Genomic DNA, 57,671 nt, shown 5'->3' with positions numbered 1-57,671 from the left:
TTTGCATTACGGAAGAGATTCATTAATCGGTATTGCTTTATTTTTAACGCATTTAGCAGAGAAAAAACTAAAAGTTAGCGAACTTAGAGCTGAGTATCCTTCCTATTTTATGAGCAAAAATAAAATTCAATTAACTCCAGAAATTGATGTGGATGATTTATTGAAGAAGGTTGAAAAGCATTATGCTGATCAAGAAGTAAACACGATTGACGGTGTTAAAATTGATTTCCCTACTGAATGGGTACATTTACGTAAATCGAATACAGAGCCTATCATTCGTGTGTATACTGAAAGCACGAGTCAAGAAGAGGCTGATGAATTAGCTAATAAAATGATTACTATTGTTAAGTCTTTAATATAAAATAGTTTAGATTAACTTTAAACATTAAAATAAATGAAAGGAGCAAGAATTAAATTTCTGCTCCTTTTTTCTTTTTTAAAGCTTTAAATAATCTTTCTAAAATCTAAAGCATTTGCTATCTTTGGGCAACAAAAAAATACATATGAAATTTTTTATCGACACAGCCAATTTAGCGCAAATTAAGGAAGCTCAAGACTTGGGTATCTTGGATGGTGTTACTACCAATCCTTCACTAATGGCGAAGGAAGGAATCACTGGAAAAGAAAATATCATCAACCACTACAAAGCAATTTGCGAACTAGTTGACGGTGATGTTAGTGCTGAGGTTATTTCTACAGACTTCGAAAACATGGTGAAAGAAGGAGAAGAATTAGCAGCACTACACGAGCAAATTGTTGTTAAGGTTCCAATGATTAAAGAAGGAATCAAGGCTATTAACTATTTTTCTAAAAAAGGAATTAGAACGAACTGTACTTTAGTATTTTCAGCAGGTCAAGCCCTATTAGCAGCAAAAGCAGGAGCTACTTATGTTTCTCCATTCATCGGAAGATTGGATGATATCTCAACCAATGGTTTGAATCTAATCGAAGAGATTAGAACAGTATATGACAACTATTTATTTGAAACTCAAATCTTAGCTGCATCTGTTCGTCACCCAATGCATATCAACGAATGTGCACTAATCGGTGCTGATGTTGTTACAGCTCCATTAAGCGCAATTACAGCTTTATTAAAACACCCTCTTACTGATAGTGGTTTAGAGCAATTTTTAGCGGATTATAACAAAGGAAACAAGTAATTAATACTTAATTTATAATAATAAAACAGCCAATTCTTCTGAATTGGCTGTTTTTATTTTCTTTAGTTGCTAAGATTTAATCAATCATCAAAATGAGCATCTTTGCTATAAATATTTTGATGTTTAATGGTTTCTAAATCCTTAGGATTATAAGGAATATTAGCTAAAATATATTCAATTGCTTTTATTCTTGCACTTGTTTTTCGATTGGCCTTAATAATTTTCCAAGGCACAAACTCTTGTGTTTTTTCGAACATTCTTTCCTTGTACTTTGTATATTCATCCCATAGTTCTAATGCTTTAGCGTCCACTTCACTGTACTTCCATTTTTTTGTTGGATTATTCAAAATATCCTTAAATCTTCTGGCTTGTTCGTTTTTGGTTATTGAGAAATACATCTTGAGCAAAATAATATCTGATTGCAGCATCATTTTCTCTACATCATTCACTTGATCCATAAAAATCTCATACTGTTCTTGGGTGCAAAATCCGTTCACAGGCTCTACGACAGCACGATTGTACCAGCTTCGGTCAAAGAATACAATCTCCCCTTTTCTCGGCAGTTGCTGAATATACCTTTGAAAGTACCACTGTCCCTCTTCTATTTCATCTGGTTTAGGTAAAGCCACAACTCTTCTCTCTCGTGGAGGCAAATGTTCAACTACTCTACGAATAGCTCCACCCTTTCCTGCTGCATCTCGACCTTCGAATATAATTACTACCTTCTTGTTTTCAGCTACAATCCATTGCTGCATTTTTAGCAGTTCCTCCTGAAGTTTTTTAATTCTCTTTTCGTATTTAACATACCTCAAAGCACGCTTAGGATTAATCCTTTGATCGTTTAACAAAGACATTAGACCACTCTTAGTTTGTAGTAATTTTAAATCCTTCTCGCTAATATCAAAATTATTTTTACTCATACTTCAGGTTTATTGATCTAACTGTTTTACCAATCTAAAATAACTATGTACAATATTCGGGTCTGGCCAAATTAGGTCTTGATTATCTCCTTTGCCTTCATAGTTAAACTGAGATAACACATATTTCATGCTCTCTAACCTAGCTTTTTTCTTATCATTTGATTTAACGATAACCCAAGGACTAAAAGGCATATGAGTTCTGGCAAACATGGCATTTTTATAAAAGGTAAAGTCATCCCAAAGCTCTTGTCCTTTTTGATCTACCGGGCTAAATTTCCACTTTTTTAATGGTTTAGATAGTCTTTTATCAAAACGTCTCTGTTGTTCTTCTTTAGAAACCGAGAACCAAAACTTTATAATTTTTGTTCCTGCCTCATAGAGCATATGCTCAAAAGCGGGAACTTGCACCATAAATCTTTCGTATTGATCTTCATCACAAAATCCCATCACAGGTTCCACCACTGCTCTATTATACCAGCTTCTATCGAAGAACACAATCTCACTCGCATTGGGCAATTCTTTGATATAACGATTAAAATACCATTGCTGACGCTCGATTTCAGTTGGTTTGTTCAGCGCAACTATGCGCATTGCTCTTGGGTTCAAATGTTCTGCAAAACGACGAATCGTCCCTCCTTTTCCAGAGGCATCCCTACCCTCGAATAAGATAGCTACCTTCTTGCCCGAAGTTTGAATATGTCGTTGTAAATCAACTAATTCACCTTGTAAACGCAATAGTTCTTGCTCATACTCATAATTTCTAAGAACCTTTTGATATAAAGGTTCCTCCTCAGCTCTATCCTTTAGATAAGCCAACAACTTATCACGAGTTTTTAGCTGTTGTAGTAGTTCTAGATTAATCATAAGCTTGGGACATTGGGATAATTAAAGTTATTAAAATTATTGCAAATTTCATTTATAATTCTGCATTAATCAATAGGCTTTATGAATTTGTTTCAAATTTAAAAATCTACTTTAATCACAAATACTTAAACAAAAAAAATGCTTGAAGAGATTAATCTTCAAGCATTTGATTTAATATTATTTAATAGTAGAAATTAATCTTTTAAAATATTTCTAGCAATTACTAATTTTTGAATTTCAGAAGTTCCTTCTCCAATAGTACATAGCTTAGAATCTCTGTAGTATTTTTCTGCAGGGAAATCTTTGATATAACCATATCCACCGAAAATCTGAACAGCATCTGTAGAAACTTCAACACAAGATTCAGAAGCAAATAATTTAGCCATAGCACCTTCTGTTGTCATTTTCTTACCTTCTGCTTTTAATTCAGCACAACGTAAAGTCATCAACTCAGATGCTTGAATTTTTGTTGCCATTTCTGCTAACTTAAAGTTAATTGCTTGGAAATCTGCAATTGGTTTTCCAAATTGAACTCTTTCTTTAGCATATTTTTTAGCTGCTTTATAAGCACCTTTAGCAATACCAATTGATAAGGCTGCAATAGAAATTCTACCTCCATCTAACACCGATAAAGCTTGCTTAAATCCATCTCCAACTTCACCTAATCTGTGAGAATCTGGAACTCTAACTTCGTCCATAATCAACTCAGCAGTTTCAGATGCACGCATTCCTAATTTGTTTTCTTTCTTACCAGAAGAAAAACCTTTCATTCCTTTTTCTAAAACGAAAGCTGTTGCATTACTGCTAGCTCCTTTCTCTCCAGTCCTTGTCATTACAACAGCAATATCTCCAGAGATAGCATGTGTAATAAAGTTTTTAGCACCAGAAATAATCCATTCATCTCCGTCTCTTACAGCGGTAGTATTCATACCTCCGGCATCAGATCCAGTGTTGTGCTCCGTCAATCCCCAAGCTCCAATTACTTTTCCGCTAGCCAATTGAGGTAACCATTTTTTCTTTTGTTCTTCATTTCCGAACAATAAAATATGATTGGTACATAGCGAGTTATGTGCCGCTACTGATAATCCGATAGAAGGATCTACTTGAGAAATTTCATCAACGATTCTGATGTATTCAAAATAACTAAGACCTGCACCACCATATTCTTCAGGAACAATAATTCCCATTAATCCCATCTCGCCTAATGAATGAAACAAATCTTTTGGAAAATGTTGAGCTTCATCCCATTCCATCACATTGGGTCTAATATGCTGTTCTGCAAATGTTCGAACTGCGTCAATAATAATTTCTTGAGATTCTGTAGGTGTATACATATTTTAGTTATTTTTAAGTTTTTCAAATATAGTTAAATTCGTAATAATTTTAATAGCAATTTATCTAATTGTATAATTTACCATCTATGAGCAATAAAATACTTTTCGCAACACATAATAGAAATAAAGCAAAAGAAGTAAACCAAATACTTTCTAATTTTGAAATCATAACATTGGAAGATATTGATTTTCATGATGAAATTATTGAAGATGGTAAAAGTTTCAAAGAAAACGCTAAGATTAAAGTTGATGCCATTAGAGAAAAATATGAGGGAAGCATTTTCGCCGATGATTCTGGATTGGTAATTCCCGCCCTAAACAATGAACCTGGTATTTATTCGTCGCGCTATGCCGGGACGGGAAAATCAGAAGATAACATCGCCAAAGTTTTAAAAGAATTAAAGGATAAAGAAGATAGATACGCTTATTTTGTCGCCGTCATCTGCTTATATCATCAGGGTGAATATCATTTCTTTGAAGGAAAGGTTGAAGGTGAGATTCTACATCAAGTAGAAGGCGATGGAGGATTTGGTTATGACCCTATTTTTAAGCCTAAAGAATTCAAAAAATCCTTTGCCGAAATCTCTCCGGAAGAGAAAAATAGCATTTCTCATAGAGGAAGGGCAATAAAAGCTATGAAATCCTCTATATTTGAACAAAATTAAATATTAAATTTTTAGTTAATTTTAACGTTTAGTAACTTCGCAAAAAACATGTTATGAAAAAAGTTAGTTTGGTATTGGCTGTATTAGCATTAACTAGTTGTAAATTCGATCAAAACGGGAACAAAAACATTATTCCTATTGGCGAAATTAGACCAACTCAACAAACAGTTTCTACTACTGCTGCACCACAAGTAGATGAAACAAACACTGAAGCAACAGCTACAGCAGCAACAGAAGAAACAGAAGTTTCGACTGAAAAAGTTGACGCTGCTGGTAACTACATATATGATGTAGGAGAAATGTTGGAAATAGAACTTCCAAATGGTGAGAAAATGAAAATTGGAGCCAACTCAACTGAAAATCAATTGTTTTCTATGTTAAACAATAGTGATTTTGTTGTTAGTGCAGATAAAACACAAGGTTGGATTACTTTAGATAGAGTTTATTTCACAACGGGTAGCGATGAATTAACAGCTACTTCACAAAAACAATTAGATAATATTGTTGCGCTTTTAAAAGCTTTCCCTGGAACGGAAGTTAAGTTAGGTGGGTACACTGATAATACAGGAAGTCAGCAAATCAACCAACCATTATCAGAAGGTAGAGCGAAATCTGTGATGAACAAAATCGGCAATGCTGGGGTTGACGTTGCAAGATTAGCGGCAGAAGGATATGGTTCTGAACACCCACTTTGTCCTGCAAATGACTCAGATGTTTGTAAAGCTAAAAACAGAAGAGTTGATATTCGAATCACGAAGAAATAATTATAACTTATAAAAATGAAAAAATTACTTTTACTTTTAAGCGTTTGTGCTTTCATGAGCTGTAAAAACGAAAACCAAAATGTAAGTACAGATACAACTACCGAGAATAATGCTCAAGTTGAATCTAGTTTTACAGAAGGTGATTTCGACGGCGAGGAAATGTTGGCATTTAACCCTGAAAAAACAGATTTAAAATGGACTGCTTATAAAACTCCTGAAAAGGTTGCAGTACATGGATCTTTTGATAATATCGAAGTTAAAGACACCAAAGAGTCTAATATTCCAGAAGAAATTTTAGAAGGTGCTTCATTCGATATTACAACTTCTTCTATGACAACAGGAGATGTTTCCCGTGATGCGAAAATCTTAAGCTTGTTCTTTAACAATATGGATGGCGCGAATATCATCGGGTCTTTTGGTCAATTCAATAATGGTGTTGTACCTGTGAAAATTGTTATGAATGGTGTTAAAGTTGAAAAGAACTTCCAATACACTTTTGAAAACAAGAAAATCATTATTACAGGTGTAATCGATGTTATCGAAGACTTCAAAGCGAATAGAGGATTTGATTTATTACACGAAGCTTGTGCTGAGTTACATTTAAACAAAACTTGGACAGATGTATCAATCGAGATCATTTCTGATTTAGAAAAGCCAAAAGCTTAATAACAAAATTCATTAGAATTAAAAGCCGTTGTGGGATTTCCATAACGGCTTTTTTGATGATCTTAATTTTTAAATTGTAACAAAATCAATATTTCACCTACCTATAAGGTGAATATTCTTAGAAAATCCTTCCATGAAAAAATATCTTTTGGCTGTAGCAGGAATTTGTGTTGGCTTTTTAAGCGCACAAGAAATAAAAGAGTGGACACTCCAAGAAATGGTGGATTATGCTGCCGAGAATAATCTTACTTTAGAAAATGCTAGGATTAATAATAAATTAGTCGAGAATAATATTCTTGCCGCCAAGCGACAAAGACTGCCTTCTGTGAACGCCAATTTTGATAATAATTTAATTGTCGGTGTGACAGGTGTACCAATTACTAACTCCAATCAGCAAATTACTGGCACAACGAATGGTTACCAACTATTTCAAAATTCATGGGGAGTAGGTGCTCAAATGACTTTGTACAATCGTGGTAAATATAGATTGAACGAGGAAAAAGCGAACATTGATTTATCGGTGGCTAATCAAGACTTATTAGCAACCCTAAATGATATTTCATTGAATATTGTCAATCAATATTTGAACGTTCTCTTAAATAGAGAATTGGTTGCCACAGCCCAAGAGCAAGTTAAAATCTCTGAAGAGCAACTAAGAAGAAATCGAGTCTTGTATGATGGCGGAGCAATTCCGTTGAGTCAGGTATACGAATCTGAATCAGTGGTTGCGCAGGATAAACAACAATTGGCAACATCAAAAATCAACGTAGATGAAGCTAAGTTTAATTTAGCTCAATTGCTACAATTACCCGATTATCGTGAGTTTGATGTGGTTTTGGTGGATGTTCCTGAGGAGTTAACTCCAGCTCTTTTAGACATGGAAGAAATTACAGCTTATGCATTCGAACACCAACCTAAAATTAAAGGTGCTGAACTGAATGTGGAAAGCGCAAAACTTGATATCGATTTGGCTAAAACAGATTATTGGCCGACAGTTAATGCTAATTATAGCGTTGGAACTAACTACAGAACCTATTTAAATGGAGGAATCGAATCCGATGGATTATTTGAACAATGGTGGGATAATCACTCGCACTCGATAGGGTTAGGTGTTAATATTCCAATTTTTAATAAAAATCTTACAGATTTAAATGTTGAAAATGCCGAAATTCGCGTTCAAGCAGCTGAGAGTAATATCAAATTAAGAAAGCAATCTTTAAAATCTGAAATACAATCAGCTTATTTTATGGTTAATTCATCATACGAACAATTTAAAGCATCTCAAGAGGCCGTTCGTTCTGCTGAATTATCTTTTGAGTTTGCAGAAAAGAGTTTCAACGCAGGTAAAATCACAATTTATGATTTCAATAAAGCCTCCACTACTCTATTCACAGCGAAATCAAACATGTTACAATCTAAATATAATTATATCTTTAGGTTGAAAGTATTAGACTTTTATGCAGGGAAACCTTTAACATTCGAAAATGGCATTAATCCTTAATTTAGAAACTTCTACAAAAAATTGTTCTGTATCCATTTCCCAAAACGGGGAACAAATTGTGTTATGTGAATTAACAACCGATGGATATCAACATGCAGAACGTTTGCATCAATTCATTCAGTGGGCTATAGAAGGCTGTGACTACACTTTAAATGATCTAGACGGCGTAGCTGTGGGAAAAGGCCCAGGAAGCTATACAGGGCTTCGCATTGGCGTTTCTGCTGCTAAGGGAATTTGCTTTGCATTAGGCATTCCTTTATTAAGTATGAATTCGCTGGATATTTTGGCGCATTGTGAAAAGAAAGAAGATTTTGATCTTATCATTCCCATGACAGATGCGCGAAGAAAAGAAGTTTACACCAAAACTTTTGACACCAATTTGAATGAAATAACTCCAACAGAAGCTAAGGTTTTAGATGAAAATAGCTTTCAGGAGTATGCTGATAAAAAAGTATTGTTTGTGGGTGATGGAGCCGAAAAAGCTCAGGAAATATTAAGCCTACCAAAGGCTAAATTTTATACGGAAGTTTTACCATCAGCTAAAATGATGGGGGCTGCTATGGAACAGAAATTTCAACAAAAACAATTTGAAGATGTTGCCTACTTCGAACCTTTTTATTTAAAAGACTTCGTAGCAGGCAAGTAATCCTCATTTAATTTTAAGCATTTTGAAGTTTCATACCTTCTTGCTCATCTATCATTTGTAAACCTTCGCTTACTAAATGAAAGACTTCAATTTTATTTTCAAGACCGAGTAAGTAAGATTTTAACTCGTCTTTTAGCGCATCGTCTTTAGAGATTTCATAAATTTCTAAAGGCAACAACCACTCTAAGTCGAAATCACTTTGAATCGTAGACCAGATTTCTTTTAATCGATCTTCCTTAACTGCTTTATTAGTTCTCATATCGCGCACTTCTTGATATAAAACATGAAGTTTTTCTAATTCAGGCGTGATTATACGTTCGTGAGATTTCTCTGTTGGAACATGCGTAATTTGATCAAATGAAGTCGGGTCGGCTGGTCCGGCATAAGCAGAAACAATCTTGCTACCTACTGCCATATCATAAATTCCCCATTCTGGTTTGAATAAATAGGTATCGCCATGTTTTACAGTACAATTCTTAAAGGAAATTATAAGAATATCACCAAAGCGATTTCTAGTTCCCGTAATTACCTCACCTTCTACTTCAATTCCACCTTCGAATTCTAGTTTTGTAACTTGACCTTCGCGGATATTATACGCCTCTAGATCATATGGCGACATATTTTCAATGGCTAAGTTTACGTTTTTCAAGCGACCGATAGGCGAACCAAAACCTTCGCTATGATACTTAACCCCATGCCCGATTAATTCTTTATCTCTATAGCTAAGAGCTGTTTGACCAGTGGTTTTAATATAAATTGGGTTGTTATATTCATCAGTAATTAATTCAGAGAAATTACCCGAAACTTGGATTCCTGTGTTATACTCAATAGTTGCTAATCCTTTAGATTCAACAACTTTTTTGATTCCATAAGTTCCACCTCTTCTTAAAGCCATTTGGTTGGCAAATTGCTCCAACACAAAATTAAGATGTGCAAAATCTGGCGTTACATATAATTGTGGTTGTGGTTGCGTAATATCAAATTCAACATCTGCTGCCGCCAGGGTGTAAGGAAGTTTAGTCACTTCAGGTTCCATACAAGATTTACTTTCTCCAATTGACGAAAGTAGTCCAGCACCATAGATTTTAGGATTTTCTAAAGTTCCGATTAAACCATACTCTACCGTCCACCAATGTAGGTTTCTGATACGAGACATTTCACTTGGCGCTCCAAGATTATTTTGTAAATATTCAACCTGCTCCTGAGCTTCATTAATGCTTTTTTGACTTGAATCTGGATTTTCTTTAACAATGGATAAGTGACGAATAGCCTCGTACATTTCATAATCCTTTGCAGATGAAATAGCTTTACTTCCTATTTCACCAAATCTACGTAGGTATTCCGCATACTCAGGATTGGCAATAATGGGTGCATGACCCGCTGCTTCGTGAATTATGTCTGGCGCAGGTGTGTATTCAATGTTTTTAAGCTGTCGAATGTCTTCTGCAATCACCAAAACATTGTAAGCCTGGAACTCCATAAAGGCGGTTGGCGGAATAAATCCATCTACAGCTACAGCTGCCCATCCGATTTCTTTTAGAATTCGGTTCATTCCATACATATTAGGAATTTCTTCTATGGAAATTCCTGTTTTTCTTAAACCTTCTAGGTAAGATTCATGTGCAACACGCGAAAGATAATCAACATTTTTACGCATTACATAACGCCACGTAGCCTGATTAATTGGCGTATAAGCGTCATAATCTTGGTCGTTGATAAATTGCTTTAAATGTTCTGGAAGTTTTGCTAAAACCTCATTTTCCTGATAACCCATTATAATCTAATTTGATTCTGTTAAGATACAATATTTTACAGAAAATCTAAATTAATTAGAATTAGATGAGTTAAAATTTTATTAAAGCCACAAAGTGAATGCAGGCTAATTTAAAATGAGATACTTAATAAGAATAGATATTCTATTTAAAGAATTTCCATTTAGGGATGATTTCAAAAAAGCCATAACCCGTGAATACAAATAAGGTAAACAATGGAGCTAAGGTTCTAAATAAATCAAATTCTGGATTGATAATGATAATAATGAAAAGCCCAGCTACCGTAAGATATACACCTAGCTTTCTGAATTGCCAAGTCAAGATTAAACCGATTAAAGACACAATCGATAAACCAATTGTTGCAAGATTATACCACAAAGGCTCTTTTCCCAAAGTTGGATCTACCAGCACATCGTTGAAGGAAATCAAACTATAGACTCTACTTCCGATAATGGAAAGTACCATTAGTATTACCAGCGTAATAATTACTTTAAAACCAAATGATCTTTCGTTAGTTTCGTTTGGGAAATAATCTTGTTCTCTTTTCATTTTAATTATGGGTCAAATCCAATGAGGTAATTTTATTATACCTCTTTTATTATGATTCTGAAAGAAACTTAAAATTTATTGAACCAAAAAATCAAATAGCACCACGTTTTAGACGAGTGCTACTTGAAAATATGGTTTTAAATTATAATGTTCTAAATTCACTGTCTATTATCTAGACAAAGATATTAGGTAAAAATCGAATTTAAAAGACGAGTTTTATCATTGATTTCTTCTTCTAACGAAATCATAGATTCTGTGCGTAATACATCTTCGATTTCATCTATCTTGTAGATAACATCTTTTGCGTCTCTCGTATCTTTTGCTCTAATTTTGCAATAGATATTGTATTTTCCTGAAATCACACTCGCTACAGTAACATTTGGAATAGCTTTTAACTTTTCCATTACGGCAGAAGTCTTGTTTGATTTAGTTAATAAAATACCAACATACGCGATAAAGTCGTATCCCATTCTAGAATAATCAACGATAAGAGTGGTTCCTTTAATGATACCTGCCTCTTCCATTTTCTTTACTCGAACGTGAATTGTCCCCGCAGAAACATTCATTTTTTTTGCGATTTCCGTAAAAGGTGTACGCGTGTTCTCTATTAAGAAATGTAAAATTTGCTTATCAACATCATCAATTTGATACTCTGCTTTCATATTATTGTTGTTTAAATTATAGGTTGCACAAAATTACATAAAAAATCTTATCTATTTTATATTTCTGCATGACTTTTATTATATTTTATTTTTTTCATTTAAATTAAATAAATACTAATAAAATCATAATTTCCTTGAAAACAGGCTTATTTACCGAATTCGATAAGGGACATCTCCTTTTCTGTGCGAATTGTATCTTTTGGAAAATCAACTTTTAACGAATCCTGAGTAGGCTTTTCTTCGGCTGGTTTATCCGATTTTCTAAATTTAGATTTTTCTACTTCAGACTTCTCATCTTCCTTATTTCTATTCAATAATTCTCTAAAAGAATTAAAAGATCTTCTATACACAACCCCAGCTCCATAACTTTGGGCAAATGTTGAATTCACATTAAAGTTCTCAATTCCTAAAGTTGACGGACGAGAGAAAGCACGTAATACTAGACCTCCATCCGCTTTCTTAGAGATATCATAATCTAGCTCTACTTGCATGGTTACAGGTTCGTTATATTCTGTACCTAAAGGTGTACCTACGGCACCATTAATCTTAAATCTCTCATTTAAAGCCCAATTATATTGCGTCTGAATTCTGTCTGACTGTGAATTTCTATTGGTAGCTTGTAAATAAGTTGGATTTAACTCAAAACCTGGAATGATACTCGAGAATAAATTCCCGACTTGTTTTCCTAATAACTCAAAAGCCGACGCCGTTGCAGCACCAGTGGCATTTCCGGCAGCTAATAATTCTTCTGTACCAAATCTACCTAACACCAATAAGAAACTCGCTTGTTTCATTCTTTCGTCGGTATTGTTAGATAATTTGTTTTGTAATGCCGATTTAATTTGGCTACTCGCGTCTGGAGTTTCTACCAAGAATTCAATATTGGTATTTTCTAAATTTCCTGAAATAGCAATAACTAAATCCACAATGGTTGCCTGCGTTGTACTTAAACCTAAATACTCACCAATATTATTAACATAACGACTATACTTCGCTCTTAAGTCCATGGTGGCGTTAAATGGATCACCATCAAATCGAATATATCCACCTTTTTCAAGTTCGAAGTCTTTATCAATTACAAGGGCTTCTCGATAACTGTATATTCCATCCGAAATAACATATTCACCATCGATATTTAAGTTACCTGCACGATTCATTTGAATCTTGAAGTTGGAGGCTTTACCACGCGCTTGAATTTTATCATCAGATTGGGCATCAAGCACCAAATTTACTGTAGTTCCTTCATCAACATTGGCATCTAAGTCAATAGAGAATCCAGAAATTTCTTGGTTCACTTCCTCTGGTTCTACCATGTTTCCTTGCTCATCATACGAGTAGAACTGTATAAATCTATTGGAATCTACTGTAGCAGTAGCGCCTGTGTTAAGGTTAATCGTAGATCCTTTTAATACATCTACATCATAACCCGAAAGCTCCATATCAGATGCAGGTCCATACATGCTGAAGTTTCCTCCAGCAAAAACACGTCCATAGAATAGTTCATTATCTGCCACAGTGGTGTTCATCACCAATAGTCTATCAGCTTCAAAATCCAAGTCCATAAACCAATTAGAGAGATCACTGAAAATTAATAATCCATCCACCATTCCTTTGGTCTGAGAGTTTTTCTCCACGAATTCAACATCCGGCAAGGTTAAATATCCACTGGTTCCAGGTTCTTTTTGTAAAATGAAGTCATTTTCTCCTACCATATTATAGGTAGTTCCAAGATAAACCACTTTAAAGCCAATATCATTTGCTGTAATAAACCCAGCTAAACTTGGATCGGTTGCATTTCCTTTTAGACTTACATCTCCCGAAAGCGTACCTTTCCAATCACTCAATACCTCATCTAAGAAGACACTTAGTATGTTAATATTAAAGTCATCTAAATCGGCGATTAAATCCAATTGAGGTGAATCACCTTTATTGTCAATTTCACCTGTTAAATAAAGTGTATTGACATTGTCCTTATCTAAACTTCCTTCTATATTAAAGATTTGTTGCTCTATATCATAGCTAGCATTGGTCACAAAATTTCCGATTTGATAACCATTCATAGAGATAGAATCAATTTTTAAATCAGCAACTGGTTTTAATTCATTTTTAGTTTTAATGATATCAACATTTCCATTAGCAATTCCTTCTATAGAAAAATCACCCAAAAGACTCGGCGGAATTACTTTAGATAAGAGAACATTTTCTAAATCAACATCAACCTTAAAGTCATTTCTGCTGATATAATCTCCATTAATTCTTAGAAATTGTTCATCTGATTGGAACAGGATTTCCTTGATTGAGAATCTATTTTTATCAAAGTCTAAAATCGCATAGTTAGAATCCTTGTCATTTTCAGGATTAATATGCCATTCTTTATTATCTACACTAATAGTTGATGGAGAAAAACCTGTTTTAAGTTCGGTTCCTTCGTTAAATGTTTGATAAAAATTTAAATCAAATTCCCCTTCTCTTTGCTCTCCACCCCAAAAATGAGCATTAGCAACAATGGTGTCATTTTGTCTATGACCATTGACTTTAAAATCTTGAATTAAATAATTCTGAATCAGAAGACTTTTAACATCTAAATTAAATGCTCTATCGTCTAAAGTAGTCACAAATAAGTTTACAGAATCAGCCTTGTAGTCTGCATATTGAATAAAGGGCGAAACCATATGAATTTCAAATAAGTCTGCATCATTATCCGCACTACCCGTTATATTCGTGTCTGGCTGAACATATAAATCAGGAACAAAATAGGAAACTATATTATCCTGAACATTGATATTAAAATTAAAGGACTGATTAGGTGTAGTTTTCTTTTTTTCATAATTCACCAAGAATTGTCCGATTCCATTTTGGAAGACATTTGGCAACTCATCTAATAAGAATTCTCCGCTTAAATCTGCGTACACATAATTAGGAACATCTATAATCACATTTCGCTGATTGTCAATCAACTTAGATATATGAAAATCAGCTAACGGTACATCTAATTGTAGGGTATCCGTATTAAAAATTAAATCTGTAATATGAAGATCACCATTAAGGTCATTTAATTCAGAAAAACTAGCAATTCCATCAATCTTACCTTTTAGCCACGTATTCTTGGTATCTGTAGCACCAAAGTGAGTTAAATTGAAATAATCTACATTCGACTTAAAGTCAACTTTTAAATGTTTGGTAGAAAAATCAAAAATACCATCATAATTTAATTTAGCATTAGGGTCATTAATCGCTAAAATACCATCGAATTTTTCGTGGTTTAAAATCCCATCCACTGAAATGTTTTGGTAGCGATCCCCGGCAATATCTAGATAATTTAATTTTCCCTTAGCATTAATCCTTAAAGTTTCTAAATCAAATCCCTTTCCATCAAATCGTAAATCTCCTGCTACTTTACCTAACTCCTCCGTATCGGTTAGCTTTTTAAGATCAAAGCCTGGAGTATTTACATTACCATTATAGCTAGGTTGGTTGCCTGCATAATCATACATGTTTAATTTTAACTTCGCATTTCCTAAAGCTGAAGTTAAACTACCGTTGGCATATAAATCCTTTTCATCAATTTGAAGAGCTCCTTTATAATTCAACACCCCAAAGCGAGCTATAAAATCAGTTATACTTTTGGCTAAATCATCCGGCAGAATACGTTTTAAATCCGCATAAGATGTATTTGCCTCTATATAATTGGTATTGATAGCATAACTCCCATTCATTAATTCTCCAACCGAAATGTTGGTAGTTTTAATTTTAGTTATACCATTAGAAAGTGTCAGATTTTGAGCGTTTAAATCATTTAAAGGCCCACGTAGATTTCCTGATAATTCAATCACCTCATCTTTGGTCCAATCGGGCATAAAATAACGTAAGTCTTTATAGCCTACTTTACTTTCATCATCTAATTGAATTTCCCAAAGCACCTTATTTCCAAAATCATCAAACTGCTCTATCGAATCATATTTCAGGTGAATATATCCATCCAAATGAGAAGATTGAGTTTTAAAATCTAAATCATCTAAATAAATCCCACGATCATCCATCCTAAAGATAGAGCTTAAGTTTTCAACTTTGAAATCTTCACCATTCTTTTTGGCATCCATAGAAAACTGCTCAATATTAGCACTATAAGTAGAACCAATAACATTCACATCCGAAATAACAGTATTAAAGTTCTCGGAATCTAGCCATACTTGCTCTTTAGGATCTAGATTATAATTAATAATTGAAAGTTTGGAATCAATTATTTTAATATCTCCTCTAATTTTAAACTCAGAATCATCCTCTGAATCCTCAACCACAAACTTGTCAATAAAGCGTATAAAGTTAGAAATACTGTCACCTTCGTAAGTCAAGACTTGAATATGTGCATTTTCTAAATCAAGCTTTTTCACTCTAATATCGTTGGAGTTTCTATATATACGCCACAAACTGATATCTGCTGTAAGTTTTGGGATTTTTATAAACTCTAAATCTTTATGATCTTTTGCTTTTACATCATATAAATTAATGTCTCCCCAAAAATCAATATCTACCCCTCCAACCTCAATCGAAGTACCGAATTGTTCATTGAGAGATGTTAAAACCCTTTCGGTGATATAACTTTGAACACTAGGTGTCTGTATCGCAATAAAAATCCCTGCAAATAGTATAACTATCAACAGAATTAAGATATAAAATATGCGTAATATCGTTTTCAAAAAGTGATATGGTCTTTTAGTTTAATATTCTTTTTACTTTTGCATCTAATGAAATCACCGATCATACTTGGAATCGAATCCTCCTGCGACGACACATCAGCTGCTGTAATACAGGGTTCTACTATATTGTCTAATGTTATAGCGAGTCAAAAAGTACACCAAAAATATGGTGGTGTTGTACCCGAACTGGCTTCGCGTGCGCATCAGCAAAATATTGTACCTGTCATTCAAACAGCTATTTCGGAGGCTAAAATACGACAAAAAGACTTGGATGCAATAGCATATACCATTGGCCCTGGATTATTAGGATCTCTTTTGGTAGGAAGTAGTTTTGCAAAGTCTTTAGCCATTGCTTTAGATGTACCTTTAATTGAGGTAAATCATATGCAGGCACACATTTTTGCACATTTTATTCAAGATGCAAATGACGAAGCTCCTGAGTTTCCTTTTTTGTGTTTAACCGTTAGTGGTGGACATACCCAGGTGGTTTTATTAAAAAGCTATACCGACCTAGAGGTTATTGGAGAAACAAGAGATGATGCAGCTGGAGAAGCTTTTGATAAAATCGGTAAAATCATGGGGCTTAAATATCCTGCCGGCCCCGAAATTGATCGTTTAGCTAAGGAAGGAAATCCAAATGCCTTTAAATTCACAAAACCCAAAGTAGATGGCTATGATTTTAGCTTTAGTGGTTTAAAGACAGGAGTGATGAACTTTTTAAACCAACAGCAGCAAAAGAATCCTAATTTTATTCAAGAAAACTTAAATGATTTATGCGCCTCTGTGCAGCATACTATTACAGATATGTGTTTAGAAAAACTCTATCTAGCGGCAGAAGATTTAGGAATTAAAAGTCTGGCACTAGCTGGTGGAGTTTCTGCCAATTCTGAGTTAAGACTTAAACTAAATCTAAAGACTGAAGAAGGCTACAAAGTATTTATTCCTAAGTTCGAATATACAACCGACAATGCAGCCATGATTGCTATTGTAGGTAAGATTAAATATGAAAATGAGCAATTTGGAGAACTAACTTCCAAATCTCAAGCACGTTTTAAATTATAAGTATGATTTTATTTATCGGGCATATCGAAAACAACAAAGCTCTCCTATCTCCTACCGAATCTCATCATATGATTCGTGTGTTGAGGATGAAACAAGGCGACCAAGTTTATGTTACCAATGGCGCTGGTGATATGTATAAAGGTGAAATTGAATCTTTAGAAAATAAATCTGCCGTAATTGGAAATTTAGAATCTATTCCCAATGTCCAAAAACGTGATTACAAAATTGAAATGGCAGTTGCGCCAACAAAACAAATCGATCGCATTGAATTCTTTTTAGAAAAAGCGATTGAAATCGGCTTAGATGCCTACTACCCGATTGTTACTTTTAATTCTGAGCGTAGAAAAATAAATCACGAAAGATTGAACAAAATTGGAATCGCTGCCATGAAACAATCTTTGAAGGCAGAACAACCTAAAATTGATGACCTAGTTAGTTTTAAAAACTTCTTAAAAGAAAATAATGACACCCCTGGTCAAAAGTTCATTGCGCATTGTCATAAAGACATAGAACAAAAACCGATTAAGGATGTCATTACATTAAAAAGTTCTTACCAATTTTTGATTGGACCCGAAGGTGATTTCTCTAAAGAAGAAGTGCAAATGGCTGTAGAACATGGCTACACGCCAATTTCACTTGGCGATCAGCGTATGCGAACAGAAACAGCTGCTTTGAGTTGCGTTATGTTAGCACATTGGCTGCATCAATAAAATTATAGCATAATTACATCTTCTACTTGAGAAACCTCTTTATAATAGTGAATCACTTGATCTGAATCTAAAACGTAAACTACCACTGTAATACTGGTGTATTTTCCATTTTTAGATTCTTTCATTTGAAATTGAGGACGCGTATGATCAAAAACGCGTTGAATTTCAGCAATCTTTTTATTATCAGTAGGAATTATAAACTTGTAGGTATAATTAGATGGAAAGCTGGTCACATTATCCAGCTCTCTTTTTAAACTTGCGTAAAATTCTTCAGGTGATCTTTCAGAAGAATTTCCATTTGTATTTGTATTTTGATTTGACATATTCTAAATTTTCATTTTCTTTTACCAATTTAGTGCCAAGTTAAAGAACATAATAATGGCTTGGTAAAGGTATATACTGTATTTTTGTTTTAATGGCGACTCATCCACAAGAAATATTGAAGAAGTATTGGGGTTACGATAACTTTATCCCACCTCAAGATTTGATCATACAAAGCATATTAGATGGTCATGATACATTTGCGCTATTGCCTACTGGTGGGGGAAAGTCGATTACTTTTCAAGTTCCCATCTTACTTCAAGAAGGTCTATGCTTGGTCGTTTCTCCTTTGATTGCCTTAATGAAAGATCAAATTAAAAACTTAAAATCAAAGGGCATTAAAGCAGAATTAATCTCTTCTGAAATCACCAAATCTGACATTGAAATCATTTTAGATAACTGCCGTTTTGGCGGTGTTAAGTTATTATATGTTTCACCAGAGAGAATTCAGTCACAGAGATTTCAAGCTGTACTTAAAACATTAAAAATATCTTATGTGGCCATCGACGAGGCACATTGTATCTCGGAGTGGGGACATGATTTTAGACCGTCTTATTTAGCTTTAAAAACAATTAAGGAGCTACTGCCCGGTAAACCTATTCTTGCTCTTACAGCAACCGCAACGCCTTATATTGAGAATGAAATTATTCGTGAGCTAAACCTAGAAAACCCGAATACTTATCGCAGGTCTTTATATCGAGAAAATTTAGCTTATCGCATCCATGAATCTGAAGATAAATACCAAGATTTAATTTACTTACTAAATCAATTTCCAGGGGCTTCTATTGTGTTTTGTCGTACACGAAAGGACACTTATGAATTAGCTACCTTTCTTAAAAATGAAGGTTTTGATGCCGACTTTTATCACGCTCGTTTAACCACAGAAGATAAAAACCGAAAACAGCGTGAGTTTATAGAATCTTCTTCTAAGGTTTTAGTGAGCACCAATGCATTTGGAATGGGAATCGATAAGCCGAATGTGCGCAATGTGTTTCACCTTGATGCTCCAGATGGAATTGAATCCTATATTCAAGAAGTTGGACGTGGCGGTCGTGATGGTAAGAAGGCACAAGGTATACTTTTGGTGGGGAAAGAAGATAAAAAGAATGCTTTCAAAGCCTTTAGATCGGGCTTACCCAAAAAGAATGAATTCTTAGTTATCATTAATAAACTCTATAATTATTTTCAAGTTGCTAATCATGAGCTTGCACAAGGGCAAAAACCTTTTTCTGAAAGAAAGTTCATTGAACGATTTGATTTGCCTAAGCAAAAAACCAAGAAGATTTTGCAATTTTTGGTTCAGCAACAGATGATTGACATTAAAAGATCTCAACAACAGAGTTTAATAAAGATATTAATAAGAAATGTTGAGATTAAAGATGAAGAAAAGCCATCTGAGCGCATTTTAAGTTATTTAGCTCGAAATTACGGTGGTATATTTTTAGAACCTCTCGCTATCGATGAATATAAAATTGCACAACGATTAAAACTTTCGAGCGGCTTCGTTAAGAAGACCTTGAAACAGCTACATGAAGCTGATAAAATCTTCTATCGTGATGCGGCGATCGTTAAACTTTCTTTCTTGGAACCTAGAGATGATAATTTCATTAAAATAGGTTTGTATAAAAAGTTTGAAAATCTACAACGGTTGAAATGGCAAAGACTTCAAGCCATGTATTATTTCATAGAAGACGATGCCATATGTAAAAGTCAGTTGGTGCTTCGTTATTTTGGCGAGAAGAAAACACCGAAATGCGGCATTTGCAATGTTTGTTCACCCATTGCTTCCGATCGAAAGATAAGTGATTCAGAAATCCTTGACTATTTAAGTTCAGGAAATAAAACATCGGCACAGGTGTACGAAAGATTTGCTTATGTTGATAAAAACATATTATTAAACCAACTCCAAAATTTGTTGGACGAAGAAAAAATAAAATTTAAAATTCCAGATATTTATTCCATATGAAATCAAACTTACGCATACTGTTCATGGGTACTCCCGATTTTGCAGTACATATATTAGATACCATTGTCAAAAATGACTTAAACGTTGTAGGTGTTGTTACAGTTCCAGATAAACCAGCCGGACGCGGACAAAGAATTCACGAATCGGCCGTTGCTAAATATGCCAAAAAGCATGATTTAAACTTACTTCAGCCGCCTAAATTAAAAGCTAAATCATTTTTACAAACTATAGAAGATTTAAAAGTTGATATTGCTGTCGTGGTTGCCTTTAGAATGCTACCTAAAGAAGTTTGGAAACTACCTAGATTAGGAACTTTTAATCTACATGCTTCTTTGCTTCCTCAATACCGCGGTGCTGCTCCTATCAATTGGGCTATTATTAATGGTGAGACCGAATCGGGTGTTACAACTTTCTTGATTGACGAGAAAATTGATACTGGAAACATTTTATTACAAGAAAAAGTAGAGATTCTACCTACTGATAATGCAGGTAACTTACATGATAACCTAATGCATACAGGTGCTAACTTAGTAATTAAAACCATTGCAGGTTTGGGTGATGAGAGTTTGAAGGCTGTTCCACAAGAGGAATCTCCTAGCTTAAAACCTGCACCTAAAATCTTTAAAGAAGATTGCAGAATTGATTGGACGAAATCTATAGAAGATATTCAAAATTTGATTCGAGGGATGAGCCCTTATCCAGCATCTTGGACAATGATTTCTAGTCAAGGAGATGAGAAAATGCTTAAAGTTTACCGTTCGAGTATTGAAAAAATAGAACACAATCGCGAAGCTAAATCTGTATTTAAGGAGCAGAATAAATTAGGAGTTGCACATAAAGAAGGAATTATTTGGTTGGAGGAAGTTCAATTAGAAGGAAAAAGACGAATGAAATCCTTAGATTTTATGAATGGCTATCCTTTAGATGAAACCTCCCAAGTAGTCGATGAATAGGCAAGTTGAACGAAATAATGCGTGATTCAGGCGGTTTTATTAACAAAATCGCCTATTTATCAACATTACAGGCGAAAAAAAGTGCCTATTTTCTTGTATATATTCTATGAAATACTATATTTGTCATACAATCAATAATTTAAACGAAAATATTTATTATTATGAACAAATCAGATTTAATCGATGCAATGGCAGCTGACGCTGGAATTACTAAAGTACAAGCTAAAGCAGCTTTAGATTCTTTCACGGATAATATCACTAAAACTTTAGCTAAAAAAGACGGTAGAGTTTCTTTAGTTGGATTCGGTTCTTTCTCAACTTCTAAAAGAAGTGCTCGTGAAGGTATCAACCCTCAGACGAAAGAGAAAATCAAAATCGCAGCTAAAACTGTTGCTAAATTTAAGCCAGGTTCTGAGCTTTCAAAAGCAGTTAACGGAGGTAAATAATATCTTTACAACCCAAAATTCAACCGAATCTATTGATTCGGTTTTTTTATGTCCATACATTAACTTTTTCCTTTCTTAAGAATCCGCACACATCAGCTACTCTTCTACTTTAAACTGATAATCAACCCACTAAACTCACTACCTTTATTTTATTACACAAAAATGTAATAAACCTATATTATTACATATTATTGTAATATTTAAAATTATTACACAAAAACGGAATAAAACTTGTTTATTACACAAAAGTGTAATACATTTATATCAAATTAATTCAGATGATTGCAGTCATTACAGCAGATATCATTAACTCGACCCAAAATCAAGACTGGCAAAAAGCCATTAAACCAAGTCTCAATCAATTTGGAAAGAGCCCTATAGATTGGAGTATCTATCGTGGAGATAGTATACAAGTGCGTATAGAAAATCCGGCTGATGCACTTACGATTGCAACAAGATTAAAAGCAAGCATTCGTCAATTAAGTAAATTAGACATTAGAATAGCTATTGGTATCGGCGACGAAACACTCAAAACTGCAAGCGTAACTCAAAATATGGGAACGGCTTATATCAATTCAGGTAGATTGCTAGAAGATTTACCACAAAATTTAGCCATTAAAACAGATTGGCAAGATTTAGATCTAGGATTAAATGCAGGTTTTAATTTATACAACACGCTTTGTGAACAATGGACAACTGGAATGTCCCAATATGTACACACCAAGTTACTCTACCCAAACGCTAGTCAAGAGGAATTATCCAAAAAACTCAACACCACACAATCTAATGTGAGTCGTGTGCTGAGCCGCGCAAATTATAATGCTTTGCAGCAGTATTTAAATTATTACCATGAACTTATAAACTCCAAACTATGAACTTTTTACTCTTATTATTAATTGCACATTTTCTTGGAGATTTTGTTTTACAACCAACTTCGTGGGTAAAATCGAAATTTAAAGATGGACTTTCCTCCTCAGGCTTTTGGAAACATATAGCAACCCATGCCCTACTGCTTGTATTGATAGGTTTAATGCTTCCTAACTATACTTTAGCATTAGCCATTGTGCTTGTCAGCCATATTATAATTGATGCTCTTAAAATCAGTTTTTTGAGTTTTCTTAACTCAGATACATCTAAAATTTATAGCTTTATTCTTGATCAATTATTTCACATCATAGTAATTCTAATAGTTGCGTTCAATACCAGCCTTAGCTTTAACTGGGAATTACTACTTGAACCAAGCGTTCTATTGGTTTTATTGGGCTATATTTTCTTAAGTTTACCAAGTTCATCCATCCTACGCGTCATTCTATCTCCTTATACCAAGGAAGTAGAAAACACCCCCATTCTTAAAAAGTCAAACCATTGGAAATCTTTCTTCTTTTCAGAGGATGGTGATGAGGTAGAGCAAAAATCACTTAAAAATGGAGGCAAACATATTGGCATCATTGAGCGTTTACTTGTGTTTACCTTTATATTAATCGGACAATGGTCGGCAGTTGGATTTTTAATTACCGCTAAATCTGTATTTAGATTTGGTGATTTAAATCAAGGAAAAAATAGGCAGTTTACCGAATACGTACTCATCGGAACTTTATTAAGCTTCGGGTTTGCTATATTCACTGCCCTACTTGTTCAATTTGCTTTAAGATTAGTTTAAGGAGCCAATCGTTCCATCACCCAATCATAATCTTGGTTCAAAGTATACCTGATTCTATCGTGCAATCTATTCGGGCGACCTTGCCAAAACTCTATACTTTGTGGACGAATTAAATACCCACCCCAATAAGCTGGCCTTTCTGGGTATTTACCTTTAAGTTCAATTTCTAAATCTTTTTGAGCTTCTTCTAGATATTCTCTAGATGGAACCACAGAACTTTGTGGCGAAACAATAGCACTTATCTGACTCAATATAGGTCTTGATTCAAAATAACCATCGGACATGTTAGGCGCGATCTTTTCGGCTTTACCTTTAATTATAATTTGGCGCTCCATTCCTGGCCAAAAAAACGAAAGACAAACATGTGGGTTATTTTCAATAGCCTTCCCTTTTTCACTTTCGTAATTGGTATAAAAAATAAATCCTTCTTCTGTATATCTCTTTAACAAAACTACTCGAGTTTTAGGAAAACCATCCACACCTATCGTACTCACTGACATAGCATTAGCCTCATCTACAGTGTCATTATTCACCGCAGCATCAAACCACTCTCTAAAAACTTCAATTGGGTTTTCTGAAAGATCTGCATCATTTAATGCAAATTTCTCATAAGACTTTCTAAAATCACTTAAGTCTTGTTTCATAACAATATTTTTTTATCTTTATCAAAGATAAAACAAACAAGTGCAAACACAAACCATACAAAGAGGAACAATTTTAATTGCCCGACCTTCTTTATTAACTGATGTTTTTCATCGTTCTGTGGTCATCATAACCACACATTCAGAAGAAAGTGGATCTATTGGTTTTGTTTTGAACAAATCATTAAATATTCCGGTAAATGTATTTCTAAACGAAATCAATAGCGAGGCTATGGTCTATTCGGGCGGGCCAGTGGACGAGCAAAATATATTCTACATTCATAATCGTCCAGACTTAATCAAAAATAGCGAGCTCATAAAAGATAACTTATATTGGGCCGGCGATTTTGATGATGTAAAATACGCTCTTAATAATGGATTTATTAAGCCCAATGAAATTAGATTCTATGTTGGCTACTCAGGTTGGTCTGAAAATCAACTAGAAACTGAAATCAAAAATGGCGCTTGGTCGGTGCATAATTCCATTAACTTCGATGTTTTCGAAGATTGGAATCACACACTTTGGAAAGAGCAAATGATAAAATTAGGCGGAGAAAACCTTCTTTGGTTTAATATGCCAGAAAATCCAATGCTTAATTAATCTAATTCTTGTAATTGGCTCACAATACTTTCGGTAACCTCCGAAACATATTCTTTCTTACGAAGTTTACTTACTTTAATAATTCCTTGACCATTTTTAGCAATAAATACCTCGTCGGCTTTGTTTAATTTAAATGGAAACAAACCTTCGCCCTCGTGAATTTCATCAATTTCAGGTGTTCTAATACAAGCTTGTATCACTCTATCTCTCAACACATTGTCAAAAGCACCTTGTTCTAAGCTTGAAGTAAAAACCTCATTCCCCTGAATCATGAAAATGTTTCCATTCATAGAATGTGCAACAGATTTTTCATGATTTAATAAGATTAAATCATCTAAAGAATTTTCTTTAGCATAAGTAGACAAAATTCTATATCTCGGGTTTAAGAAGTTTAATCTCTGGTGGAAGTCACCCGAAACATAAGTCTCTCTATATAAGTCAATTTCGTAGTCGTTGTTAAAAAATAAAGTATTAGGTAATTCCTTAATACTAAGCCAAAAATCAGTTTTAGTTTCGCTTTGGGTTACATTAAAACTAACTTCTGCATTCTGCAAACCGCTATCTTCTTGAATTTTAGCTAATTCCTGATAGAAAAAAGCTGGCGTATAATCCAAAGGAATTTGCATTCGTGCCATGCGCATTTGTGCCATTAAATGGAAATAATGACGCTCAGCAAATAAAAATGAACCTTCGAATAATCGAATTTTTTCTTGTAAAACTTCACCTGAATTGAATACAGGATGATCGAAACCGAATAACTGCGTGGTGGCAGAAACGATTTCTCCATTTAAATTGATACGGGAATGCATGTAAAAATAATTTTAAGATCCAATTGTGTGTTTCAAGTCCTCTAATTGACTTCTCCACAAATCTTTAGCTTCGTCTATGTCGTCATCTTCAGCAAAGTCTGTAACCACCAAAGATACATCATTAGTAAGCTCATCTACCTGAATTCGAATCTCGAAATAATATTTAGTATCCTCGTCATATTCCCAACGATAACGAACATACTCGTCGTACTTAGATCTTACCAAATAGGCAACATCTTCGTAGCCACCATCCCAAATAAATGTGAACTTCTCCCCTCTTGAATTAACGTTCTCTGCAAACCACTCAGAAAGTCCTGATGGTGTTGCGATATAATTATATAAAAAACTTGGTGAAGCATTCACCGAAACCTCTATTTCAAACTTCTTTTTAGACATATACTTGTGTGTATGTTATTTAAATTCCCGCAATATATAAATTTAAAGGAAGCATAAAAATTTATCCATAGGAATTTTTAGTGTATTTATATACATTTTTAATTTTTAATAATTTTCCACATCTCTCAACCCAAAATATGATATTCTTAGCATATACTTCTCCTGATATTTATGTTTTAAAAGTTCTGAGAGTGACTATCCGCTTCAAAACTTAAATTTTCTTCAAAAAATTTTAAATTCATTAAAACTTTATATTTAATTTTAAATCAGCTTTTCTAAGCTTCAAAATATCCTCCTGCAATGAAGTATTTAAAAAATTTAAGACAATTAGGATTAATTCATTAATTTTATCCTATGAAAAATGTAATAAGCCTTTCAGCATCCAATTCCTTATTAACAGAATGGGTAAACCAATTAAGATGTGTAAAAACACAAAGTGACCGTTTAAGGTTTAGAAGAAATTTAGAACGTATTGGTGAAATTGGAGCTTACGAAATCAGCAAAGGTCTTGATTTCAAAAAGGTTGACATTACAACTCCCTTAGGAACTAAAACCAGTTCTGAATTCAACAAGCAACCCGTTGTGCTTACTATTCTACGCGCAGGAGTTCCTCTTTTTCAAGGCGTTATGAACTACTTTGACGGTGCTGATAGTGGCTTTGTTGGTTCTTATAGAAAACATGATCCTGAAGAAGATTTTGTAATTCGACAGGAGTATATTACTTGCCCCAACATTGCTGATCGTCCGTTGATTATTACCGATCCAATGATTGCTACTGGAGCTTCTTTAGTAGAAGCCTTAAAAGAAATCTTAGCACTAGGAAAACCTAGTTCGGTACACATCTTATGTGCAATTGCGGCTAAACCAGGTTTAGAAAAATTGGCTGAAGCCTTTCCCGATGCTACCATATGGTGTGGAGCCATCGACGATGGATTGAATGACAAAAACTACATCGTCCCAGGATTAGGAGATGCAGGTGATTTGTCTTTTGGATCTAAATTACAATCTTAATTCTCTTTAGAACTCACTCACAAAGTGTAGCTTAACCGACGGATATTTTTGTTCCGTCATTTGTATAGTAAAGGCAGAATCCGCCAAGAATACCAATTGGTTGTACTTATCGCGTGCTAGATATTTTTGTTTAACACGTAAGAAGTCTTGATATTCAGGAGATTTCTCGTCTTTACACTCTACCCAACAAGCTTTGTGAATATTGATATTTTCATAAGAAACCTTGGCATTATACTCATGCTCAAGACGGTACTCAATCACCTCATACTGAAGTGCTCCAACCGTTCCGATGATCTTACGGTTGTTGTATTCCATCGTAAATAACTGTGCCACACCTTCGTCCATCAACTGATCAATTCCTTTCTCGAATTGCTTCGCTTTCATTGGATCTGAGTTGTTAACGTATCTAAAGTGCTCTGGAGAGAAACTTGGAATTCCTTTGAAGTTTAATTCTTCACCTTCAGTTAAAGTATCTCCAATTCTAAAGTTTCCGGTATCATGTAAACCAACAATATCACCTGGATAACTCTCTTGAACAATTTCTTTTTTATCGGCGAAGAAAGCATTCGGCGCACTGAATTTCATTGACTTACCTAATCGAACGTGTAAATAAGGTTTATTTCTCTCGAAAGTTCCAGAAACCACCTTAACGAAGGCTAATCTATTTCTGTGATTTGGATCCATGTTCGCGTGAATCTTAAATACAAACCCTGTAAAGGCTTCCTCCTCAGGTCTAACAATTCTTGTTTCACTTTCTTTTGGAAGTGGATTTGGTGCAAAATCAATAAAGGCATTCAATAACTCTTGCACTCCAAAGTTGTTTAATGCAGAACCGAAGAATACAGGTTGCAATTCACCTTTTAAGTATTCATCATTATCAAAATCAGGATATACACCTGTCACCAATTCAATTTCTTCTCTTAAATTTTCAGCATCTTCCTCACCTAAAAGTTCCGTTAAACTTTCATCGGCTAGGTCTTCGATTTCTATACCATCAGAAATCTTTTGTTTGTTTTCGCCAGAGAATAATTTAATATTCTTCTCCCAAATATTATAAATCCCCTTAAACCTATCTCCCATTCCGATCGGCCAAGAAAGCGGCGTTACATTTAACTCCAATTTTTGCTCAACTTCATCCAATAAATCAAACGCATCCTTACCCTCGCGGTCTAATTTGTTGATGAAAACAATCATCGGAATATTTCTCATTCTACAAACCTTCACTAATTTCTCGGTTTGTTCCTCCACCCCTTTTGCAACGTCAATTACAACAATCACACTGTCGACGGCGGTTAAAGTTCTAAATGTATCCTCCGCGAAATCCTTGTGACCTGGCGTATCTAAAATGTTGATTTTCTTACCTCTATACTCAAATGCTAAAACCGAAGTTGCAACGGAAATTCCACGTTGACGTTCGATTTCCATAAAGTCGGAAGTAGCAGATTTTTTAACTTTATTGGACTTAACCGCTCCAGCTTCTTGAATCGCACCACCGAATAGTAGTAACTTTTCAGTCAGCGTTGTTTTACCGGCATCTGGATGCGCAATAATTCCAAAGGTTTTTCTTTTATTAATCTCCTTAAGTAAGGTTTTTGACATGGGTAAGATTTTGGGACGGCAAAAGTAGTGATTTTATCAATAAATAATTAAATCAGCCTTCTTTGTTTAATATTTTTAAAATTCAGATTAAGGTGTCGTAGATGAACATTGAACAATTTTACCGTTCATGAACTGATGGGCTTTTAAACCAAAATCATATAAATACTCGGCCATTTCATGCGGCTGAACCGGCGCTTCAATCCCTGGGAAAGCAGTTTCTAACATTTCTGTCTGAACAGCTCCCAGCGCTACACAGTTGATACTTGGACCTTCTTCGCCAAATTCTTGAGCTAAAACTTCTGATAAAGTCACCAAAGTCGCTTTGGATGATCCATAAGCTGAAAGTTCTGGAAATTTAACCGATCCTTGCACAGCGCCCATTGTTGTAATATTAACAATATGTGAGTCCTTTGTAAATTTTGAATACAAACTCTGAATCAACATAGTTGGAGCTAAAAAATTCACTTTATAACTCGCTAAAAAGTCAGATGGCGTTAGTTCTTGAAATGGTTTTTTGATTAAAAGACCAGCATTATTATATAAGACATCTACCGTTTCCCAATCTTTAATATAATCATGGATATCGTGGTAATCTTCTATCGTAGCCAAATCTAAAGGCGCATATCTAAACTGCTCATCATTGGATATCTCAGCAATCTCTTTTAATAAAGCCTCTGATCTAGAAATAACAAAAACATTATGTCCCTCTTTCAAGCATTTCTCTACTAAGGCTCTTCCGATTCCTCTACTTCCTCCTGTGATGATTATATTTTTAACTTTCATTTTGTTTTAAATTTAAAATTTGTTCTCGTAATTGAAACTTAGCATCAATTTCTTTTGAGCTTCCTTTATATAATTTACCTTCATTAATATACCAAATCTCATCTGCCATTTCGAGGGCATATAAGATCTCGTGTGTAATAACAATAAATGTCTTTTCAGTTGAATCTACAAGATTTCTCAACAATTGAAAAACATGTGATTTTGACTTAAAGTCTAAATGTGCTGTGGGTTCATCAAAAAATACAAAATCGGTGTTTTGCAATAAGGCCCTTGCTATCATTACCTTTTGCAATTGGCCATCGCTTATTTCATTAGCATACTTATCTAATAAATGTTCGATTTCTAATAGTTGAATCACATTAGATTTTAATTCCATATTAGGCTGGGAAGCACCTATTTCTATTAATTCATTCACTGGAATCATAGGAACCACTCCGATGCGTGAAAATACAGCCGACAAGGTTTGCGACCATAACTTCGCATTTATCTCTTGAATATCTTTTCCTCTGTATTTAATTTGACCAGCAAAAGGAGGGATTATCTTAAATAAAGTCTTCATAAAAGTGGATTTCCCACTTCCATTCTCGCCCAATAAGAAGATTAATTTCCCTTTCTCTAGTTCTAGGTTTATGTCTTTAACTAAAGCTTTCTTAAACCCAATCGATAAATTCTCAATACTCAGCAAACTCATGATATTTGATTTTTATTGAGAAAAACAATACTTAAAACAATCGGCGCACCGAATAAAGCCGTAATTACATTGATCGGTAAAGCTCCTCCGGGAAATAATTCAGCCAACAAGCCAAAGCCGGTCATTAAAATAACTCCAACTACCATATTGTAGGCAAACAATTGATAAAAATTTGAGGTTTTAAGATACATTCTACAAATATGTGGAACTGCCAATCCTATAAAAGCAATCGGCCCCACCAAGGCTGTAGCTACACCTGCCAAAATTGACGATGCTATAATCAGTTGAATTCTTAATGATCTAAGATTTACACCCATGGTTTGAGCGTATAATTCGCCGAGTTGCATCCTAATTAATGAAGGAATATTTTTAACAATAAAAAACACTCCAACCAACACAAATGCAGCATAATATATTAAATGCTTGATACTTAAACCCGTCAACGAACCAAATCCCCATAAAACATAGGATTTCAATTCCTTAGCACTTGAAAAGTATTGAAGTATTTCTATAAAAGCACCTGCTATAGTTGCAATCATAAAACCTACAATAATCATCGCGTTGGTAGATGATAATTGCTTTGCAATGGAGATCAAAAGCAACATGGCCAACAATGCTCCTGCTAAGGCGCCTATAATTAACAATCCTGGTTCAAAAATGAAACTCCCAAATCCAAGAGAACTTCCCAAAACGATAACGATAGCAACACCTAAACCAGCTGAAGAAGTCACTCCTAAAATCGATGGTCCGGCCAGCGGGTTTCTAAAAAACTCCTGCAAAACCCATCCACTCAATGGCAAAGCAATTCCAGTTAATAAAGCTGTGATGGTTCGAGGTAAACGATGCTGAAAAACAATTTTCTTCAGTGATTCATTTTCCGATAAATTAAAATAATCCATCAAAGCATAAGACGAACTTCCGAGTACAAGCGAAAGCCCTAATACTATTAGCATCAGCAATAGCAGCAGGAAAAATCTTTTATCTTGAACCAACCAATTCGTCATGGTCAACAAAGATATCAATTTGAAGGTTTATCACAATCCTAGATTTGAGTAATAATACAGATTTAGCTTAGTTCAGATTTTATTAAATTGAATAGTTTAACTTTCATTAACACATAAGATAAGTAGCTTGATGTCATCAGCTAAGCCTAAAACGTGGAGAACTTTAGTTTAAATGTTGAAAAGTAGTCCTACTTGGGTTGAGCCACCTGCGCAAATTGTCTTATTTTTGTAATTCATTGTATATTATGGGTAAAATTATTGCCATTGCAAACCAAAAAGGAGGTGTTGGTAAAACAACTACAGCCATTAATCTATCTGCTGCAGTAGGAATACTGGAGAAGAAGGTATTGTTGATTGATGCTGATCCACAAGCCAATGCATCCTCTGGTTTAGGGATTGATATTGAAACGTTGGAGCATGGTACCTATGAGCTATTAGAGCATGTGCTACCTGCCAAAGATGTTATTTTAAAAACTGATTCGCCTAATTTGGATATTATTCCATCGCATGTGGATTTAGTGGCGGCCGAAATAGAGCTTGTTGATGTTGATAATCGCGAGCACTTATTGAGGCTTGCCTTAGAATCCGTGAGAGATGAGTATGATTATATCTTTATTGATTGCGCTCCATCTTTAGGTTTAATTACGCTGAACGCATTAACATCGGCGGATTCTGTAATTATCCCCATCCAATGTGAATATTTTGCATTAGAAGGATTAGGGAAATTATTGAATACCATCAAAGGAGTACAACAGCATCATAACACCAAATTGGATATCGAAGGATTGTTATTGACCATGTTTGATTCTAGATTGAGATTGAGCAATCAGGTGGTGGAGGAAGTTAAAACACACTTCCCGAATATGGTATTTGAAACGATTATCAACCGAAATGTACGATTAAGCGAGTCACCTAGTTACGGTGAATCCATCATTAAATACGATGCAGATAGTAAAGGTGCTGAAAATTACTTACATTTAGCACACGAATTTTTGAAGAACAATAACGATTCGATATAATGGCAAAGGAGAAGAAAAGAGCATTAGGTAGAGGATTATCCGCTTTGTTAAGCGAAAGTGGTGAGAAAGCAAATTCTGTAAAAGATACAGGAGCTAAAGAATTGGTTGGGAATATTATCGAAATTCCAATTGAGAGAATTATTCCAAATCCAAATCAGCCTAGAACTCATTTTGACCCAAAAGCACTACAAGAGTTAGCACATTCCATTAAAGAATTGGGTGTTATTCAACCTATTACCGTTCGAAAAGTTGGAGATAATTTCGAATTAATTTCAGGAGAAAGAAGATTTAGAGCTTCACAACTGAATGGTTTAGAGAGAATTCCAGCCTTTGTAAGATTAGCAGATGATCGCGAAATGCTGGAAATGGCATTGGTTGAAAACATTCAACGTGAAGACTTAGATGCTATTGAAATTGCTCTTACCTACCAAAGACTTATTGACGAAGTTGACTTAACACAAGAGGAAATGAGTCAACGAGTTGGGAAAGACAGAAGTACGGTTACCAATTATTTGCGTTTATTAAAACTAGATCCTATTGTTCAAACGGGTATTAGAGACGGTATGATTTCTATGGGACATGGTAGAGCTTTAATTTCTGTTGAAGACATTGATAAACAACTAGAGATTTACGAACAAATTATTCGTAAAAGCTTATCTGTTAGACAAACAGAGCAATTAATCAAGTCGCATAAAAACCCAAGCAAACCTAAAGAAAAAGCGGTTCTACCTAATGAGTTTAAGAAATCTCAGAAAGAGTGGACCGATAGATTAGACACCAAAGTCGAAATCGTAAGAAGCAATAACGGAAAAGGAAAAGTAATTTTAAACTTTAATTCTGATGCTGATTTTCAAAGAATTAAAGATTTACTGAAATGAGATACTTCACTGTAATATTCCTTTTTATTAGCTTGATGCTTCAAGCACAAAAAGTATCCAATGATTCAGTTCAAATCACTGGAGATATTGCAGTAGAGAACAACGAATTAATTATTAAAAATCCGGTTAGGGCTTCATTATACTCTGCTGTCTTACCAGGAATGGGACAGATTTACAACGAGAAGTACTGGAAAGCTCCTATTGTTTGGGGATTGATTGGTACTGGCGTTGGGGTAACAATACATTACAATAGTAGATACCATCATTATCGCGATGCGTTTCTGGCAGAATTAGAAGGCCAAGAACACCCTTATGTTGGTATTTTCGATAAAGATCGATTGGGGGCTATTCAGGATGATATGCGCAGAAATAGAGATTATGCCATTGCATTAACCGTGGTTGCCTATGCGCTGAATGTCTTGGACGCTACCGTTGATGCACATTTATATGAAATCAGACGTGATCGTGATTTAAGCATTGATCCTACCGCATTTATAGATCCGGGCACAGGTCAAACCAATTTTGGTTTGGCTATAACATTAAACCTTAAGTAGATTATGAGAATTGCACTGATTGGATACGGAAAAATGGGTAAAACCATTGAAGGTCTCGCTGAAAAAGCAGGACACAGCATTGTTTTAAAAACAAATGAGGAACCAACTCATTCTATGTTAATCGACGCTCGACCTGATGTAGCGATTGAATTTACCAAACCTGAAGCAGCTTACAAAAACATTAATATACTTCTTAGAAGCAACATCCCCACCGTATGTGGAACCACGGGTTGGACAGATAAACTTCCGGAGATTCAAGACAAAATTGATCGTTATAATTCAAGTTTTTTATACGCTTCTAATTTCTCATTAGGCGTTAATTTATTCTTTGCCATTGCTCAGCAAACGGCTAGAATGATGAAAGATCATAAATTATATGATGTTTCGATAGAAGAAACGCATCACACCGAAAAGCTAGATGCACCAAGTGGAACCGCTATCACTCTAGCAGAGAAAATCATGCTAGAAAGCAGTTACGAATTTTGGGAATTAAACGGTGATAAAAAAGATAAAACCATTCCTATTCATGCGTTTAGAATAGATGATGTACCTGGTAAACACGTTATTAAATATGAGTCTTACCATGATGCTATCGAATTAAAACATACCGCCTTTTCTAGAGAAGGATTTGCTTTAGGCGCTTTGAAAGCCGCTGAGTTTATTCACGATAAAAAAGGGGTCTTTACAATGAAGGATGTTTTGGGAATGTAACAAACATCTAAATTTCACTACCAATAATTAAAATTAGAATATATGTGGTTAAGTACTTGGTCTGATTGGTTAATTTTCTTTTTAATCGTTCAAGTCATACATTTTGCCGGAACTTGGCAACTATACATAAAAGCAGGAAGAAAAGCATGGGAGGCTGCTATCCCGGTTTATAATGCCGTTGTGATGCTCGACATCATGAAAAGACCTAAATGGTGGGTGATTTTACTATTCTTACCTATTATCTCCCCTATTATGATAATGGTGATGTGGGTAGATTTCATTCGTAGCTATGGCAAGAGAGGAATCGGCGATGCTATTTTAGTAATTGTTACCCTTGGATTCTATATCTATTATCTAAATTACGTTGAAAAACCAGAATATACGGGTCCTGAGGAGAGAAAAGAAACCATTATTTCTGCCTTATTATTCGCGGTAGTTTTGGCTACTATAGTTCATACCTACTTTGTTCAACCCATGATTATTCCAACAGGATCTATGGAAAACACCATGAAGATTGGTGATGCGCTATTTGTAAGTAAGAATGTATATGGTACTAGACTTCCAAACACGCCTGTTTCTGTTCCTTTTTCTGATTTATTCTCAAGAAATTTATTCGTAGAAAAACTACAACTACCTTATACAAGAATTCCAGGATGGGCTAAGGTTAAGAAGAATGATATTGTTGTATTTAATTTCCCTACAGACTCAATTTATAAACCTATCGACCGCAAAGACAACTATGTTAAGCGTTGCGTAGGAGAGCCGGGTGATGTAATCGAAATGCGCGAAGGAGTTTTATTTGTTAATAATGAAAAATTCGAACCAAAGAAAGACGCCTTATTACAACATTCAGCTTCGCTACAATTTAGTACTCAATTAAGTCCAAAATTCCTAGTGGAAACTTATGGTTTAGTAGAAACTGATTATCGTGTTTCAGCCTTTGAGGGTGGATATCAATATGATTTCTATGGTGTAACCGATGATATGTTCAATCAATTAAAAGCTCTTCCTAATGCGATTCAATCTACTTGGATTGTTCAACCAGCAGATGCGCCTAGTCCAAATATTTTCCCTAAAGGCGAAAAATGGAATGTTGACAATTATGGTCCACTAACTATTCCAGCTAAAGGAATGACTGTGAATGTAAAAGACATTGAGAATTTAGTTAAATACATCGATGTTATTAAGAAATATGAAGGTAAAAACCTTGAATTAAGAGATGGCGTTTTACAATTAGATGGAAAAGAAGTTTCTGACTATACTTTTGAACAAGATTACTACTTTATGATTGGAGACAATCGCCATAACTCTTTAGATTCTAGATTCTTCGGATTCACTCCAGAGGATCACATCATTGGTAAACCTATCTTTTTATGGGCAAACTTAAACCAAGCTTTTGGATTCGAACCTAAGAGCGGATGGCAATGGGATCGTTGGTTTACTATTCCTAATAACGACAATCCAAATAAGACAAGTTATTTATGGATTGGTGGAATTCTATTAGCTGTTTTCTTTGGATGGGAGTTTATTTTCAAGAAAAAGAAAGACTAAATCAATTTTAAAAAGATTTAAAAATTAAAAACTATGAGTTCAGTTTTTACTGCATATTACTTCCCTCCTATTGAGTACATGGCGGACTTTATGAAAGAAGAGTCTCCCATGATCGATGGTTTTGAAAACATGCAAAAACAGTCTTATAGAAACCGTTGTTATATCCTCAGCGCCAACGGAAAGCAGATGCTGAATATTCCAACGCAAAAAAATAACGCTACAAGAAAAATCAAGGATATTAAGATTTCTTACGCAGAAGATTGGCCCAAAGAACATTTTAAATCCTTTGAAGCAGCATATCGTAGATCGCCTTACTTTGAGTTCTACGAACATCATTTTGCAGCCATATTAGAATCGCGTCCCACCTATTTATTTGACCTTAATTGTCTAATAATGGAACGACTTTTGACAATACTGCAGGTGGATAAGAAATTGAGTACCACAGAAGCCTACTCAACAGACTATAACAAGGATTATAGAGATGCTTATAATGCGAAATCAAATGCATTCAAAAATCCAGCTTATCCTCAAGTATTTGAAGAAAAAATGGAATTTATACCTAATTTAAGCATCATAGATTTAATCTGTAACGAAGGACCACAGTCCAAAATTTATTTAAACAATTTAATTTAAGATATGAAGAAAATTACATTATCACTCGCAATGGTAGGTGCCTTCTTCTTTGCTCATGCACAAGAAGTAGAAAAACCTAGTGACGAGGAATTAGCAAAAAGAAATTGGTTCCACGCCAACTTTGCAACAGATAGTATTTATGGTACAGCAAGTACAGCAGCTTACGAATATGCAGAAAGCAAAGGTTTAAAGCCTAGTCCTGTAATTGTAGCTGTAATTGATAGTGGTGTTGAAATCACACACGAGGATTTAAAAAATGTTCTTTGGACTAACAAAGATGAGATTCCAGGCAACGGAATTGACGACGACAAAAACGGATACATCGACGACATACACGGATGGAACTTCATCGGTGGTGCTAATGGTTCACACGTAAACGAAGATCAATTAGAAGTAACTCGTTTGGTAAAGAAAGGTATGGATATGTTTGAAACTCCAGACGAATTCACCAACGAAACTAATAAGAAAAAGTACCCTAAGAAATACGAGGAGTACAAAATGATGAAAATCGAAGTTGAAGAAGCCTTAGCTAAGGCCAAAGCAACGGTTGCTAATTATGAAATGCAAATCGAGGGCATGTTGAACATGTTCCAAGCATTTTCTGATGAGTATGGAGCTGACAAAGAAATTACTGTAAACGATCTTAAGGCTTTCAACTCTAGCAACGAGCAAGTAATGGCTCTTAAAAACAGCTTTATGATGGCAGCTGGAACAGAAAAAGCAGGAGAAGTTTTCGGACAAACTCCAGCTCAAATGTTAGCTGACTTACAAGAGCAATTGAAAGATGACAAAGCTTTGAAGTACTACAAAGGTCAAATGAATCACCACTATAATGTAGATTTTGATTCAAGACATATTGTAGGTGATAACTACGAAGACAAAACAGAGAAATACTACGGAAATGCTGACGTTGATGGTCCAGATTCATTCCACGGTTCACACGTAGCTGGTATTATTGGTGCTGAATACGGAAACGGATTAGGTATCGATGGTGTTGCTAGAAACGTTCAGATCATGGCTGTAAGATCAGTTCCAGATGGAGACGAGAGAGATAAGGATATTGCTAACTCTATTAGATATGCAGTTGATAATGGTGCAAAAATCTTAAACATGAGTTTTGGTAAAGCTTATTCTCCAGAAAAAGAATTAGTTTGGGACGCTATTAAATATGCAACAGACAAAGGAGTTTTAATGGTACACGCTGCCGGAAACGACAACAAAGATATCGACGTTGAGTCTAACTTCCCTACCAACTATAGAGATGGTAAAGAGTGGAGTAACTCTTGGTTAACTGTTGGAGCAAGCTCTAGATATAACGATAAAATCAAAGCGAGTTTCTCTAACTTTGGTAAAAAACAAGTTGATATTTTCGGGCCTGGTGTAGAAATCTACTCTACAGTTCCTAAAAACACTTATGATTGGGCTCAAGGTACTAGTATGGCTGCTCCTGCAGTTGCTGGTGTTGCTGCTTTAGTTTGGAGTTACTATCCAAGACTAACTGCTTCTGAGTTACGCACCATCTTGATTGAATCAGGAAATGCGCACCCAGCTTTAGAGGGAATGTCTATCAACGCTAAAGTAGTTGATGCATTAAAAGCATTAAAAATGGCTGAAACCTATGCTAAAAAATAATTAATTTATTAAGCATAAAATTTAAAACCGGAAATGATATTTCCGGTTTTTTTTCGGCATAAAATTCGTTAATTTTACAAGGAATTCCAGCGGATGAAAATCACTTTTGAAACTTTAAGAGAACAGCTTGACTTTAACCAGATTCCTGGTTGGAAAGCTCAATATGAAATGGCTCCACCCGATCGACAGCACATGGTGGATAATGGTAGGTTTGATTTAAAAAAACCACGCATTGCCTCTGTTTTAATTTTATTATATCAAGAAGACGGAGTTCTGAAGTTCCCTGTGATTCATAGAAATACCTACAAAGGTGTTCACTCCAATCAAATAGGTTTCCCGGGTGGAAAAGTAGAAAAAGAAGATGCTAATTTGGCTCAAACAGCAATTAGAGAGTCCTACGAGGAAATCAATGCTGAACCTAATGGTATCGAAATCTTAGGAGAGTTAACAGAATTATTTATTCCACCAAGCAACTTTTTGGTGTATCCATATGTTGGACTCTATCACCAAGAACCTAATTTTGTGCCTTGCGACTATGAAGTAAGAAAGATCATTCCTATTGATTTTCATAGTTTTATAACCAATCCACAGAAAACTAATTTAGTTTTGGATCATGATGGAGCTAACTATCAAGTACCTGCATTTAGCATTAATCATGATATAAATATTTGGGGCGCCACAGCAATGATGCTGAATGAGTTCTACCAATTTAGTAGAAATTCCCTACATTTGTAAGCTTACCAATACAAAAGAATTTTGGCAAAAAAGAAGACAATTTTTTATGATGCATTCGGGCATTGGTACTTTATCAAGCGTTATTTGATATTTATTTTTGGTATTATATCTTATCGTAGGTATAATGGCTTTAATAAACTTAAGATTTCTGGAACAGAGCATTTAAAAGATCTTCCTAAGACCAATGTTTTATTTGTTTCGAATCATCAAACCTATTTTGCTGATGTTTTTGCCATGTACCATGTTTTTTGTAGTGTACAGAATGGTTTCGAAAACTCTATTAATAATCCCGTTTATTTATTGAATCCTGTTGTCGACATGTATTATGTTGCCGCCAAGGAAACAATGAACAAAGGTTTATTGACTAAGATTTTTGCTTATACAGGCGCGATTACAGTTAAACGAACTTGGAGAGCAAACGGTAAAAACGTTCAACGTCGAGTTGACTTAAGTGAAATCGATAATATTAAAAAAGCTCTAGACCACGGATGGGTAATTACTTTCCCACAAGGTACAACCAAAGCTTTTGCTCCAGGCCGAAGAGGTACAGCACATCTTATTCTTGAAACTAAACCTATCGTGATTCCAGTTGTTATTGATGGTTTCAGACGTTCTTTTGATAAAAAAGGATTAGTTATTAAAAAGACTGGTGTTGAGCAAAGTATGCGTTTCAAAGCGCCTTTAGAAATCGATTACGAAAACGAAAATAAAAACGATTTAATTGCAAAAATCATGGATGCCATTGAACAATCAGAAAAGTTCATAAAGGTGGCTCCATTAACCGAAGAACAAGAAGAAAAAGAAAGAGAAGCCGTTAAGAAAAAACCAAGGACTTTCTATTAAGAAGATCTAATTTAAACCAAGTGAGCTGAACTTTCTACTTTAATTAAATTATATGAGAAAACATCTGTTTAGCGCCCTAATTTTTATCACCTTAAGCACCTGTGTGCTAGCACAAGAAAACGACTCCATACGATATCCAAATTTTAAATTTGGTGGTGTTTTAAAAAGTAAATATGAATGGGCAACAGACGTTAACACTTCTAGATTTGTAATTCGAAACTCAAGACTAGAAATCGAAGGTGACATTAAGCCCAAATTACATTATAAAGCCAAGGTTGAGCTAAGTGATGAAGGCGAATTCAAAGTATTGGATGCTTATGGTGCTTATGATGCTACTGAGAATTTAAGCTTGAAAGTCGGACAGTTTAGCTTACCTCTATTCAATAGTTACATCACCGATCCTGGAACAATGATGTTTGCCAATCGAGCTTTCTTAGGAAAATACTTTGTGAGTTCGCGCGATATTGGTTTAATGGCTACCTACAATGCTAAGCAATTACCAATCCCAACAAAACTAGAGTTAGCAGTGTTTAATGGTAACTCCACCAATAATTCAAAATGGTCTAGTAAACAATCCTATGCAGGACGTTTAACTTTAGGTAAAATGCAAGGATGGCGATCTAGCTTTAAGGTATATGATAATTATAGATTGACTGATGTTCCAGATGAATTTCAACATTACTTAATGTATGGAGCTGACCTTAGATATGGTAAAGAAAAATGGAAAGTTGAATCTGAAGTTATGATGAGGGAAGACAAAACCAATGATTACGATTTGCTTTCTGCCTATATTCAAGGTGGCTATGCTTTTGCATTAGATGAAAAAAACATCGTAAAACATATTATACCAGCTGCACGTTATGATTTTATGGACCAAAACCGAAACGAAGGTAACTTTGATGTACAAAGATTAAGTTTAGGTCTTGGATTTGGTTTAAGCAATCTTCCTTTTCAATCTATACTACGTGTAGATTATGAATGGTATTTTACGAATAATCAATTAGTTTTCTTCCAAGAAAATGAAGAAATGGATTCAGACAAATTAAGTGTGGAATTAGTGTTTATGTTCTAATTTCTACATTTAAAATATTTTAATACATACCGAGCAGCAAACGGCTCGGTTTTTTTATATCCATTTTTTATCAATTTTTAAAAAATTAATCATTTTTAAGTTTATTTATACATTTTTAACTAAGACAACATTCCTCAAATTGATAATTTCCTAATCTCTTGGCACTAAAGTTGAACCTATTCAAACAAAGAATTTTACATGAATCCACAAGACAATACAATAGATAAAAATCAAATTTTAACTTGGTACATAGACGATGTTTTAAATGATAAACAACCCAAAAATGTTTATGCATTTAGCCAAGCACACCAGCTAGATGAAGCTGAGTTTTATAATTATTTCAGTAATTTGGAAACCATTGAAAACTACTTCTACGATGCTCTTTTCGAGGCGACTTTAGAAACTTTACAGTCTTCAGAAGATTATGAACTTTATCCAGCCAAAGATAAAATTCTAAGTTTCTATTATACATTTTTTGAGAATTTAAAAATGAACAGAAGCTTTGTTCAACACAGCATTGGTAGCCAATCGCTTAAAGACTTAGGCAAACTTAAAGGATTGAGAAAAGGCTTTTTAGAATACGCTAATCACTTAGAAATCGAGAAAATTGATTTTAAACAGAAAGACATTAACAAAGCATCTGAGAAAGTGATGGCGGAGTCAGCTTGGCTACATCTACTTGGTACATTGAAATTTTGGCTAAATGATAAATCTGCCAATTTTGAGAAAACAGATGTATTTATTGAGAAATCAGTCAATGCTGGATTTGAGTTAATCAATGTTAGCGCTTTTAAAAATGTTGCAGATTTTGGGAAGTTTATTTTCAAGGAGTTTAATCCTGTTAAATAATCTAAGTTTCCCATTAAAAATCAATCTATGAAAACCATTAATAGTATTCCTAAATCCAAATTATCTCGCGCGACCAAACTGGTAACGACTGGAGCAAAAGTCGGCAAGAATTATTTGAATTATTATAAAAACAAAATTACCCAAAGCGAAGAAGATGCTAGACTTAAGTTGAATGAATCCAATGCGGAAGATATCTACGACGGACTTTCGAATTTGAAAGGTTCTGCGCTAAAAGTGGCACAAATGCTGAGCATGGAAAAAAGCATTTTACCACAGCAATATGTAGATAAATTCTCGTTGGCTCAGTTTTCTGTTCCTCCCCTTTCAGCGCCATTGGTCAACAAAACATTCAAGACCTATTTTGGTAAATCACCTCATGAAATCTATGATGAATTCAATCCTGAATCGGTGAATGCCGCAAGTATTGGACAAGTACATAAAGCCATAAAGGATGGAAAAGAATTGGCGGTCAAGATTCAGTATCCTGGCGTAGCCGATAGTGTTTCGTCTGATTTAGCTTTGGTGAAACCAATTGCCATTCGCATGTTTAATTTAAAAGGCAAAGATTCAGATCGTTACTTTAAAGAAGTTGAAAACAAACTTTTAGAAGAAACGAATTATATTCTTGAAGTTGAACAAAGTATGGAGGTTTCAGAAAACTGTTCTCACATCGAACATTTGAAATTCCCTACTTATTATCCCGAACTGAGCAGTGATAGAATTATATCCATGGATTGGATGCATGGCGAACATTTATCTGAATTTGCTGCTAAAAATACTGATCCAGCCTTAGCCAATCAAATCGGACAAGCCTTGTGGAATTTCTATATGCACCAAATTCATAATATGCGAAAAGTTCACGCCGATCCACATCCGGGGAACTTCTTGGTTTCTAAAGATGGGAATTTAATTGCTTTGGATTTCGGTTGCATGAAACAGATTCCATCGGATTTCTACACACCTTATTTTGAATTAATTAAGCCAGAAAACATCAACAATCCAAACATCTTTCAAGAGAAAATGTTTGAATTAGAAATTCTGAGAAAAGATGATTCGGCTGAGGAATTAGAATTCTTTAGTAAGTTATTTTACGAAATGATTTCTTTGTTTTCTAGACCATTTAGAGAAGAAACTTTTGATTTTGCAGACGAAGAATTCTTCCAACAGATTTATTCTCTTGGAGATAAATATGGCAAGAGTAGAGAAATTAAAAAGTTCAATGGAAATAGAGGTTCAGAACACTTTATATACATGAACAGAACATTCTTTGGATTGTACAGTTTGCTGCATGATGTCAAAGCGAGTCATGTAAATATTAAGACGTATTTACCAGCAGAATTAAGCTAAATCAGCTATATTTAACATTATATATAATTCAAGACTCAAACTTTCTATGAAAAAAATACTTCTAACTGGATCTACAGGATATATCGGAAAACGAATGATCAGCGTTATTGCTTCACAAGGCTACAAAGTGATTTGCTGTACGCGTGATGCCGATAGATTTGATTATCCAGATGGTATTTCCAAAGATCAAATTGAAGTTATAGAAGCTGATTTTTTAGACAAATCCACACTAGGCAGTATTCCCAAAGACATTGATGGCGCTTATTATCTGATGCACTCGATGAGCGGCAGCAACGATTATGAGGAAATGGAACGCACTTGTGCAGAGAATTTTGTGGAAGTCGTAAATGAGACCAATTGTGAGCATACGATTTATTTAACGGGGTTAGCCAATCAGGATAAACTATCTAAACATCTGGATTCCAGATTAATGGTAGAAAAAATCCTATCCAATGGAAAGTTTAATTTCACCGCCTTACGCGCTGGAATCATCATTGGATCTGGTAGTGCATCGTTTGAAATCATTAGAGATTTAGTCGAAAAACTGCCGTTAATGGTTACGCCTAAATGGTTAAATACCAAATGTCAACCATTAGGAATTGCCAATGTTTTAGATTTTCTAATAAAGTCTTTATTTAATAAAGAAACCTACAATCAAAACTTCGATGTGGGTTGTGATGACATCTTGACTTATAAGGAAATGTTGATGGAGTACGCGTCGGTTAGAGGTTTAAGCAGAAAGATTTTCACACTTCCTGTGATGACACCCAAAATGTCTTCTTATTGGTTGTATTTTGTTACCTCAACTTCTTACAAGTTAGCTTCGTCCTTGGTAGATAGCATGAAAATAGAAGTGATTTGCAGGCCCGAAAGTTTAAATAAAATTAAGGAAATCACCGGCGTACAACCTATTCCCTATCGTGAAGCGCTAGAGAGAACTCTTTCTAAAATTCAGGCGCATGAAATTGTTTCTAGCTGGAAAGATAGTTTTATCAGCAGCAGGAATGACACCAATTTAAAACAGTTCATGGAGGTGCCTAGAGATGGTTGTTTTACAGATTTGAGAAAGCACACCTATTATTCTTATGAGGAATGTTTAGAGCGAGTTTTTAGTATCGGTGGAGAACAAGGCTGGTATGGTCAAAGATTATGGAAAATAAGAGGATTTTTAGATCAAATGGTGGGTGGCCCTGGTCTAAGAAGAGGACGACGACATCCAAGCCAATTACATGATGGAGATGCTGTTGATTTTTGGCGTGTTTTGTATGCCAATAAAGAAGAGGGAAAATTGATTTTATTTGCAGAGATGAAACTTCCAGGCGAAGCATGGCTGATGTTCAAACTTTATAGAGGAAAGCTATGGCAAAAGGCAGTATTCAGACCCAAAGGTCTTTGGGGAAGAATGTATTGGTATGCTGTTCTACCCTTTCATGGGGTTATTTTTAAAGGGATGGTCAAACGTTTGGCAACTGGAAAATAAATTAACTTAAAACATAATCTATAAATCTGATAGACTTTAATTCGAAAAGCACTAAGGTCATTTACATTTTTAAAATTCCTAATACTGTTTTTTTATCAACATGAATATCTTTTATCTTAAAAAAGAAAGAAGATAGTAAAACACCCTGAACCTCTTTTAGTTAAAGCATCGCACAAGTTTCAATCGTTTTTAATAATTTCAGACGCAGTAAACATAGATAATACTAAGCAATCTTAGCTTGTGTTAAACTTTTCATAATTTGATTAGGGATATTCATTTTATATTTTCTATTTTTAGCCCATTCAAAAAATCAAATAATATTAATGATGAAAAGATTTACACTTTTACTATGTCTTTCGTATTGCACTCTAGGCTTGAGCCAGGTGCAGGCACAACATCAGAGCAGAGAGTTTACTGATGCAACGAGTTATCAAAACATGAGCGTTGCCGAAACTATCTCTAATCAGCATGTTTTATCTAGAACCAGCCAACAAGGTACTAACCCTTTAAACCCAAATCAGCCACAAGTTAATTTCCCAACGTCGGGCTTTGTGGATAGCGAGATGACTTCTCGTACTATGTTATATTTCAATGGTCCTTATTGGAACGTGAATGGAACACCAAAGAAAAGTGTTTTAGAATCCGTTGCATTGGGCATGAACTCCATTGGTTCTGAAGCAAAGGCAGCTAACAACACGACTGTAGCAGATGATTTTGTATTAAATAATGATGCAGACATCACAGCGATTGACTTGTTTGCTTATCAAACAGGATCTATTACGCCTTCTATCACTTCTGTATTTATTCAAATTTGGGATGGAAACCCTAGCCAAGGAGCTAGTGTTATTTGGGGAGATCTTACAACCAATGTCATTAGTGGCGTAAGTTATTCAGGTGCGAATCGCGTGGTTGAAACTGATATGGAAGCTACGAATCGTGAGATTCAAAAAGTAACAGCAGCAACTCCAGGTTTATCTTTAACAGCAGGAACTTACTGGATTGAGTATACTTTTGCTGGAGTTGGAGCTTCAGGACCTTATGTTCCACCGGTTGTAATTTTAGGAGAAACCACTACAGGAAATGCAATCCAAAGAAACGTGGTAGATAATGAAATTTATTTTGTTCAAACTTTAGACAGTGGAACAGGAACACCACAAGGAATGCCATTCATTTTACATGGTGAGATTACAGCTGGCCATACTTTCCCAGCACCTTATTGCGAAACAGATTTTCTAGCTGTTGAACCTATTACTTTAGTTGAAGTTTCGAATATTAGCAACCGAAGCAGCGCTGAAGTTGAAGACAACGTAATCCATGAAGATTTCACGGCTATTGTTGGAAATATGGTTGAAGGTGAAACTTATCCAATAACTTTAGAAGGAAATACCAACGGAGACAATGCCAATACATTTACTGTTTTTATTGACTGGAATCAAGATGGTGAATTCAATAATGCAGAGGAGCGATATGAAATCGGAACGATTTACAATTCAAATGGTAATGACAACAACCAAGTAAGTGGTAACATCGTTGTACCAGCAGGTGTATTGCATGGTCAAACAAGAATGCGCGTAATGAAAACCTTAGGAACTGATTTCTCTATAGATGCATGTACAGGATTTGCTTGGGGACAGGCTGAGGACTATACGATTGATGTAACAGCTACTACAGTTAACGCACCATTCCCTTATCCATATTGTGGACCTATTGATTATACTTTGGTAGTTGAGCCAATTACTTTAGTAGATGTAGCTGGAATTTATAATGTATCAGATTCTGGATTAAACTCATCACCAGCACACGAAGACTTTACTTCTATTGTAGGTGAAATGACTGCTGGTCAAACTTATTCTGCTATTTTAGAAGGTAATACAGATGGTTACACCAATAGCTTTACAATCTTTATCGACTGGAACCAAGATGGTGAATTGAATAACGAGGACGAAAGATATGAAATCGGAGTTCTTGATGATTCTACAGGTGCAGATGGAATTCAAGCGGTAGGTGAAATTCAAGTTCCAGAGAATGCTCTTGCAGGTCCTACACGAATGAGAGTTATCAAAAGATATACAAGTACAGGAGGAGATTATGCGAATGATTCTTGTAGTCCAGGATCTAACTATGGTCAAGCAGAAGATTACACGATTAACGTAACTGCTGCAAGCATGAGCACAGTAGAGGTTAAAGCAAATGATTTCAACTTCTACCCTAACCCAACAACTAACGATATTTTCTTAAAATCTTCTAAGAATATCGAGAGCGTTGTTATCTACAATATGTTAGGTCAGACAGTTAAGAGCATGAAAGTAGATGCAACAGATGCACAAATTAGTTTAGGTGGTTTAAAAGCTGGAAACTATATAATGCAAGTAAGCATCGATGGAAAAACTACTTCACACAAAGTAATGAAGAAGTAAGTTTTAGTTTTATAAACTTAAATGAAAGCCACCTCAATAGGTGGCTTTTTTATTTATATATCTTTAAAGGTCTAATGGGTTATTAAAAAACCTTTCTACTAAATACCTTCTACTAACTACTAACTACTAACTACTAACTACCACCTACCATTTACAAAACCTCAAGTATTTCAATCTCTTGATTTCTAAAAACGAACTTATCTCCTACTCTTTTCCCGGAAAGCAATTGTCCGATAGGTGACTCTAATGAAAGTGCGTAGTAATCAGTATTATTTATGCGGATTTTCCCGATGCTGGTAGCTATAAAATAATGATGTTGTGATGTTAGCACGACAGCACCTAAACCTATTATTTGCGACTTGCTACTAGGATCAATTTTAAGAATGATTTCTTTTTCCGCTTCAATATTAGCCAATTGATTCCCAAGCTGCTCTCGTTCTAACTGAATCATCGCACGTCCTGTTTCGTGCTTATCACCAGCAGAACTTTTGGTTTCTGAAGATAGACTCTCTTGAAGTTGCTGCAGCCCTTTCTCGCTGATAGCCATTCGTCGGTTGACATCGGCTAGGCAATAATTATATAATTCTTGTTTAAGGTTCATCAAAGTTATTTATTAAAAACTTCCCATCGTTTGGAGTGGTAAAGCTATGAAAATAAAATTCATAGGTTTTGCTGGATTATTGACAAGCATGTTTATATACGAGCTTAATTATAATCATAGACACCATAAATTTTCTTTAAAAAATTCTAATCACAAGGATTTCTGTAAATCAATTATTTATGTTAAAAAAGCAATGTTAGCTATTTATTATTGAAATAAAATTGAATTTTAAAATTAGGAAAAATGTTAAAATATTTTTAACATTGTTAACTTAATCTTAAAAAATCAATTTAAATGAGGAAAATTTTAACAACTGCTTTAGTAGTATTTAGTTTAGCTTCTTGTTCAACCGTTAAAACAGGAACATCTAAAACAATGGATATTGTTGGAGCTGGAGTAATTCACAAACCAGTGATTGCAGACTTAACTGTAAGTCAGAGAAAAGTATCTAAGACGGTTACTTTCACAAAGATGGAAACCCTAGAAGCTGCAAAAAACAATGTTGTAAGAGAGTTATTAAAAGAACACAATGCGGATGTTTTAGTTGAGCCAACCTTTGAATCTACTACTACAGCTGGTAAAACAGAATTAACTGTATATGGATGGACAGCAACTTACAAGAACTTCAGACAGATGGAGGAAAGTGATATTAAATTTTTAGAAGTTCGTCCAAGCTTTATTCAAAAAGCTGAAGCTTCACAATCTGTATTATCAACATTTAAAAAATAATTTAAAGCATTACACATGAGAGCAATTGTAATTATATTATTAGCAAATTTAATGTTGATGTCATGTTCAACAGTTAAAACTGGGACATCTAAAACAATGGATATCGTTGGTGCAGGAGTTATTCATAAACCTGTGATTGCTGATTTGGTAGTAAATGACACTAAGGTTTCGAAAACTGCAACTTTTACGAAGTTAGAATCTTTAGAATCTGCTAAAAACAATGTTGTTAGAGAGTTATTAAAGGAAAAAAACGCTGATGTGTTAGTTGAACCTACTTTTGAATCAACCACCACAAATAATAAAACAGAACTTACTGTTTATGGATGGACCGCTACTTATAAAAACTTCAGACAAATGGAAGAAAGTGATATTAAGTATTTAGAGGTTCAGCCAAGCTATCTTCAAAAGGCAGAAAATAACCAACCAACCATATTGACATCAAACAATAAGGGCGGTTTAGGAAAGATATTAATTCCCATAGGAGTTGTTACATTAGGATTAATTTTAGGAGCTGCCTTATAATATTTCCAAACACAATCAATTCAAAATAACCGCTATGCAAATTGCGGTTATTTTTTTATCCCTTAATTGCTAAGCGTTAGCCTAGCCCCGATTGCAGTGGAAACCCCACAGTTTTATTGGGCTAAAAACAACGAACGGATGCGAGCGACCAAAGGAAGCTCCGCAGACGGAGATTGTTTTTCCTCAATAAAACGAGGAGTTGCAACGAAAAGCGGGTTTCTGCTCCTCATAAAACTACTTCACAAAATAATAGCTAATCTGTAAAAGACCTTCGAGCCCTTGCTGATTTGGCGAAATCGAAATAAGCTATGTTGCTTGTGATTTCGAGATTTGTGGCGTATCTTCCAACTTTTAAATTACACATATTTATGTCAGACGATAAAAAGATAATTTTCTCAATGACCGGGATTACTAAGACGTATCAAAACGCTCAGACTCCGGTGCTTAAAAATATTTATTTAAGTTTTTTCTATGGTGCTAAAATTGGGATTTTAGGACTGAATGGTAGTGGAAAATCTACCTTGTTGAGAATTATTGCAGGGGAAGAGAAGAACTTTCAGGGGGACATCTCTTTTCAGCCGGGTTATTCGGTGGGTTACCTAGAGCAAGAGCCGAAATTAGATGAGTCTAAAACGGTGCTAGAGGTAGTGAAAGAAGGGGTTCAGGAGATTGTAGACGTGTTGGACGAGTACAACAAAATCAACGATATGTTTGGTTTGCCAGAGGTGTATGAGAATCCTGAAAAGATGGAGGAACTGATGAACAAGCAGGCGAAGTTGCAGGATCAAATCGACGCTTCGAATGCATGGGAATTGGACACGAAACTGGAGATTGCGATGGATGCTTTGCGTACGCCTGAGCCTGATAAACCAATCAGCGTATTGTCGGGTGGTGAGCGCAGACGTGTTGCTTTGTGTCGTCTTTTGTTGAGAGAGCCGGATATCTTGTTATTGGATGAGCCTACCAACCACTTGGATGCCGAGAGTGTTCACTGGTTAGAGCATCATTTGTCGCAGTATAAGGGAACTGTGATTGCAGTTACCCACGATAGATATTTCTTGGATAATGTGGCAGGTTGGATTCTAGAGCTAGACCGTGGCGAGGGTATTCCATGGAAAGGGAACTACTCTTCTTGGTTGGATCAGAAGTCTAAGCGTTTAGCATTGGAGCAAAAAACAGCTAGCAAACGTCAGAAAACGCTTGAGCGAGAGTTGGAATGGGTTCGTATGGCACCGAAAGGTAAGCAGGCGAAACAAAAAGCTCGTTTGGCGAATTATGACAAATTAGTGAATCAAGATCAAAAACAACTGGACGAGAAATTAGAGATTTATATCCCGAATGGTCCTCGTTTAGGAACAAATGTCATTGAAGCCAAAGATGTTTCTAAGGCATTTGGTGATAAATTATTATATGACAACTTAAACTTTAAACTTCCGCAAGCGGGAATTGTAGGTATTATCGGGCCGAATGGTGCGGGTAAAACCACGATTTTCAAGATGATCATGGGAGAAGAAACTCCTGATAAAGGTACGTTTGAAGTGGGAGAAACAGCTAAGTTGGCTTATGTAGACCAAACGCATAGTAATATTGACCCTGATAAGTCTATTTGGGAGAACTTTAGCGATGGTCAGGAATTGATAATGATGGGCGGAAGACAGGTTAATTCTCGCGCTTATTTGAGTAGATTTAATTTCAGTGGTAGTGAGCAAAACAAGAAAGTTTCTATGCTTTCAGGTGGTGAAAGAAACAGACTTCACTTGGCAATGACATTGAAAGAAGAAGGTAACGTATTACTTTTGGATGAGCCTACGAACGACTTGGACATCAACACTTTGAGAGCTTTGGAAGAAGGTTTAGAAAACTTTGCGGGTTGTGCGGTGATTATTAGTCACGACCGTTGGTTTTTAGACAGAGTTTGTACGCATATTCTTGCTTTTGAAGGTAATTCTGAGGTGTACTATTTTGAAGGTAGCTTTAGTGATTACGAAGAGAATAAGAAGAAACGTTTGGGTGGAGATATAATTCCTCAGCGTATTAAGTATAAGAAGCTTATTAGGTAGTTTAGGGTTTAGAGTGTAGGGTTTAGGGTTCAGAGTTTAAAGTTCAGAGTTCTAAGCTCTATTGTATAGCTGTTTGAATTGATTAAAACCTTAAATTGGTTTTCTAATTTTAAGAGATCTTACTTAGTAAATAAAACGAATAAACCCTGCCGGTTGGCAGGGTTTATTCGTTTTTATATGTTGGGTTAGCTTAGAATAATCCTTCTGTACTTAGGTATCTTTCGCCGGTATCGTAGTTTATTCCTACGACAACTTTATCTCCAATTTCAGGTAGCTTTTGTGCAATGGCAGCCAAGGTAGCACCCGAAGAAATTCCTCCTAAAATACCTTCTTGTTTTGCTGCTTTTCTTGTAAAGTCAAATGCTTCTTCTTTACTGATTTGAATAGCACCATCTAATAAATCTGTTTTTAGATTTTCTGGGATAAATCCTGCACCAATTCCTTGGATGGCATGTCCACCAGGCTCTCCTCCACTGATTACGGGTGAATCCGTTGGCTCAACAGCGAATACCTTAAGTTGTGGGAATTTTTCCTTTAGAACTTTAGAAATAGCTGAAATATGCCCACCTGTTCCAACACCTGTAATTAAATAATCGATTCCATTCGGGAAATCTTCTAATAATTCTTGGGCTGTATTTTCTAAGTGAGCTTTAATATTCGATGGATTATCGAACTGAGAAGGCATCCAAGCTTTTGGATTTTCTTCTGTTAATTCTTTTGCTTTTTCTATGGCTGCTTTCATTCCACCCTCTTTAGGTGTTAAAACAAACTCAGCGCCATAAGATGCCATAAGTTTACGTCTTTCGATCGACATAGATTCTGGCATAACTAGAATTAATTTATATCCTTTTACAGCAGCTACCATAGAAAGTCCCACACCTGTGTTACCACTGGTTGGCTCTATAATCACGCTATCTTCAGATAATTTTCCTGCTTTCTCGGCATCTTCTACCATTTGTAGAGCGATACGATCTTTAAGACTTCCGCCAGGATTGCTTTTTTCTAATTTGATGTAAACATTGGAATTATCTCCAAATAGTTTTTGAATTTTTACCACAGGTGTTTTTCCGATGGTCTCTAGTATATTATTATATATCATATCACAAAATTTATAGGTTGATTATCTGATTTAATTTTTTTGACTTGGGTTTCTGACTTGGTATAAACCAATGAATAAGGCTCTACGGATCTGGTTAAAAATACGTTACCTCCTATCACCGAATGATTTCCTACGATGGTATCGCCACCTAAAATAGTTGCATTGGCATAAATTACTACACCATCCTCAATGGTAGGATGTCGCTTGGTGTCCTGCAAAGTTTTATCAACTTGCATAGCACCTAAAGTCACTCCTTGGTAGATATTGACATGCTTACCAATCTTACAAGTCTCACCAATCACCACGCCTGTACCATGATCTATAAGAACAGGAACGCCAATTTCTGCTCCTGGATGAATATCGATGCCGGTTTTGCTGTGCGCATATTCGGTTAACATTCTAGGAACATATTTAATTTTTAAAACTGTATGAATTAAATGCGCCACGCGATAAATACAAATGGCGTAAAATCCTGGATAGGTATGAATCACCTCTCCCATGCAATCCGCCGCCGGATCATTGTTATATAGTTCTTCAGCATCTTGACTTAAATCCTGATGCAACTGAGATAAATGTGAATAAAATAGGTCTGTCAATTTCTTGGCTTGCCCATCCTCTACTTTAGCTTCAATAAGCAAGTTTCTAAAATCTGCACGACTTTCTTTTAAGCTTTGAATAATCTCACTCTCGGCAGGTTCTTTTAGCGGAAATAAAATATTTAATAACTCATCTACCCAGGAACTTAGATTTTCTCTTTTGGGCACATGTTCATATTCATCTTTGTAGTTGGAACGAATATTAGCGGCTATTTCTTGAAACATATAGATTTGTTGAGCCTTAGTTGTTACAAATTAAGTACCAAAATGTTAAAATTAAGCTTAACATCATGAGATACAATTTCTTGAAAGCACAACACTTAATTCTTTATACCTTAATTCTGACCTTTAAAAAAGTATTAAACATAGCTGATAGATAAGGATAACAACATGATTTAAAGACTTATAATCAGTTGACTTTTCGTTAGCTATCAATGATTCGTTTGTAGACAAAAACCTAATGCGTCTATCTTGAACTTAATGAAAATTTAATATGAAGATAATTCAAGTTACTATTATCGTCTTTTCAGCTAAGAGGTATTCTTACCTGGATTGGCAATGGAAGCTTATGAAAACTTTAAAGTTAAATAGCCATCTCCTAACTATGAATTCAATTCATCTTTTTAAATCATAGCTTGAGAATACTTCTGAGTTTAATATATTTTTAGGCTAAACTTTCTTCTTCTTTTTTCATAATCAGCGTACGATGTGGGAACGGAATTTCTATACCTTCTCTATCAAATCGTTTTTTAATACTTTCCAAAAGGTCACATTTCATCACAAAACCATCGCTATAGTTTCTGGCCCATGCCCAAGCCTTGATGGAAATCGATGAATCATCTAAACTCACCACTCTTACTTTTACTACATCTTCTTTGTTTACTTTTTCTATATGAGATCTATTGTCTAGGATAAGCGGATGATTCTCGCACTCTTCTTGGATGATGCTCTTCGCTAAATCAATATCACTATCATAAGAAATTCCAATCACAATCCATTCACAGCATATACTTCCGTTTAAATCAAAATTGATTAATTTTTCTTTATTAATAATAGCATTTGGAATTACAATCATGCGATTTTGATAGTTTTTAATCACGGTATGTCTTAACGTTATATCCGTCACCGTACCAATCATGGTTTCATCGATTTTAATGATGTCGTTCACCTTAAATGGCTTGAAAACAATAATAAATAAACCACCTACAAGGTTAGACAAAGCTTCTTGGGATGCAACACCGGCTACAATCGCAATTACACCGGCACTCCCTAAAGCTGTCACCACAAAGCCTCTCATAGATTCAAAAGTCATCAACATGAGTAGCACACCTATCACATACACGCCGGATATGGCGACATAACGAATGAATTTAAAACTGGTCGTATCCTCTTGGGTTTGGGACTTTTCGTAAATCTTCTTAGAAAACCAAACTTGAACTGCTGTAACCACTAAGAGCATAGCCACCGCGACTATACCAAGGTAGAGCGCCTTGTTGAAGGTGTTTTTTGCAATGCTGTATTGCTCCCTATCGATAAAAATAAAGGTAAGAGCAATAATGGCGAGCACCACCCACAAGGCATAAAGTATTTTCTTGGTAAGATTAATTTTGGAAGTATCCTCATGAGGAAATTTAGCCCCCAATTTGTTGTTTAACCACTTATAAAAATACTTGGTTCCGTAGATAAGCAACAAGGCTAGGGATATCACAATAGCAGAGTAAATTAACTCTGGCTTTATCTCATAATATAGTTCTTCCATCATATAGATTTACAATTCACAATTAGCAACAGCTTGAATTCGTTACCAAACCAAATGCAAATATCTTAATAATCTTTATTGAATCTATACTTTTTTGTTCAGTAGTTTCTAAGTCAATTTCTCCAGCTTTTTTCAACTTAATTTCAGTTTTGTCTCTAATAACTTTCCAACCATCAAAAGCTAAATATTGATTAAAATTAGTAATAAATTGGTCTAACTCTGAAAATCGACTTATGTAATTCACAGGCGCAAATAGTTTCTTTATACATTTATCTATTTCCGGAATTCCATTTATGCTTTTCAATTTTTCATCTGTGTAAATCCATCTCGAAGAAAAGCCTTGTCCATAAAAATCATTAAACCCTAATTCATTAAAAAATTTCAATAATTCGTGTCCTTTCCTATATTCAGTTTCTTCATTTATTAATTCCCGAGTTTTTCTAATGTTTTTTGCTGTAATATAATTTATAATCTCGGTTTTTTAGCTTGTGGCTCACGTTTCGTGTATGAGCAGTGGCGTGGGACGTCACGGACAATTGCAAACAGGTACTTGCCAGTGGAAAATCCGCGTCCCGATAGCTATCGGGATGCCAAGTAGGCTAAAACTAGCAATAAATTATATACGGTATTGTAAAACGTATTTTATTTTCCGAAATTCTCTTTTATGTATTCGTCTACTTTACTCTTCACGTAAAAGTCATCATAATTTTGAATACTTAAAATATCTAAAACTGCTTTATTCTTGTCTTTAACTTGTTCGTAATATGATTTACAAATTATGTAGCCAGTCCAATATCCTGCATTTTTTGGTCTGTTTACACTTGCTTTATGCCAAGAACTCCAAGTATTCCAAATACTTTTATTCTTGTCATTTTTGAAGTCATTCCATATTTTTATTTCTTTTCCAGTAAATTCAGAATATTCTCCATCAGTTTCTCCGCTTATTAATTCCGCTATAAATTCTGCCGAACCTTCTCTCATACTTTTTGCAAGCAAAGTAGTATTTTCGTCTTCCATTTTTGATTGGTTGAAATGAACTAATTCGTGACTTACGGTTATAGGAATGTGTTTTCTCAACAAACTAATTCTCAAAATATCTTTATTCCAATTTTTGGTATTTGTGTTTTCTGTTCGGCAAAGGATTTCTGTGCCAATTAATAAACCTCTTTTTGAAATTGTTCCGTTTGATTGAAATTTTCCAATTACAAAATATACATCGGGAAAAACTGCATTTGGGTATATACTTTTGAAAGATTCAAAATTTGAATAAATTCTTTCTTTTAAATCATCAATATTTGAAATGTCATTTCTTATTGACGAATAGAATTCTTTATGTCTAATGACAAATTTTGTAAATTTATCTAGGTCATTAATATACAGTTTGTAAAAATCTTTTAGACCTTTTGTTCCTTTTGAGAAATATTCTTTTTTGAATATATTTTTGGCGTTAGCAGTGTCTTTTATTGCTAAATCGAACGCTCTATAGAAATTGTCAATATCAGATGTGTATATTTTCGATAAGCGTGGTTCTTTAGAAACTCTTGAATTTTGAGATAAGACTGTACACGATTGAAATACAAAAAACATACAGAAAAGATAAAATATTTTATGAAGTTCAATTTTCAATTTGAGTTCGGTTTTATATGTTTTACAACGTTTATGTGTATGATTAGTTGCGTGGTTCGGCACGTAATTTAGCAAATATAAAACGAATAGACACGAGCACGAAGTGCGAACTGTGCGCAGCAAAAATCCGCGTCCCGATAGCCATCGGGATTCGTAAGCAAGCTCGTACCAAGCAGTTAATTATACACAGTGTTGTAGCACGTTTTTCTATTCCGTTCAAACTTCTTTTCTGTTTCTAAATCATTAATTATTTCGATTATTTTTTTGTGCAAAATAATAATAGCCAAACGATTATTACTCTCATAATTTAAATTTACGCCATCCTCGGAAGTTTCCAAATCGTATAATTCAAATTCTTTTAAAAATGTTTTGTTTTCATTCCGAATATAATACGAAATATTACAAGAATGAGTAATGATTGAGTAACTATCATCGTCAATTTTATATTGTCCAATATTTTCCTCAATTAATTTGGTTTGATTTTTATATAGATATTCTAATGGGTCAAAATCTGTCAATTCAATTGGATAAAATTCACTGCAATTATCATTTTTTTGGATTAGTAGTTTTTTATTTTCTTTCCAAAAAATATATGTGTCATAGTTAGATATACATTCAGCGCAATTATCAGAATTTTGTTTTTTAAGGTGATTTTCTCTAGCACAGCTTTTTTTTAAACTAATATAGTTTAGATTTTTATTCTCTAATTCTTTAGTAATTCTCCAAAGAGTAAAATCAGCTTCGTTATTTTTTGTTGCATTTTTTTTAGTCGCACAAGAGCTTAAAATCAGAAGTATTATTAATGGAATTACTGTTTTCATAAATGTGCTACAACGTTTATGTATATGAGCTGTGGCGTGTTTTAGCACGAACCTTTACAAGTAAAAACTGGCTTTGGAAAATCCGTAGGATTTTCCAAGTGAAGACTGACCAAGCCATAGCTTATATACTGTGTTGGCAAACGTTTTTTATTCAGTTATAAATATTTTCTTATTAGGAATATCAATTGTAAGAATTTTACCCAGCCACTCTATACTAGTTTTACCTTCATATATTAATCCATCAACAAATGCAGCATTTAAAGTCTCTAGTTTACATAATTCATTTTCTGTATTTAATTTTGATAGCGTTCCAATGTAATAGTTGTTTTGCTTTTTAAATTCGCTGGTTCTAGGTACTGTTTTGAAATCTTTTTTATCTAATGCAAGTGGTTCAAAGAGTTTTGAACTAAACCAAAATGAATTTTTTCCTGCACCGCTATCCAATTCTATTTGTATTTTCAAAGTGTCATTCAATTGTATGTATGTGAAAATATCAATGGCTTTTCCTGCGTAATCTGCTATTTGAATATCGATGCTTTTTTCATTTTTTGTAGGCTTATTGAAAAGGATTTTTTTATTGATATAATCAATAGTAACAGTTGTGTTTCTGAAGGGTTGTAATGATATAAGACCGTCTATATCTCCGAAATCTAAATCTATAATGGCATATTGTTGATTGTCAAATTCCCTATTATTGATTTCGATACTTGTAGCATTATATAAGTCAAGATTCAATTCTTCACCAGTTGCTCGATGCCCCACAAAGAAATTGTTTGTTTTTTCATTTGTGATTTTATGAGAAAATTTTGTGAAAATAACATTAAGACCTGCTCCTGTGTCAAAAATAAACTTTCCTTCCACATTATTTACTTTTGCATTTATAATAATATGTCCACTTTCATTTGTTTCAAAAGGTATTTGTGCATTTGCCTTTGAAAAAAAAGATAATAATATAAAAAGGATTGCTGTTCTAAATAATTGTTTTGTCATTGTAGTTTTTTTAATGTTTGCCAACATAGTTATATACGAACTTCATAGAGGTTTATGGCTGTTATATTCACATTGTACGACAAAACCACTATTTCTTCGCTTCATCAAATATAGTATTTTCAAATAAGTTTTCGAATTGATTTTTTAAGGTTTTATGGCTATTATCCATAAGGCAAATATGAACCACAGTAATTGCGCTGTATTTAAAATAACTTAATATTCATCATTTCCTCTCTGGCCCTAGGCTTCGATACAATTTTGCTTTGCAAAATCACTCAGCCTGACAAGAGGATT

At 34.7% G+C, this 57,671-nt stretch carries 56 protein-coding genes (1 of these 56 running past the window's edge); 33 read left to right on the top strand and 23 right to left on the bottom strand.

The annotated features are described in order from the left end of the window. A protein-coding gene (gene glmM / locus NLM59_RS06705; protein WP_304416991.1) for a phosphoglucosamine mutase crosses the window boundary here: on the top strand, positions 1-361 show its final stretch. It extends 1,022 nt beyond the left edge of the window; only the last 361 of its 1,383 coding nucleotides appear in the window; its start codon lies beyond the left edge, outside the window; its stop codon occupies positions 359-361. A 142-nt stretch (positions 362-503) separates the two neighbouring features. Then, positions 504-1,160, top strand: a complete 657-nt coding sequence (gene fsa / locus NLM59_RS06700; protein ID WP_304416990.1) for a fructose-6-phosphate aldolase — start codon at positions 504-506, stop codon at positions 1,158-1,160. An 80-nt stretch (positions 1,161-1,240) separates the two neighbouring features. On the opposite strand, the gene ppk2 (NLM59_RS06695) is transcribed toward fsa, so the two are convergent. The 3 genes from ppk2 (NLM59_RS06695) to NLM59_RS06685 form a co-directional block, all read right to left on the bottom strand. Further along, positions 1,241-2,080 carry a polyphosphate kinase 2 gene (gene ppk2 / locus NLM59_RS06695; protein WP_304416989.1) on the bottom strand — a complete coding sequence of 280 codons (840 nt, stop codon included), beginning with the start codon at positions 2,078-2,080 and terminating at the stop codon, positions 1,241-1,243. 9 nt (positions 2,081-2,089) lie between these two features. Next, a complete protein-coding gene (gene ppk2 / locus NLM59_RS06690; RefSeq protein WP_304416988.1) occupies positions 2,090-2,944 on the bottom strand; it encodes a polyphosphate kinase 2 in 855 nt (284 codons plus the stop codon). Positions 2,945-3,138: 194 nt separating this feature from the next. Continuing rightward, entirely contained in the window at positions 3,139-4,278 is a 1,140-nt protein-coding gene (locus tag NLM59_RS06685; RefSeq protein ID WP_304416987.1) for an acyl-CoA dehydrogenase family protein, read from the bottom strand. Positions 4,279-4,364: 86 nt separating this feature from the next. Between NLM59_RS06685 and rdgB the strand changes: the two genes are divergently transcribed. From rdgB to tsaB, 5 genes are all read left to right on the top strand, one after another. Next, positions 4,365-4,943 (top strand): RdgB/HAM1 family non-canonical purine NTP pyrophosphatase, encoded by a 579-nt coding sequence (rdgB, locus tag NLM59_RS06680; protein WP_304416986.1) that lies wholly within the window; start codon positions 4,365-4,367, stop codon positions 4,941-4,943. Positions 4,944-4,996: 53 nt separating this feature from the next. Continuing rightward, a complete protein-coding gene (locus NLM59_RS06675; RefSeq protein ID WP_304416985.1) occupies positions 4,997-5,707 on the top strand; it encodes an OmpA family protein in 711 nt (236 codons plus the stop codon). Between the two features lie 15 nt (positions 5,708-5,722). Further along, a complete protein-coding gene (locus NLM59_RS06670) occupies positions 5,723-6,373 on the top strand; it encodes a YceI family protein (protein WP_304416984.1) in 651 nt (216 codons plus the stop codon). A gap of 133 nt (positions 6,374-6,506) precedes the next feature. Continuing rightward, on the top strand, positions 6,507-7,874 hold the full coding sequence (locus NLM59_RS06665; protein ID WP_304416983.1) for a TolC family protein: 1,368 nt from the start codon (positions 6,507-6,509) through the stop codon (positions 7,872-7,874). Further along, a complete protein-coding gene (gene tsaB / locus NLM59_RS06660) occupies positions 7,858-8,520 on the top strand; it encodes a tRNA (adenosine(37)-N6)-threonylcarbamoyltransferase complex dimerization subunit type 1 TsaB (protein WP_304416982.1) in 663 nt (220 codons plus the stop codon). Before NLM59_RS06665 ends, tsaB begins: the two co-directional genes overlap by 17 nt. A gap of 13 nt (positions 8,521-8,533) precedes the next feature. Here the strand turns inward: tsaB and NLM59_RS06655 are convergent, their stop codons facing one another. From NLM59_RS06655 to NLM59_RS06640, 4 genes are all read right to left on the bottom strand, one after another. After that, positions 8,534-10,294 (bottom strand): aromatic amino acid hydroxylase, encoded by a 1,761-nt coding sequence (locus tag NLM59_RS06655; protein ID WP_304416981.1) that lies wholly within the window; start codon positions 10,292-10,294, stop codon positions 8,534-8,536. Positions 10,295-10,436: 142 nt separating this feature from the next. Continuing rightward, positions 10,437-10,841 carry a hypothetical protein gene (locus NLM59_RS06650; RefSeq protein ID WP_304416980.1) on the bottom strand — a complete coding sequence of 135 codons (405 nt, stop codon included), beginning with the start codon at positions 10,839-10,841 and terminating at the stop codon, positions 10,437-10,439. Positions 10,842-11,026: 185 nt separating this feature from the next. After that, positions 11,027-11,503 (bottom strand): winged helix-turn-helix transcriptional regulator, encoded by a 477-nt coding sequence (locus tag NLM59_RS06645; protein ID WP_304416979.1) that lies wholly within the window; start codon positions 11,501-11,503, stop codon positions 11,027-11,029. A gap of 146 nt (positions 11,504-11,649) precedes the next feature. Then, positions 11,650-16,200 (bottom strand): translocation/assembly module TamB domain-containing protein, encoded by a 4,551-nt coding sequence (locus NLM59_RS06640; RefSeq protein ID WP_304416978.1) that lies wholly within the window; start codon positions 16,198-16,200, stop codon positions 11,650-11,652. A gap of 48 nt (positions 16,201-16,248) precedes the next feature. Here NLM59_RS06640 and tsaD point away from each other — a divergent pair, with 48 nt between their 5' ends. Next, positions 16,249-17,262: a tRNA (adenosine(37)-N6)-threonylcarbamoyltransferase complex transferase subunit TsaD gene (gene tsaD, locus NLM59_RS06635; RefSeq protein ID WP_304416977.1), complete on the top strand. Its 1,014-nt coding sequence runs from the start codon at positions 16,249-16,251 to the stop codon at positions 17,260-17,262. Between the two features lie 2 nt (positions 17,263-17,264). Then, a complete protein-coding gene (locus NLM59_RS06630) occupies positions 17,265-17,972 on the top strand; it encodes an RsmE family RNA methyltransferase (protein ID WP_304416976.1) in 708 nt (235 codons plus the stop codon). A 2-nt stretch (positions 17,973-17,974) separates the two neighbouring features. On the opposite strand, the gene NLM59_RS06625 is transcribed toward NLM59_RS06630, so the two are convergent. After that, entirely contained in the window at positions 17,975-18,295 is a 321-nt protein-coding gene (locus NLM59_RS06625) for a DUF493 domain-containing protein (RefSeq protein WP_304416975.1), read from the bottom strand. A 92-nt stretch (positions 18,296-18,387) separates the two neighbouring features. Between NLM59_RS06625 and NLM59_RS06620 the strand changes: the two genes are divergently transcribed. The 5 genes from NLM59_RS06620 (at position 18,388) to NLM59_RS06600 (ending at position 23,318) form a co-directional block, all read left to right on the top strand. Beyond that, on the top strand, positions 18,388-20,259 hold the full coding sequence (locus NLM59_RS06620; RefSeq protein ID WP_304416974.1) for a RecQ family ATP-dependent DNA helicase: 1,872 nt from the start codon (positions 18,388-18,390) through the stop codon (positions 20,257-20,259). Next, positions 20,256-21,212 (top strand): methionyl-tRNA formyltransferase, encoded by a 957-nt coding sequence (gene fmt, locus NLM59_RS06615; RefSeq protein ID WP_304416973.1) that lies wholly within the window; start codon positions 20,256-20,258, stop codon positions 21,210-21,212. The genes NLM59_RS06620 and fmt overlap by 4 nt, the downstream gene beginning before the upstream one ends. Positions 21,213-21,373: 161 nt before the next feature. Further along, positions 21,374-21,658, top strand: coding sequence for an HU family DNA-binding protein (locus NLM59_RS06610; RefSeq protein WP_304416972.1), 285 nt, complete (start codon positions 21,374-21,376; stop codon positions 21,656-21,658). Between the two features lie 278 nt (positions 21,659-21,936). Then, entirely contained in the window at positions 21,937-22,533 is a 597-nt protein-coding gene (locus NLM59_RS06605) for a transcriptional regulator (RefSeq protein ID WP_304416971.1), read from the top strand. Beyond that, positions 22,530-23,318 (top strand): DUF3307 domain-containing protein, encoded by a 789-nt coding sequence (locus tag NLM59_RS06600; RefSeq protein WP_304416970.1) that lies wholly within the window; start codon positions 22,530-22,532, stop codon positions 23,316-23,318. Before NLM59_RS06605 ends, NLM59_RS06600 begins: the two co-directional genes overlap by 4 nt. On the opposite strand, the gene pdxH is transcribed toward NLM59_RS06600, so the two are convergent. Further along, complete coding sequence (gene pdxH / locus NLM59_RS06595) at positions 23,315-23,962, bottom strand: pyridoxamine 5'-phosphate oxidase (protein WP_304416969.1); 648 nt, start codon at positions 23,960-23,962, stop codon at positions 23,315-23,317. The genes NLM59_RS06600 and pdxH overlap by 4 nt on opposite strands. A gap of 40 nt (positions 23,963-24,002) precedes the next feature. On the opposite strand from pdxH, the gene NLM59_RS06590 reads away from it, so the two are divergent. After that, positions 24,003-24,560, top strand: coding sequence for a YqgE/AlgH family protein (locus NLM59_RS06590; protein WP_304416968.1), 558 nt, complete (start codon positions 24,003-24,005; stop codon positions 24,558-24,560). Here the strand turns inward: NLM59_RS06590 and NLM59_RS06585 are convergent. After that, positions 24,557-25,369 (bottom strand): aminotransferase class IV, encoded by an 813-nt coding sequence (locus NLM59_RS06585; RefSeq protein ID WP_304416967.1) that lies wholly within the window; start codon positions 25,367-25,369, stop codon positions 24,557-24,559. The two genes, NLM59_RS06590 and NLM59_RS06585, sit on opposite strands and share 4 nt — an antisense overlap. A gap of 12 nt (positions 25,370-25,381) precedes the next feature. Continuing rightward, entirely contained in the window at positions 25,382-25,765 is a 384-nt protein-coding gene (locus NLM59_RS06580; protein WP_304416966.1) for an START-like domain-containing protein, read from the bottom strand. A 354-nt stretch (positions 25,766-26,119) separates the two neighbouring features. Here NLM59_RS06580 and upp point away from each other — a divergent pair, with 354 nt between their 5' ends. After that, entirely contained in the window at positions 26,120-26,776 is a 657-nt protein-coding gene (gene upp / locus NLM59_RS06575) for a uracil phosphoribosyltransferase (protein WP_304416965.1), read from the top strand. Positions 26,777-26,782: 6 nt separating this feature from the next. Here the strand turns inward: upp and NLM59_RS06570 are convergent, their stop codons facing one another. From NLM59_RS06570 to NLM59_RS06555, 4 genes are all read right to left on the bottom strand, one after another. Then, positions 26,783-28,375 carry a peptide chain release factor 3 gene (locus tag NLM59_RS06570; protein ID WP_304416964.1) on the bottom strand — a complete coding sequence of 531 codons (1,593 nt, stop codon included), beginning with the start codon at positions 28,373-28,375 and terminating at the stop codon, positions 26,783-26,785. An 87-nt stretch (positions 28,376-28,462) separates the two neighbouring features. Beyond that, positions 28,463-29,158 (bottom strand): SDR family NAD(P)-dependent oxidoreductase, encoded by a 696-nt coding sequence (locus NLM59_RS06565; RefSeq protein WP_304416963.1) that lies wholly within the window; start codon positions 29,156-29,158, stop codon positions 28,463-28,465. Then, positions 29,148-29,849 (bottom strand): ATP-binding cassette domain-containing protein, encoded by a 702-nt coding sequence (locus tag NLM59_RS06560; RefSeq protein WP_304416962.1) that lies wholly within the window; start codon positions 29,847-29,849, stop codon positions 29,148-29,150. The genes NLM59_RS06565 and NLM59_RS06560 overlap by 11 nt, the downstream gene beginning before the upstream one ends. Continuing rightward, positions 29,846-30,871, bottom strand: coding sequence for a FecCD family ABC transporter permease (locus NLM59_RS06555; protein ID WP_304416961.1), 1,026 nt, complete (start codon positions 30,869-30,871; stop codon positions 29,846-29,848). The genes NLM59_RS06560 and NLM59_RS06555 overlap by 4 nt, the downstream gene beginning before the upstream one ends. 227 nt (positions 30,872-31,098) lie before the next feature. On the opposite strand from NLM59_RS06555, the gene NLM59_RS06550 reads away from it, so the two are divergent. The 14 genes from NLM59_RS06550 (at position 31,099) to NLM59_RS06485 (ending at position 46,574) form a co-directional block, all read left to right on the top strand. Further along, positions 31,099-31,872 carry a ParA family protein gene (locus NLM59_RS06550; protein WP_304416960.1) on the top strand — a complete coding sequence of 258 codons (774 nt, stop codon included), beginning with the start codon at positions 31,099-31,101 and terminating at the stop codon, positions 31,870-31,872. Further along, positions 31,872-32,750 (top strand): ParB/RepB/Spo0J family partition protein, encoded by an 879-nt coding sequence (locus NLM59_RS06545; protein WP_304416959.1) that lies wholly within the window; start codon positions 31,872-31,874, stop codon positions 32,748-32,750. The genes NLM59_RS06550 and NLM59_RS06545 overlap by 1 nt, the downstream gene beginning before the upstream one ends. Continuing rightward, on the top strand, positions 32,747-33,304 hold the full coding sequence (locus NLM59_RS06540; protein WP_304416958.1) for a DUF5683 domain-containing protein: 558 nt from the start codon (positions 32,747-32,749) through the stop codon (positions 33,302-33,304). The genes NLM59_RS06545 and NLM59_RS06540 overlap by 4 nt, the downstream gene beginning before the upstream one ends. Positions 33,305-33,307: 3 nt before the next feature. After that, the gene (dapB, locus tag NLM59_RS06535) at positions 33,308-34,015 is read left to right on the top strand and encodes a 4-hydroxy-tetrahydrodipicolinate reductase (protein ID WP_304416957.1); all 708 of its coding nucleotides are present in this window, start codon (positions 33,308-33,310) and stop codon (positions 34,013-34,015) included. Positions 34,016-34,057: 42 nt separating this feature from the next. Further along, positions 34,058-35,566, top strand: a complete 1,509-nt coding sequence (lepB, locus tag NLM59_RS06530; RefSeq protein WP_304416956.1) for a signal peptidase I — start codon at positions 34,058-34,060, stop codon at positions 35,564-35,566. Between the two features lie 33 nt (positions 35,567-35,599). Further along, on the top strand, positions 35,600-36,199 hold the full coding sequence (locus NLM59_RS06525) for a WbqC family protein (RefSeq protein WP_304416955.1): 600 nt from the start codon (positions 35,600-35,602) through the stop codon (positions 36,197-36,199). Positions 36,200-36,202: 3 nt separating this feature from the next. After that, a complete protein-coding gene (locus tag NLM59_RS06520) occupies positions 36,203-37,831 on the top strand; it encodes a S8 family serine peptidase (protein WP_304416954.1) in 1,629 nt (542 codons plus the stop codon). 93 nt (positions 37,832-37,924) lie between these two features. Then, complete coding sequence (locus NLM59_RS06515) at positions 37,925-38,566, top strand: NUDIX hydrolase (RefSeq protein ID WP_304416953.1); 642 nt, start codon at positions 37,925-37,927, stop codon at positions 38,564-38,566. A gap of 21 nt (positions 38,567-38,587) precedes the next feature. Next, positions 38,588-39,409 (top strand): lysophospholipid acyltransferase family protein, encoded by an 822-nt coding sequence (locus tag NLM59_RS06510; protein ID WP_304416952.1) that lies wholly within the window; start codon positions 38,588-38,590, stop codon positions 39,407-39,409. Positions 39,410-39,461: 52 nt separating this feature from the next. Beyond that, the gene (locus NLM59_RS06505) at positions 39,462-40,481 is read left to right on the top strand and encodes a porin (RefSeq protein ID WP_304416951.1); all 1,020 of its coding nucleotides are present in this window, start codon (positions 39,462-39,464) and stop codon (positions 40,479-40,481) included. Positions 40,482-40,679: 198 nt separating this feature from the next. After that, on the top strand, positions 40,680-41,330 hold the full coding sequence (locus NLM59_RS06500) for a TetR family transcriptional regulator C-terminal domain-containing protein (RefSeq protein WP_304416950.1): 651 nt from the start codon (positions 40,680-40,682) through the stop codon (positions 41,328-41,330). 27 nt (positions 41,331-41,357) lie between these two features. Further along, positions 41,358-42,677: an ABC1 kinase family protein gene (locus NLM59_RS06495; protein WP_304416949.1), complete on the top strand. Its 1,320-nt coding sequence runs from the start codon at positions 41,358-41,360 to the stop codon at positions 42,675-42,677. A gap of 46 nt (positions 42,678-42,723) precedes the next feature. Then, positions 42,724-44,157, top strand: a complete 1,434-nt coding sequence (locus tag NLM59_RS06490) for an SDR family oxidoreductase (RefSeq protein WP_304416948.1) — start codon at positions 42,724-42,726, stop codon at positions 44,155-44,157. Positions 44,158-44,480: 323 nt separating this feature from the next. Further along, the gene (locus tag NLM59_RS06485; RefSeq protein WP_304416947.1) at positions 44,481-46,574 is read left to right on the top strand and encodes a GEVED domain-containing protein; all 2,094 of its coding nucleotides are present in this window, start codon (positions 44,481-44,483) and stop codon (positions 46,572-46,574) included. Positions 46,575-46,725: 151 nt separating this feature from the next. Here NLM59_RS06485 and NLM59_RS06480 read toward each other — a convergent pair whose 3' ends face one another. Then, a complete protein-coding gene (locus NLM59_RS06480) occupies positions 46,726-47,121 on the bottom strand; it encodes a 3-oxoacyl-ACP synthase (RefSeq protein ID WP_304416946.1) in 396 nt (131 codons plus the stop codon). A gap of 348 nt (positions 47,122-47,469) precedes the next feature. On the opposite strand from NLM59_RS06480, the gene NLM59_RS06475 reads away from it, so the two are divergent. From NLM59_RS06475 to ettA, 3 genes are all read left to right on the top strand, one after another. Further along, entirely contained in the window at positions 47,470-47,904 is a 435-nt protein-coding gene (locus NLM59_RS06475; protein WP_304416945.1) for a hypothetical protein, read from the top strand. Between the two features lie 15 nt (positions 47,905-47,919). Then, the gene (locus NLM59_RS06470; RefSeq protein WP_304416944.1) at positions 47,920-48,426 is read left to right on the top strand and encodes a hypothetical protein; all 507 of its coding nucleotides are present in this window, start codon (positions 47,920-47,922) and stop codon (positions 48,424-48,426) included. Positions 48,427-48,794: 368 nt separating this feature from the next. Next, positions 48,795-50,486, top strand: a complete 1,692-nt coding sequence (gene ettA / locus NLM59_RS06465) for an energy-dependent translational throttle protein EttA (RefSeq protein WP_304416943.1) — start codon at positions 48,795-48,797, stop codon at positions 50,484-50,486. A gap of 190 nt (positions 50,487-50,676) precedes the next feature. On the opposite strand, the gene cysK is transcribed toward ettA, so the two are convergent. The 7 genes from cysK to NLM59_RS06430 all read right to left on the bottom strand — a co-directional run bounded on the left by cysK (position 50,677) and on the right by NLM59_RS06430 (position 57,377). Next, positions 50,677-51,585, bottom strand: a complete 909-nt coding sequence (cysK, locus tag NLM59_RS06460; RefSeq protein WP_304416942.1) for a cysteine synthase A — start codon at positions 51,583-51,585, stop codon at positions 50,677-50,679. Continuing rightward, a complete protein-coding gene (locus NLM59_RS06455; protein WP_304416941.1) occupies positions 51,582-52,406 on the bottom strand; it encodes a serine O-acetyltransferase in 825 nt (274 codons plus the stop codon). Before NLM59_RS06455 ends, cysK begins: the two co-directional genes overlap by 4 nt. 439 nt (positions 52,407-52,845) lie before the next feature. After that, positions 52,846-53,943, bottom strand: coding sequence for a mechanosensitive ion channel family protein (locus tag NLM59_RS06450; protein ID WP_304416940.1), 1,098 nt, complete (start codon positions 53,941-53,943; stop codon positions 52,846-52,848). A gap of 19 nt (positions 53,944-53,962) precedes the next feature. Further along, positions 53,963-54,325 (bottom strand): hypothetical protein, encoded by a 363-nt coding sequence (locus NLM59_RS06445; protein WP_304416939.1) that lies wholly within the window; start codon positions 54,323-54,325, stop codon positions 53,963-53,965. Positions 54,326-54,582: 257 nt separating this feature from the next. Continuing rightward, positions 54,583-55,566, bottom strand: a complete 984-nt coding sequence (locus NLM59_RS06440; protein ID WP_304416938.1) for a gliding motility protein GldB-related protein — start codon at positions 55,564-55,566, stop codon at positions 54,583-54,585. Between the two features lie 176 nt (positions 55,567-55,742). Further along, complete coding sequence (locus tag NLM59_RS06435; protein WP_304416937.1) at positions 55,743-56,387, bottom strand: hypothetical protein; 645 nt, start codon at positions 56,385-56,387, stop codon at positions 55,743-55,745. Positions 56,388-56,534: 147 nt separating this feature from the next. Further along, positions 56,535-57,377, bottom strand: a complete 843-nt coding sequence (locus NLM59_RS06430) for an aspartyl protease family protein (RefSeq protein WP_165148865.1) — start codon at positions 57,375-57,377, stop codon at positions 56,535-56,537. Between the last annotated feature and the right edge of the window lie 294 nt (positions 57,378-57,671).

The organism is Profundicola chukchiensis, assembly GCF_029664245.1.
Lineage (GTDB): Bacteria > Bacteroidota > Bacteroidia > Flavobacteriales > Weeksellaceae > Profundicola > Profundicola chukchiensis.
The sequence above is the reverse complement of the archived record's forward strand: the minus strand, read 5'-3'. Positions and strand labels throughout refer to the sequence as shown.

What these genes read in the sequence shown, in the direction of transcription:
- fsa (WP_304416990.1), top strand. Translation starts at nt 504, where the DNA reads ATGAAATTTTTTATCGACACAGCCAATTTAGCGCAAATTAAGGAAGCT.
- ppk2 (WP_304416989.1), bottom strand. Translation starts at nt 2,080, where the DNA reads ATGAGTAAAAATAATTTTGATATTAGCGAGAAGGATTTAAAATTACTA.
- ppk2 (WP_304416988.1), bottom strand. Translation starts at nt 2,944, where the DNA reads ATGATTAATCTAGAACTACTACAACAGCTAAAAACTCGTGATAAGTTG.
- NLM59_RS06685 (WP_304416987.1), bottom strand. Translation starts at nt 4,278, where the DNA reads ATGTATACACCTACAGAATCTCAAGAAATTATTATTGACGCAGTTCGA.
- rdgB (WP_304416986.1), top strand. Translation starts at nt 4,365, where the DNA reads ATGAGCAATAAAATACTTTTCGCAACACATAATAGAAATAAAGCAAAA.
- NLM59_RS06675 (WP_304416985.1), top strand. Translation starts at nt 4,997, where the DNA reads ATGAAAAAAGTTAGTTTGGTATTGGCTGTATTAGCATTAACTAGTTGT.
- NLM59_RS06670 (WP_304416984.1), top strand. Translation starts at nt 5,723, where the DNA reads ATGAAAAAATTACTTTTACTTTTAAGCGTTTGTGCTTTCATGAGCTGT.
- NLM59_RS06665 (WP_304416983.1), top strand. Translation starts at nt 6,507, where the DNA reads ATGAAAAAATATCTTTTGGCTGTAGCAGGAATTTGTGTTGGCTTTTTA.
- tsaB (WP_304416982.1), top strand. Translation starts at nt 7,858, where the DNA reads ATGGCATTAATCCTTAATTTAGAAACTTCTACAAAAAATTGTTCTGTA.
- NLM59_RS06655 (WP_304416981.1), bottom strand. Translation starts at nt 10,294, where the DNA reads ATGGGTTATCAGGAAAATGAGGTTTTAGCAAAACTTCCAGAACATTTA.
- NLM59_RS06650 (WP_304416980.1), bottom strand. Translation starts at nt 10,841, where the DNA reads ATGAAAAGAGAACAAGATTATTTCCCAAACGAAACTAACGAAAGATCA.
- NLM59_RS06645 (WP_304416979.1), bottom strand. Translation starts at nt 11,503, where the DNA reads ATGAAAGCAGAGTATCAAATTGATGATGTTGATAAGCAAATTTTACAT.
- tsaD (WP_304416977.1), top strand. Translation starts at nt 16,249, where the DNA reads ATGAAATCACCGATCATACTTGGAATCGAATCCTCCTGCGACGACACA.
- NLM59_RS06630 (WP_304416976.1), top strand. Translation starts at nt 17,265, where the DNA reads ATGATTTTATTTATCGGGCATATCGAAAACAACAAAGCTCTCCTATCT.
- NLM59_RS06625 (WP_304416975.1), bottom strand. Translation starts at nt 18,295, where the DNA reads ATGTCAAATCAAAATACAAATACAAATGGAAATTCTTCTGAAAGATCA.
- NLM59_RS06620 (WP_304416974.1), top strand. Translation starts at nt 18,388, where the DNA reads ATGGCGACTCATCCACAAGAAATATTGAAGAAGTATTGGGGTTACGAT.
- fmt (WP_304416973.1), top strand. Translation starts at nt 20,256, where the DNA reads ATGAAATCAAACTTACGCATACTGTTCATGGGTACTCCCGATTTTGCA.
- NLM59_RS06610 (WP_304416972.1), top strand. Translation starts at nt 21,374, where the DNA reads ATGAACAAATCAGATTTAATCGATGCAATGGCAGCTGACGCTGGAATT.
- NLM59_RS06605 (WP_304416971.1), top strand. Translation starts at nt 21,937, where the DNA reads ATGATTGCAGTCATTACAGCAGATATCATTAACTCGACCCAAAATCAA.
- NLM59_RS06600 (WP_304416970.1), top strand. Translation starts at nt 22,530, where the DNA reads ATGAACTTTTTACTCTTATTATTAATTGCACATTTTCTTGGAGATTTT.
- pdxH (WP_304416969.1), bottom strand. Translation starts at nt 23,962, where the DNA reads ATGAAACAAGACTTAAGTGATTTTAGAAAGTCTTATGAGAAATTTGCA.
- NLM59_RS06585 (WP_304416967.1), bottom strand. Translation starts at nt 25,369, where the DNA reads ATGCATTCCCGTATCAATTTAAATGGAGAAATCGTTTCTGCCACCACG.
- NLM59_RS06580 (WP_304416966.1), bottom strand. Translation starts at nt 25,765, where the DNA reads ATGTCTAAAAAGAAGTTTGAAATAGAGGTTTCGGTGAATGCTTCACCA.
- upp (WP_304416965.1), top strand. Translation starts at nt 26,120, where the DNA reads ATGAAAAATGTAATAAGCCTTTCAGCATCCAATTCCTTATTAACAGAA.
- NLM59_RS06570 (WP_304416964.1), bottom strand. Translation starts at nt 28,375, where the DNA reads ATGTCAAAAACCTTACTTAAGGAGATTAATAAAAGAAAAACCTTTGGA.
- NLM59_RS06565 (WP_304416963.1), bottom strand. Translation starts at nt 29,158, where the DNA reads ATGAAAGTTAAAAATATAATCATCACAGGAGGAAGTAGAGGAATCGGA.
- NLM59_RS06560 (WP_304416962.1), bottom strand. Translation starts at nt 29,849, where the DNA reads ATGAGTTTGCTGAGTATTGAGAATTTATCGATTGGGTTTAAGAAAGCT.
- NLM59_RS06550 (WP_304416960.1), top strand. Translation starts at nt 31,099, where the DNA reads ATGGGTAAAATTATTGCCATTGCAAACCAAAAAGGAGGTGTTGGTAAA.
- NLM59_RS06545 (WP_304416959.1), top strand. Translation starts at nt 31,872, where the DNA reads ATGGCAAAGGAGAAGAAAAGAGCATTAGGTAGAGGATTATCCGCTTTG.
- NLM59_RS06540 (WP_304416958.1), top strand. Translation starts at nt 32,747, where the DNA reads ATGAGATACTTCACTGTAATATTCCTTTTTATTAGCTTGATGCTTCAA.
- dapB (WP_304416957.1), top strand. Translation starts at nt 33,308, where the DNA reads ATGAGAATTGCACTGATTGGATACGGAAAAATGGGTAAAACCATTGAA.
- lepB (WP_304416956.1), top strand. Translation starts at nt 34,058, where the DNA reads ATGTGGTTAAGTACTTGGTCTGATTGGTTAATTTTCTTTTTAATCGTT.
- NLM59_RS06525 (WP_304416955.1), top strand. Translation starts at nt 35,600, where the DNA reads ATGAGTTCAGTTTTTACTGCATATTACTTCCCTCCTATTGAGTACATG.
- NLM59_RS06520 (WP_304416954.1), top strand. Translation starts at nt 36,203, where the DNA reads ATGAAGAAAATTACATTATCACTCGCAATGGTAGGTGCCTTCTTCTTT.
- NLM59_RS06515 (WP_304416953.1), top strand. Translation starts at nt 37,925, where the DNA reads ATGAAAATCACTTTTGAAACTTTAAGAGAACAGCTTGACTTTAACCAG.
- NLM59_RS06505 (WP_304416951.1), top strand. Translation starts at nt 39,462, where the DNA reads ATGAGAAAACATCTGTTTAGCGCCCTAATTTTTATCACCTTAAGCACC.
- NLM59_RS06500 (WP_304416950.1), top strand. Translation starts at nt 40,680, where the DNA reads ATGAATCCACAAGACAATACAATAGATAAAAATCAAATTTTAACTTGG.
- NLM59_RS06495 (WP_304416949.1), top strand. Translation starts at nt 41,358, where the DNA reads ATGAAAACCATTAATAGTATTCCTAAATCCAAATTATCTCGCGCGACC.
- NLM59_RS06490 (WP_304416948.1), top strand. Translation starts at nt 42,724, where the DNA reads ATGAAAAAAATACTTCTAACTGGATCTACAGGATATATCGGAAAACGA.
- NLM59_RS06485 (WP_304416947.1), top strand. Translation starts at nt 44,481, where the DNA reads ATGATGAAAAGATTTACACTTTTACTATGTCTTTCGTATTGCACTCTA.
- NLM59_RS06480 (WP_304416946.1), bottom strand. Translation starts at nt 47,121, where the DNA reads ATGGCTATCAGCGAGAAAGGGCTGCAGCAACTTCAAGAGAGTCTATCT.
- NLM59_RS06475 (WP_304416945.1), top strand. Translation starts at nt 47,470, where the DNA reads ATGAGGAAAATTTTAACAACTGCTTTAGTAGTATTTAGTTTAGCTTCT.
- NLM59_RS06470 (WP_304416944.1), top strand. Translation starts at nt 47,920, where the DNA reads ATGAGAGCAATTGTAATTATATTATTAGCAAATTTAATGTTGATGTCA.
- ettA (WP_304416943.1), top strand. Translation starts at nt 48,795, where the DNA reads ATGTCAGACGATAAAAAGATAATTTTCTCAATGACCGGGATTACTAAG.
- cysK (WP_304416942.1), bottom strand. Translation starts at nt 51,585, where the DNA reads ATGATATATAATAATATACTAGAGACCATCGGAAAAACACCTGTGGTA.
- NLM59_RS06455 (WP_304416941.1), bottom strand. Translation starts at nt 52,406, where the DNA reads ATGTTTCAAGAAATAGCCGCTAATATTCGTTCCAACTACAAAGATGAA.
- NLM59_RS06450 (WP_304416940.1), bottom strand. Translation starts at nt 53,943, where the DNA reads ATGATGGAAGAACTATATTATGAGATAAAGCCAGAGTTAATTTACTCT.
- NLM59_RS06435 (WP_304416937.1), bottom strand. Translation starts at nt 56,387, where the DNA reads ATGAAAACAGTAATTCCATTAATAATACTTCTGATTTTAAGCTCTTGT.
- NLM59_RS06430 (WP_165148865.1), bottom strand. Translation starts at nt 57,377, where the DNA reads ATGACAAAACAATTATTTAGAACAGCAATCCTTTTTATATTATTATCT.